45 protein-coding genes, 2 tRNA genes, 1 rRNA gene and 1 pseudogene (1 of these 49 running past the window's edge) are annotated in these 57,671 nt (G+C 58.8%); 29 read left to right on the top strand and 20 right to left on the bottom strand.

Annotated elements, in window-relative coordinates:
* The 3 genes from feoB to G494_RS0104910 all read left to right on the top strand — a co-directional run.
* Positions 1–769, top strand: partial view of a Fe(2+) transporter permease subunit FeoB gene (gene feoB, locus G494_RS0104920; protein WP_028583641.1) — the final stretch only. The gene continues 1,547 nt to the left of window position 1, outside the view; only the last 769 of its 2,316 coding nucleotides appear in the window; its start codon lies off the left edge, out of view; the stop codon is at positions 767–769.
* Between the two features lie 63 nt (positions 770–832).
* The gene (locus G494_RS0104915; RefSeq protein WP_028583640.1) at positions 833–1,054 is read left to right on the top strand and encodes a FeoC-like transcriptional regulator; all 222 of its coding nucleotides are present in this window, start codon (positions 833–835) and stop codon (positions 1,052–1,054) included.
* Between the two features lie 213 nt (positions 1,055–1,267).
* Positions 1,268–2,017: an enoyl-CoA hydratase/isomerase family protein gene (locus G494_RS0104910; RefSeq protein ID WP_084456411.1), complete on the top strand. Its 750-nt coding sequence runs from the start codon at positions 1,268–1,270 to the stop codon at positions 2,015–2,017.
* Between the two features lie 38 nt (positions 2,018–2,055).
* Here the strand turns inward: G494_RS0104910 and G494_RS0104905 are convergent, their stop codons facing one another.
* Positions 2,056–2,460 carry a VOC family protein gene (locus G494_RS0104905; protein WP_051305390.1) on the bottom strand — a complete coding sequence of 135 codons (405 nt, stop codon included), beginning with the start codon at positions 2,458–2,460 and terminating at the stop codon, positions 2,056–2,058.
* A 419-nt stretch (positions 2,461–2,879) separates the two neighbouring features.
* Between G494_RS0104905 and G494_RS0104900 the strand changes: the two genes are divergently transcribed.
* From G494_RS0104900 to G494_RS27340, 6 genes and pseudogenes are all read left to right on the top strand, one after another.
* Positions 2,880–3,401 carry a type 1 glutamine amidotransferase domain-containing protein gene (locus G494_RS0104900; RefSeq protein ID WP_028583637.1) on the top strand — a complete coding sequence of 174 codons (522 nt, stop codon included), beginning with the start codon at positions 2,880–2,882 and terminating at the stop codon, positions 3,399–3,401.
* 130 nt (positions 3,402–3,531) lie between these two features.
* Positions 3,532–4,161: a CBS domain-containing protein gene (locus G494_RS0104895; RefSeq protein ID WP_028583636.1), complete on the top strand. Its 630-nt coding sequence runs from the start codon at positions 3,532–3,534 to the stop codon at positions 4,159–4,161.
* A 69-nt stretch (positions 4,162–4,230) separates the two neighbouring features.
* Positions 4,231–4,719, top strand: coding sequence for an SRPBCC family protein (locus G494_RS0104890; RefSeq protein WP_028583635.1), 489 nt, complete (start codon positions 4,231–4,233; stop codon positions 4,717–4,719).
* The gene (locus G494_RS21930; RefSeq protein ID WP_084456409.1) at positions 4,716–5,834 is read left to right on the top strand and encodes an MBL fold metallo-hydrolase; all 1,119 of its coding nucleotides are present in this window, start codon (positions 4,716–4,718) and stop codon (positions 5,832–5,834) included. Before G494_RS0104890 ends, G494_RS21930 begins: the two co-directional genes overlap by 4 nt.
* Positions 5,835–5,883: 49 nt before the next feature.
* Entirely contained in the window at positions 5,884–6,132 is a 249-nt protein-coding gene (locus G494_RS27345; protein WP_208597632.1) for a thioredoxin domain-containing protein, read from the top strand.
* A gap of 12 nt (positions 6,133–6,144) precedes the next feature.
* A pseudogene (locus G494_RS27340) lies at positions 6,145–6,534 on the top strand (redoxin domain-containing protein); the annotation flags it as partial.
* A gap of 43 nt (positions 6,535–6,577) precedes the next feature.
* Here G494_RS27340 and G494_RS0104875 read toward each other — a convergent pair.
* Positions 6,578–8,701 carry a Tex family protein gene (locus G494_RS0104875; protein ID WP_028583634.1) on the bottom strand — a complete coding sequence of 708 codons (2,124 nt, stop codon included), beginning with the start codon at positions 8,699–8,701 and terminating at the stop codon, positions 6,578–6,580.
* A 375-nt stretch (positions 8,702–9,076) separates the two neighbouring features.
* On the opposite strand from G494_RS0104875, the gene G494_RS0104870 reads away from it, so the two are divergent.
* From G494_RS0104870 to G494_RS0104835, 7 genes are all read left to right on the top strand, one after another.
* On the top strand, positions 9,077–10,726 hold the full coding sequence (locus G494_RS0104870; RefSeq protein ID WP_028583633.1) for a CTP synthase: 1,650 nt from the start codon (positions 9,077–9,079) through the stop codon (positions 10,724–10,726).
* Between the two features lie 41 nt (positions 10,727–10,767).
* The gene (gene kdsA, locus G494_RS0104865; protein ID WP_051305389.1) at positions 10,768–11,616 is read left to right on the top strand and encodes a 3-deoxy-8-phosphooctulonate synthase; all 849 of its coding nucleotides are present in this window, start codon (positions 10,768–10,770) and stop codon (positions 11,614–11,616) included.
* Positions 11,606–12,250, top strand: coding sequence for a KdsC family phosphatase (locus G494_RS0104860; protein WP_084456405.1), 645 nt, complete (start codon positions 11,606–11,608; stop codon positions 12,248–12,250). Before kdsA ends, G494_RS0104860 begins: the two co-directional genes overlap by 11 nt.
* Entirely contained in the window at positions 12,247–12,810 is a 564-nt protein-coding gene (gene lptC, locus G494_RS0104855) for an LPS export ABC transporter periplasmic protein LptC (protein WP_153305763.1), read from the top strand. The genes G494_RS0104860 and lptC overlap by 4 nt, the downstream gene beginning before the upstream one ends.
* Before the next feature lie 103 nt (positions 12,811–12,913).
* A complete protein-coding gene (locus G494_RS0104850; RefSeq protein ID WP_028583629.1) occupies positions 12,914–14,137 on the top strand; it encodes an LL-diaminopimelate aminotransferase in 1,224 nt (407 codons plus the stop codon).
* Positions 14,138–14,743: 606 nt separating this feature from the next.
* Positions 14,744–16,711, top strand: a complete 1,968-nt coding sequence (locus G494_RS0104840) for an SLC13 family permease (RefSeq protein ID WP_232362486.1) — start codon at positions 14,744–14,746, stop codon at positions 16,709–16,711.
* A 37-nt stretch (positions 16,712–16,748) separates the two neighbouring features.
* Positions 16,749–17,240, top strand: coding sequence for a DUF523 domain-containing protein (locus G494_RS0104835; RefSeq protein WP_208597633.1), 492 nt, complete (start codon positions 16,749–16,751; stop codon positions 17,238–17,240).
* A gap of 547 nt (positions 17,241–17,787) precedes the next feature.
* On the opposite strand, the gene G494_RS0104830 is transcribed toward G494_RS0104835, so the two are convergent.
* From G494_RS0104830 to def, 5 genes are all read right to left on the bottom strand, one after another.
* Complete coding sequence (locus tag G494_RS0104830; RefSeq protein WP_028583626.1) at positions 17,788–18,582, bottom strand: amidohydrolase family protein; 795 nt, start codon at positions 18,580–18,582, stop codon at positions 17,788–17,790.
* A 64-nt stretch (positions 18,583–18,646) separates the two neighbouring features.
* Positions 18,647–19,102: a phosphatidylglycerophosphatase A family protein gene (locus tag G494_RS0104825; protein WP_028583625.1), complete on the bottom strand. Its 456-nt coding sequence runs from the start codon at positions 19,100–19,102 to the stop codon at positions 18,647–18,649.
* A gap of 1 nt (position 19,103) precedes the next feature.
* On the bottom strand, positions 19,104–20,282 hold the full coding sequence (gene larC, locus G494_RS0104820) for a nickel pincer cofactor biosynthesis protein LarC (protein WP_028583624.1): 1,179 nt from the start codon (positions 20,280–20,282) through the stop codon (positions 19,104–19,106).
* On the bottom strand, positions 20,282–21,223 hold the full coding sequence (gene fmt, locus G494_RS0104815) for a methionyl-tRNA formyltransferase (protein ID WP_028583623.1): 942 nt from the start codon (positions 21,221–21,223) through the stop codon (positions 20,282–20,284). Before fmt ends, larC begins: the two co-directional genes overlap by 1 nt.
* Positions 21,224–21,286: 63 nt before the next feature.
* Entirely contained in the window at positions 21,287–21,796 is a 510-nt protein-coding gene (def, locus tag G494_RS0104810) for a peptide deformylase (RefSeq protein WP_028583622.1), read from the bottom strand.
* 285 nt (positions 21,797–22,081) lie between these two features.
* Between def and G494_RS0104805 the strand changes: the two genes are divergently transcribed.
* The 3 genes from G494_RS0104805 to G494_RS0104795 all read left to right on the top strand — a co-directional run bounded on the left by G494_RS0104805 (position 22,082) and on the right by G494_RS0104795 (position 24,063).
* Positions 22,082–22,948, top strand: a complete 867-nt coding sequence (locus G494_RS0104805) for a YkgJ family cysteine cluster protein (RefSeq protein ID WP_153305762.1) — start codon at positions 22,082–22,084, stop codon at positions 22,946–22,948.
* Between the two features lie 173 nt (positions 22,949–23,121).
* Positions 23,122–23,730 (top strand): glycerol-3-phosphate 1-O-acyltransferase PlsY, encoded by a 609-nt coding sequence (gene plsY, locus G494_RS0104800; RefSeq protein ID WP_028583620.1) that lies wholly within the window; start codon positions 23,122–23,124, stop codon positions 23,728–23,730.
* A gap of 3 nt (positions 23,731–23,733) precedes the next feature.
* Positions 23,734–24,063: a J domain-containing protein gene (locus tag G494_RS0104795; RefSeq protein ID WP_028583619.1), complete on the top strand. Its 330-nt coding sequence runs from the start codon at positions 23,734–23,736 to the stop codon at positions 24,061–24,063.
* A gap of 73 nt (positions 24,064–24,136) precedes the next feature.
* Here G494_RS0104795 and G494_RS27225 read toward each other — a convergent pair whose 3' ends face one another.
* The gene (locus tag G494_RS27225) at positions 24,137–24,304 is read right to left on the bottom strand and encodes a hypothetical protein (protein ID WP_167331674.1); all 168 of its coding nucleotides are present in this window, start codon (positions 24,302–24,304) and stop codon (positions 24,137–24,139) included.
* 287 nt (positions 24,305–24,591) lie between these two features.
* Here G494_RS27225 and G494_RS0104780 point away from each other — a divergent pair, with 287 nt between their 5' ends.
* Positions 24,592–25,464, top strand: a complete 873-nt coding sequence (locus G494_RS0104780; protein ID WP_028583618.1) for a methylenetetrahydrofolate reductase — start codon at positions 24,592–24,594, stop codon at positions 25,462–25,464.
* A 24-nt stretch (positions 25,465–25,488) separates the two neighbouring features.
* Here the strand turns inward: G494_RS0104780 and G494_RS21920 are convergent, their stop codons facing one another.
* Positions 25,489–26,871, bottom strand: a complete 1,383-nt coding sequence (locus tag G494_RS21920) for an MATE family efflux transporter (protein ID WP_035245504.1) — start codon at positions 26,869–26,871, stop codon at positions 25,489–25,491.
* Positions 26,872–27,059: 188 nt separating this feature from the next.
* Between G494_RS21920 and G494_RS0104770 the strand changes: the two genes are divergently transcribed.
* The 5 genes from G494_RS0104770 to G494_RS0104750 all read left to right on the top strand — a co-directional run bounded on the left by G494_RS0104770 (position 27,060) and on the right by G494_RS0104750 (position 34,077).
* Positions 27,060–27,554 carry a MarR family winged helix-turn-helix transcriptional regulator gene (locus tag G494_RS0104770; RefSeq protein ID WP_028583617.1) on the top strand — a complete coding sequence of 165 codons (495 nt, stop codon included), beginning with the start codon at positions 27,060–27,062 and terminating at the stop codon, positions 27,552–27,554.
* A gap of 4 nt (positions 27,555–27,558) precedes the next feature.
* Entirely contained in the window at positions 27,559–28,794 is a 1,236-nt protein-coding gene (locus G494_RS0104765) for an efflux RND transporter periplasmic adaptor subunit (RefSeq protein WP_028583616.1), read from the top strand.
* Entirely contained in the window at positions 28,791–31,994 is a 3,204-nt protein-coding gene (locus G494_RS0104760) for an efflux RND transporter permease subunit (protein WP_028583615.1), read from the top strand. Before G494_RS0104765 ends, G494_RS0104760 begins: the two co-directional genes overlap by 4 nt.
* A 176-nt stretch (positions 31,995–32,170) precedes the next feature.
* Positions 32,171–33,652: a TolC family protein gene (locus tag G494_RS0104755; protein WP_028583614.1), complete on the top strand. Its 1,482-nt coding sequence runs from the start codon at positions 32,171–32,173 to the stop codon at positions 33,650–33,652.
* The gene (locus G494_RS0104750; protein ID WP_028583613.1) at positions 33,652–34,077 is read left to right on the top strand and encodes an acyl-CoA thioesterase; all 426 of its coding nucleotides are present in this window, start codon (positions 33,652–33,654) and stop codon (positions 34,075–34,077) included. The genes G494_RS0104755 and G494_RS0104750 overlap by 1 nt, the downstream gene beginning before the upstream one ends.
* Before the next feature lie 302 nt (positions 34,078–34,379).
* On the opposite strand, the gene G494_RS0104740 is transcribed toward G494_RS0104750, so the two are convergent.
* Together G494_RS0104740 and G494_RS0104735 are read right to left on the bottom strand one after the other, a co-directional pair.
* Positions 34,380–34,877 carry a TlpA family protein disulfide reductase gene (locus G494_RS0104740; protein WP_028583611.1) on the bottom strand — a complete coding sequence of 166 codons (498 nt, stop codon included), beginning with the start codon at positions 34,875–34,877 and terminating at the stop codon, positions 34,380–34,382.
* A gap of 52 nt (positions 34,878–34,929) precedes the next feature.
* Entirely contained in the window at positions 34,930–35,628 is a 699-nt protein-coding gene (locus G494_RS0104735; RefSeq protein ID WP_028583610.1) for a cytochrome c biogenesis protein CcdA, read from the bottom strand.
* Between the two features lie 317 nt (positions 35,629–35,945).
* Here G494_RS0104735 and G494_RS21915 point away from each other — a divergent pair, with 317 nt between their 5' ends.
* Complete coding sequence (locus tag G494_RS21915; protein WP_051305387.1) at positions 35,946–37,109, top strand: (Fe-S)-binding protein; 1,164 nt, start codon at positions 35,946–35,948, stop codon at positions 37,107–37,109.
* A 487-nt stretch (positions 37,110–37,596) separates the two neighbouring features.
* Here the strand turns inward: G494_RS21915 and G494_RS0104715 are convergent, their stop codons facing one another.
* The 5 genes from G494_RS0104715 to G494_RS0104685 form a co-directional block, all read right to left on the bottom strand.
* Complete coding sequence (locus tag G494_RS0104715; RefSeq protein WP_028583609.1) at positions 37,597–38,304, bottom strand: hypothetical protein; 708 nt, start codon at positions 38,302–38,304, stop codon at positions 37,597–37,599.
* A 299-nt stretch (positions 38,305–38,603) separates the two neighbouring features.
* Positions 38,604–40,238, bottom strand: coding sequence for a hydantoinase/oxoprolinase N-terminal domain-containing protein (locus G494_RS0104710; RefSeq protein ID WP_028583608.1), 1,635 nt, complete (start codon positions 40,236–40,238; stop codon positions 38,604–38,606).
* A 272-nt stretch (positions 40,239–40,510) separates the two neighbouring features.
* Positions 40,511–40,586 (bottom strand) — tRNA-Asn (locus tag G494_RS0104705).
* A 925-nt stretch (positions 40,587–41,511) separates the two neighbouring features.
* Positions 41,512–42,204 carry an outer membrane beta-barrel protein gene (locus G494_RS0104695; RefSeq protein WP_028583607.1) on the bottom strand — a complete coding sequence of 231 codons (693 nt, stop codon included), beginning with the start codon at positions 42,202–42,204 and terminating at the stop codon, positions 41,512–41,514.
* Between the two features lie 1,445 nt (positions 42,205–43,649).
* The gene (locus tag G494_RS0104685; RefSeq protein ID WP_153305761.1) at positions 43,650–44,048 is read right to left on the bottom strand and encodes a hypothetical protein; all 399 of its coding nucleotides are present in this window, start codon (positions 44,046–44,048) and stop codon (positions 43,650–43,652) included.
* A 254-nt stretch (positions 44,049–44,302) separates the two neighbouring features.
* Here G494_RS0104685 and G494_RS0104680 point away from each other — a divergent pair.
* Positions 44,303–44,380, top strand: a tRNA-Pro gene (locus G494_RS0104680).
* A gap of 246 nt (positions 44,381–44,626) precedes the next feature.
* On the opposite strand, the gene G494_RS0104675 is transcribed toward G494_RS0104680, so the two are convergent.
* From G494_RS0104675 to G494_RS0104655, 4 genes are all read right to left on the bottom strand, one after another.
* Positions 44,627–45,559, bottom strand: coding sequence for a radical SAM protein (locus G494_RS0104675; protein ID WP_028583605.1), 933 nt, complete (start codon positions 45,557–45,559; stop codon positions 44,627–44,629).
* Between the two features lie 1,239 nt (positions 45,560–46,798).
* On the bottom strand, positions 46,799–49,663 hold the full coding sequence (locus G494_RS25125) for a zinc-dependent metalloprotease family protein (RefSeq protein WP_051305386.1): 2,865 nt from the start codon (positions 49,661–49,663) through the stop codon (positions 46,799–46,801).
* 946 nt (positions 49,664–50,609) lie between these two features.
* Entirely contained in the window at positions 50,610–53,402 is a 2,793-nt protein-coding gene (locus G494_RS25120) for a PAS domain-containing hybrid sensor histidine kinase/response regulator (protein ID WP_051305385.1), read from the bottom strand.
* A gap of 101 nt (positions 53,403–53,503) precedes the next feature.
* A complete protein-coding gene (locus G494_RS0104655) occupies positions 53,504–54,691 on the bottom strand; it encodes an epoxyqueuosine reductase (RefSeq protein ID WP_028583604.1) in 1,188 nt (395 codons plus the stop codon).
* 649 nt (positions 54,692–55,340) lie between these two features.
* Here G494_RS0104655 and G494_RS0104650 point away from each other — a divergent pair.
* Entirely contained in the window at positions 55,341–56,720 is a 1,380-nt protein-coding gene (locus G494_RS0104650; protein ID WP_035245502.1) for a sodium-dependent transporter, read from the top strand.
* A 766-nt stretch (positions 56,721–57,486) separates the two neighbouring features.
* Positions 57,487–57,671, top strand: a 16S ribosomal RNA gene (locus G494_RS0104645); the annotation flags it as partial.

Genomic DNA, 57,671 nt, shown 5'->3' with positions numbered 1-57,671 from the left:
GGCCGGCAAGATCCTGATTCCCCTGATTGCGGTGTTGACCTTCCTCAACTCCTGGAGCCTGGACGGTACCTTTGGTCATGAGGAGAGCGGCGATTCGGCCCTGGCTTCAATCTGTACCACCATTACCCCGATCTTTGCGCCCATGGGGATCAGGGCTGAGAACTGGCCGGCCACGGTGGGGATCTTTACCGGTATCTTTGCCAAGGAGGCCATTGTCGGCACTCTGGATGCCCTCTATGGTGCCGAAGGGGCGACCGGGTCGGACGACAGCGAGGACTTTGCCCTGGCTGCGGCCCTCAAGGAGGCCCTGGCCACGATTCCTGCCAATCTCGCTGAACTCTCTTCCACCCTCTTGGATCCCCTGGGGATCTCGATGGGAAGCCTGGATGACCATGAGGCGGTCGCCCGGGAGATGGAGGTGGAGCTCACTACCTTTGGCTCCATGGTGGCCCTGTTCGGCACCAAGGCCGCAGCCTTTGCCTACCTGTTGTTTGTCCTCCTCTACTTCCCCTGCAGCGCTGCCATTGCCGCCGTTTATCGGGAAACCAACCTGCGCTGGACCCTGTTTATCGGGTTCTGGACCACCTTCCTGGCCTATGTGGCGGCCACCCTCTTTTATCAGCTGGCCAGCTTTGGGGCACACCCTGCGGCCTCCCTGCTCTGGATCGTGATCGATCTCGGGGCAGTGGCCGGGGTGGTGATGATCCTGGCCCTGCTGGGGCGGCATCGGGAGCTGGCCCTGCCCCTGGAGGCCGCCCAGCGAGCCTGATAAGGATCTGCCAGGGAGGCGCTCAAGCCTCCCTGGCGCTATGTTTTCATCAAGGAGGAGAAGATGGATCTGATTCAACTCAAGCAGTATCTGAAAAAGCGCAGGGTCGTAGCCCTCCGGGATCTGGCTGTTCATTTCGACACCGAGCCCAGTGCCGTGGAGCCGATGGTGGAACGCTGGGTGCAGAAGGGCAAGGTCAAAAAGCATGCCGGCAACCTGGGCTGCACCAAGGGCTGCTGTGCCTGCGATCCGGCCACCATTGTCAGTTATGAGTGGCTGGGCTGAGGCAGGGCCTGTCCCTGCCCGGGGGGAGAGCAGGGCGGTGATCGTCGGCGCCTGCTCTCCCCCTTACCTGAACAGAGGTGAGGGCCAGGGAAGTGTTTTTTGCTATTTTTTTGAAATGACACCTTTTGTTGTGGTACTGGTAAGGTATTGCTGTCGGTCCGCTTGCCTTGAGGGCGACGGTCGACCTCCTTCCTTTTATTAGCAGAGGCTGCCATGACAACGACGATCCAACTTGAACAGCGTGAAGCTGTTGCTGTGCTGCGTTTAACCAATGGACCCACCAATGCCCTCTCACCCGCCCTGGTCCAGGAGATGAGGGGGGCGGTGGCGACCAGCCGTCAGCAGGCCGGGGCCATGCTCCTCTGCGGTGGAGAGAAGTTTTTCTCCATGGGCCTGGATCTGCCCGCCCTGCTGTCCCTGAACCGGGAGGATATGGCCCAGTTCTGGCAGAGCTTCAATCAGCTGATTTTGGACATCTATACCCTGCCCCTGCCGACCATCTCTGTCCTGGAGGGGCATGCCGTGGCCGGCGGCAATATCCTGGCCCTGAGCTGTGACTATCGTCTGGCCGGTTCAGCTCCAAAAAAGATCGGCCTCAATGAAATCAAACTGGGCCTGCCCCTGCCCCTGTTGGCTGACCTGATGCTCAAGCAGGTGGTGGGGGAACGGGTCGCCGCCCACATGAGCTACAGCGGCGAGTTCATGTCTTTTCAGGAGGCCGAGCAGGTGGGTCTTGTTGATGGAGTCCATCCTGGCGAAGAGCTGTTCGACCGGGCCCTGGAACAGGCCGGAACCCTGGCAGGCCTGCAGGCCAAGGCCTTTGCCGGGGTCAAGGCCAACCGCACCGAGACCATCCGGGCCCGCTACAGCCAGCAGCACCAGGCCGATGACGAGCTCTTCCTCGACTGCTGGTTCAGTGGGCCGGTGCAGGAGATTCTCCGGGAGGCGGCCCGGAATTTCTGAGCCGGCCGCCTCCGAAGGATTGGTGCGCCTGGAAAGGCTTACTCCTTTACCAGGTAGGTGATGGCACAGATAACCGCGCCCTGGGGATCCTGGAGCACGCAGAAGCGGCCGATCTCCGGGATGTCGGTGGGCGGATGGAGGAGCTTGCCGCCCAACTCCGTGACCTGATCGGCAGTGGCATCCACATCATCCACCGTGACATAGGCGCTCCAACTCGGTGTCATCCCCTGGCACTCCGGCGGGGTGGTCATGATACCGCCCACCGGCACCCCATCGACCTTGAGCACCGTGTAGTTGGCGTCTTGCATGGGATACTCTTCAGTTTCCCAGCCAAAGAGGCGGCTGTAGAAATCCCTGGCCGCACCCTGGTCGCTGGTCATCAGTTCCACCCAGCTAAAGGCGCCATGTCGTAAGTTCTCTTTGCTCAAGCTCTCTTTGCTCATCCTGGTCTCCTCAGATTGTGGTTAAAGGGAGTTGCTGCGACTGATGTTGGCTGCTGCGGGACGCCGCAACCTAAAGGGTATCTTGAAAAATGAGATTTTTCGATCAAGCTTAAGGCGCGCGATACATTTTTCCGCAGGCATATGTCTGATATTCAGAGGATAAAATTTTGAGTGCAACGCCAAGGTTGGAAGGGAAAACAATTTTTCAAGATGACCTAAGGATAATTATGGGCCCTAAGCCGGCCTTTGTACAGGAGTAAGGGTGTTTTGAAAAAGGAGATGTTTCGATCCGGCTCAAGGCATGGGCGAGATGTTGTCGCAGTCAGGTAACGGATATTCCGAGGATACAATCTACATCATAAGGCAGGGTGAGAAAGAGAAGGCAATGTTTCAAGGTTGCCGTAACAGGAGGAGGAAGCATGGAATGTGCAGGCAAGAAGGTCGCGATCCTGGTGGAAGAGCTCTTTAATGTCCATGAGTTCTGGTATCCCTATTACCGTTTGCAGGAAGCCGGAGCCCGGGTAGTGGTGGTCGGCAGCGGCAGTGCGAGCAGCTATACCGGCAAGCCCGGGACCGTGGTCCGGCCCGATACCGTGGCCGGCCAGGTTCATGCTGCAGAGTTTGACGGCATCATCATTCCCGGTGGTTATGCCCCGGATATGATGCGCCGCTATCCCGAGATGGTCGGCCTGGTGGCCGATGGCGTCAACCAGGGCAAGGTGGTGGCGGCCATCTGCCATGCCGGTTGGATGCTGGCCTCGGCCAAGGTGGTTCAGGGACGGAGGCTCACCTCCTTCTTTGCCATCAAGGATGACCTGATCCACGCCGGAGCCCGGTGGGTCGACCAGGAGGTGGTGGTGGATGGCAAGCTCATCACCAGCCGCACCCCGGACGATCTGCCGGTCTTTATGCCGGCGGTGCTCAGGGCCCTGAGCAGCTAAGTCCGTTTGCTGTAGGGCCGAATGGCCATGGTGTGCCGGCAGACGGATTGATCCTTAGCCCAGGCTGATTATTCTATAGAGGAGAGTCCCTCTTTCGAGTTTCGAGTCGCCGGTCTTTTGGGGTAGGGTTATGTTTGCCGTATATGAGGTCACGGGCCGCAGTCTTCACGATTCACTGGAGGCCCTGTATCGGGTGAAGCGGCTTCATCCTGCGATTGCGGCCCATCAGCGGAGGCGTGACGAGCCGGCTGCTGACCTGGGCGCTGCCGGGAAATCCCGTGTCCTGCTCCGCAACTATCAACAGCACCTTCCCCCTCACCTGGAGCATCCCGTTGTCCAGGGGGGGCAGCTCATGCACGCCCCGGTGATCACCGTGCCTGAGAGCTTTTCTCCCGAGGCCTGCTGGGAGCTGCTCTGTCACAACCGGATCAGCCAGGTTCCGGTGGTCGACCACCAGGGACAGCTAGTGGGGATCACGACTCGAGGTGACCTGTTGAAGGTGCTGGTGGTGAACGGCGAGAGCGTCCTTAAGGCTGCTGATCTTAAGGCCGCTGATCATCCCCTGGGAATGATCATGTCCCCCCAGGTGGTCACGGTCGAGCCGGCCGTAGCTCTTCAGCATATCGCCCGGGTGCTCTGTGATTGTCGTTTTAACAGCCTGCCCGTTGTTGACCGTCACGCTCAACTGCTGGGGATCGTGACTCGGACCGATATCGTCCGGGCCGTGGCCACCCAGCTGGAGGTCTCCCTCTGGGCCTGAGTCGGGCACAGCAGCTGGGGACGGGCACTCTCAGGCGATATCACAGGATAATCCTGATCAGGAGGAATCATGTATCTACTGGAGCGCAGTCAGCGGCTGGCTGCCCCTCTGGAGAGGGTCTGGGCGTTTCTCCGGCATCCTGCCAACCTGGACCGGATCACCCCGCCGGATCTTCGTTTTCGGATCGTCTCCGAGCTGCCCCGGGTGATGTACAACGGTCTGGTCGTCGAGTATCGTATCACCATCCCCCTGCTGGGCACCCACGCCTGGGTGACGGAGATCAAGCATATCCGGGAACTCCACTCCTTTGTTGACGAGCAACGGCTGGGCCCCTATCGTTTCTGGTATCACTATCATCAGCTCGAGCAACAGGGGGATGAGGTCGTGATGCTGGACAGGGTGCACTATCAACCGCCCCTGGGGCTGTTGGGCTCACTGCTCCACGACCTCTATATCCGCAGGACCCTGGAGCGTATCTTCAGCTACCGCCGGGAACAACTCCACCAGCTCCTGGATCAGGGAGCAGGAGAGGAAAAAGGTGCAGGTTTGGGCCAATGAACGTCATTAAGATTGCAACTCAACTGCTTGGAGGCCTGGTTATGGTCTGGGCCCTGCTCACCCTGAACTCCGGCTGCAGCCGCTATTACCAGGGGCCCGAGAGTGACCACTTTGACGGGAGTCGTTTTTTCAACCCCGGCCAGCCCATGCACAAGGGCTTTGCCGAGTTCCTCAAGTGGCGCCTTAGCGGTGAGAGGGGCGCCTGGCCACGCTTCAGTGAGCTGGCCCGCTACGATCATCCCCCTGCACGGGTGGAGGGGGAGCAGCTGCGGGTTGCCCTGGTCGGCCATGCCACGGTGCTGATTCAGACCCAGGGGCTCAATATTCTCACCGACCCGCTCTTTTCGGAGCGGACCAGCCCGGTGAGTTGGGCCGGTCCCAGGCGGGTCCATCCGCCCGGGGTCTCCCTGGAAGATCTGCCGCCCATCGATCTGATCTGGATCAGCCACAACCATTACGATCACCTGGACCTGGTCAGCCTGGATCACCTCTGGCAGCGGGACCAGCCCAGGATAATCGTCCCCCTGGGCAACGACCGGATCATCACCGCCCATAACCCGGCCATCCGGGTGGAGGCCTATGACTGGGGCGCCGGGGTGGAGGTGGGGCCGCAGCTGCGGGTCCATCTGCTCCCGGTCCAGCACTGGTCGGCCCGGGGGCTGTTTGATCGCAACCAGGCCCTCTGGGCCGCCTTTGTACTCACCACTCCCCGGGGCAACATCTTCTTTGACGGCGACTCCGGCTATGGCCGGGGTCAGGCCTTCCAGGCGGCCAGGCAGCGCTTCGGCTCCTTTCGGCTGGCCATCCTGCCCATCGGCGACTATAGCCCGCGCTGGTTCATGGCCTATGGCCATATGAATCCCCGGGAGGCGCTTCAGGCCTGGGCAGACCTGGGCAGGCCCTATATGCTGCCCATCCATTACGGCATGTTTCAACTGGCGGACACCGGCTACAGGGAACCCCTCCAGGACCTGGAGCAGGCCCTGGCCGCTGACCAGCAGGCAGCAGCCAGGGTGCAGCCGCTGGCCGCAGGCGGGTTCTGGCTGGTGCCCCTTGGGGAGGATGTCGTTCATCCGGAAGAGACGGCTACGGTCGATCCCAGGGATGGGGACTGAGCCTGTCAAGCTGTGAATCATTCCCTGGAGATGGAGGAGGAGGTATCTTATGACACTTGCTGCGAAATTGGACGCGATCCGAGAGCAGGCCGGGAAACGGATTCCGGCCGAGGCCCTGGCCAAGATGCACCGGGCCACCGAGGAACTCCGCAACTCCGGGCTGGTCGAGCAGGCCCTGGGGGTGGGGGACCCGTTGCCTGGTTTCAGCCTCAAGAGCGACAGCGGCCAGCTGCTCGGCTCGGCAGAGCTCCTGGCCGGAGGGCCGCTGGTGCTCAGCTTCTATCGGGGGGTGTGGTGACCCTACTGTAACGCAGAGCTGGAAGCTCTGCAGCAGGTGGTCCCCACCATCGAGGAGTTGGGGGGACGTCTGGTGGCGATCTGTCCCCAACGGCCGGAGTTTTTACGGAAGATGAAAACCAGCCATGGCCTGAGTTTTGCCATTCTCAGAGACGAGGGCAACCAGTTGGCCGCCCGTTGCGGACTGCGTCATCTCCTGCCCGACTATCTCCGCGAGGTCTATCGTTCCTTTTCCCTGGATCTGCCCCGCTTAAACGGTGAGGACTCCTGGAGCCTGGCCATCCCGGCCCGCTACCTGGTCGACCGGGGCGGCATCATCGTGGCCGCAGACCTGGATCCGGACTATACCCGGCGGCCGGAGCCGGAGAAGACCGTCGCCGACCTGCGGGCACTGGCGGGCTAAACCCGGGCTGCAGCCGGACCCTTAGGGCTGGCCTCGGTTCGGGCTAGGCCCGGCGCATGGAGAGGCTGATCCGTTTTCGCTCCGGGTCCACCTCCAGGACCCGGACCTCCACCTGCTGGCGGACCTTGACGATCTCGCCCGGGTCCCGGACAAAGCGGTCGGCCAACTGGCTGATGTGGACCAGGCCGTCCTGGTGGACCCCGATGTCGACAAAGGCCCCGAACTTGGTCACATTGGTGACAATCCCCGGCAGGGTCATGCCCGGCTCCAGGTCGCTGATCTTTTCCACCCCCTCGGCAAAGGCAAAGCTGGTGAAGCCTGCCCTGGGGTCGCGGCCGGGCTTTTCCAGTTCTGCCAGGATATCCTTCAAGGTGGGCATGCCCACGGTATCGCTGAGGTACCGTTCCGGCTGGATCTTCCTGCGCCGCTCCTGGCTGTCGATCAGCTCGTCGAGGCTGCAGCCCTGGTCTTTGGCCATCTGCTGGACCAGGGGGTAGCGCTCCGGGTGGACCCCGGTATTATCCAGGGGATTGTCTGCCTCCCTGATCCGGAGGAAACCGGCACACTGCTCATAGGCCTTGGCACCCAGGCGGGGCACCTTGAGTAGTCCTCTTCTGGAGGCAAAGGGGCCGTTCTCCCGGCGCATGGCCACGATGTTCCTGGCCAGGGTCGGTCCCAGGCCGGAGATATAGGTCAGCAGCGGTTCGCTGGCCGTGTTCAGGTCCACCCCCACCATGTTGACGCAGCGGATCACCACCTCGTCCAGCCCCTGTTTCAGGGCCTTCTGCTGGACGTCGTGCTGGTACTGACCCACCCCGATGGACTTGGGATCCAGCTTGACCAGCTCTGCCAGGGGATCCTGGAGCCGCCTGCCGATGGAGATTGCCCCGCGGACGGTGAGGTCGTGGTCCGGGAACTCCTGGCGGGCAATCTCCGAGGCCGAGTAGATCGAGGCCCCGCTCTCATCCACCATGGTCACCAGGACCCCATCCCCCAGGCCCAGTTCCTGGATAAAGCGTTCCGTCTCCCTGCCTGCGGTGCCGTTGCCGATGGCAATGGCCTCGATCCGGTGGCGTGAGCAGAGCGAGCGCACCGTTTCGGCCGCCTGCTGCTGTTGGCTGGCTGAGAGGGTGGGGTAGATGGTGGTGTGGTGGAGCAGGCTGCCGTAGCGATCCAGGCAGACCAGCTTGGCCCCGGTGCGAAATCCGGGGTCCAGGGCCAGGACCCGTTTCTGCCCCAGGGGCGGGGCCAGGAGCAGCTCGCGGAGGTTGTCGGCAAAGACGGTGATGGCCTCCCGGTCGGCCTGGGCCTTGAGTTCGGCGCGGAGTTCGTTTTCCAGGGAAGGGGCCAGCAGCCGCCTGTAGGCGTCGGTGCAGGCCAGCTGGAGTTGCTGCCCGCGAAAGGTGTCGCTGCCAGGATAGCGCCTGCTGAGCAGCTCCAGGGCATGCTCCTCCGGGGGGCGGATCGTCAGGCGGAGCACCTTCTCCTGCTCACCCCTGAGCATGGCCAGGAAGCGGTGACCCGCCACCTTGGCCGCCGCTTCCCGGCGGTCAAAGTAATCCTTAAACTTGCCCCCCTGTTCACGGTTCTTCTCCACCACCTTGCTGCTGATCTGGGCCTCGCGGCTGAAGAGCTGTCTCAGCAGGGTACGGACCTGCGGTTCTTCGCTGATTTTTTCGGCGATGATATCCCTGGCCCCGGCCAGGACCTCCTCCTCTGTGGAGAGCTGCTGTTCCGGGTTGAGCAGGGACTTGGCCTCCGGCAGGGGACCTCCCTGGCTGAGCAGGGCCGTGGCCAGGGGCTCCAGACCGCGTTCGCGGGCGATGGCCGCCCTGGTCCTGCGTTTGGGGCGGTGGGGCAGGTAGAGGTCCTCCAGCACGGTGAGGGACTGGGCCTTGCCAATGGCCTGCTCCAGGGGCGGGGTGAGCAGTTGCCGTTCTGTGAGCGAGGCCACGATGACCTCGCGTCGTTTATCCAGCTCGGCCCGTTGGTTGAGCTGGTCCCGGATGGTGCTGATCTGGACCTCGTCCAGGCCGCCGGTCGCCTCCTTGCGGTACCTGGAGATAAAGGGGATGGTGGCCCCGCCTGCCAGCAACTCGCTGACAGCGCTTACCTGGGCAGGGCGGACCGAGAGCTCTTGGGCAATGGGCTTGGCATGGGTGTTCATGGTGCAAGGATTCCGGCAAGGGGGAAGGGGAAATGGGCTGCAGTGGAGGGGTAATATACCAGCTCTTCCCCTGCTTGGCAGCTCTTTTCCAGGCTTCTTGCTCCGGCAGAGCGCGGTTGTGCAGGCAAAGGTGCAGCCCTCTGGGACAGGTCCGATCAATGACAGCTGGTTGGCATAGAGGGTCGTGAAAAAAACTCGTTTTAAACGCATTTTTTCCTTGCCGGACCCGGTTGTCATCACCACGGAGATCGTGTATAGTTTTCTTCCAGCCTAAATAAAGGGCACTTTGAACAACATCTCCAACTATTCAAGCTGCCCTGAAGACAGCCGCCGGCTGCTCGATTCCCCCTTTATTCCAGCGTGACCAGGTGACCTATGAAAAACTCTCTGAGTAAGAAGACCAAGTTTATTTTTATTACCGGCGGTGTCCTTTCCTCCCTGGGAAAGGGACTGGCTGCGGCCGCCATCGGCTCCCTGCTGGAATGCAGGGGGATGACCGTTACCTTTCAGAAGCTCGACCCCTACATCAATGTCGATCCCGGGACCATGAATCCCTTTCAACATGGTGAGGTCTATGTGACCGATGACGGGGCTGAGACGGACCTGGATATGGGTCATTACGAACGCTATACCGACGCGGTGATGGCCCAGAAGAACAACTACACCTCAGGGCGGATCTATCACTCGGTGATCATGAAGGAACGGCGGGGTGAGTATCTCGGCGGCACGGTCCAGGTGATTCCCCATATCACCGACGAGATCAAGGAGGCGGTGCTCCAGCTGGACGGCATCGCGGATATCGCCATCATCGAGATCGGCGGCACGGTGGGGGATATCGAAGGACTGCCCTTTATCGAGGCGATCCGTCAGCTCCGTTCCGACCTGACCCGGGAGTACTCCCTCTTCATCCATCTGACCCTGGTGCCCTATATCAAGACCGCCGGCGAGGTCAAGACCAAACCCACCCAGCACTCGGTCAAGGAACTGCTGGCCTCCGGGATCCAGCCCGATATCCTGATGTGCCGCACCGAGGCCCCGCTCAGCGATCATCTCAAGAAGAAGATCGCCCTGTTCTGTAATGTGGAGGCCAGCTCGGTGATCTCCTCGGTGGATGTGGAGTCCATCTACGAGGTGCCCCTCTCGCTCCATGAAGAGGGCGTGGATGACCGGATCCTGGAAAAACTGGGGATCTGGACCGGGGCCCCCAATGTCAAGCCCTGGGAAGAGCTGGTCCATAAGATCAAGCACCCCAAACATACGGTGACCATCGGCATTACCGGCAAGTATGTGGACCTGACCGAGTCCTACAAGAGCCTCCACGAGGCCCTGGTCCATGGGGGGATTGCCAACGACGCCAAGGTGGAGCTGCGCTACATCTCCGCCGATGAGCTGGAAGACAGCGACAAGGTGGAGAGCCTCGAGGGCTGTGACGGCATCCTGGTGCCCGGCGGTTTCGGCAGCCGGGGCATGGAGGGCAAGATCAAGGCCATCTCCTATGCCCGGGAGAACAAGGTCCCGTTCCTGGGGATCTGTCTGGGGATGCAGCTGGCGGTGGTGGAGTTTGCCCGTAATATCGCCAAGATCAAGAAGGCGCACTCGGTGGAGTTTGCCGCCGACACCCCCAATCCGGTGATCTACCTGATGAAGGAGTGGTATGATTTCCGCAGCGGCAAGACCGAGCTCCGCAACGAAGATTCCGATATGGGCGGTACCCTGCGCCTGGGGGCCTACCCCTGTGTGCTGGTCGACGAGACCCATGCCGCGGCCGCCTATCAGCAGGCAGAGGTCAGCGAACGTCATCGTCACCGCTATGAGTTCAACAACGACTACCGGGAGGCCCTGGAAAAGGCGGGTCTGGTGGTCAGCGGCACCTCGCCGGACACCACCCTGGTGGAGATCGTCGAACTCAAGGATCACCCCTGGTTCCTGGGCTGTCAGTTCCACCCGGAATTTCAATCCAAGCCCATGAAGCCCCATCCCCTGTTTCGGGACTTTATCAAGGCGGCCCTGGATAACAAGGCCTAGCCGGCAAACATCAAGAGCGTGCCTGGAGCATTCGACCCTCTATGAACAATCTGCTGATCCAGACCCTGGCCGCCGGTACCATCACCGTCGGTCCGGGCAACCCCCTGCTGATCATGGCCGGCCCCTGTGCCCTGGAGTCCCAGGAGCTGGCCATGGATATTGCCCGGGAGATGAAGGCCATCACCTCCCGCCTCGGCCTCCCCTATGTCTTCAAGGCCTCCTATGACAAGGCCAACCGGACCTCCCTGGACAGCTTCCGCGGTCCGGGACTTACCCAGGGGCTGCGCCAGCTGGGCAAGATCCGTGAAGAGGTGGGGGTGCCCGTGGTTTCCGATATCCATGAACCGGCCCAGGCCGAACTGGCCGCCGATACCCTGGATATCCTCCAGATTCCGGCCTTTCTCTGCCGGCAGACCGACCTGCTGGCAGCGGCTGCGGCCACCGGCCGGGTGGTCAATGTCAAGAAGGGCCAGTTTGTCAGCCCCTGGGACATGGCCCATGCGGTCAACAAGCTCCGCGGCTCCGGTTGCCGGGATATCCTCCTGACCGAGCGCGGGGCCAGCTTTGGCTACAACAACCTGGTGGTGGATATGCGCTCCCTGCCGGTGATGCGTTCCCATGGCTGTCCGGTGGTCTTTGACGGCACCCACTCGGTCCAATTGCCCGGCGGTGCCGGCGGTTCCTCGGCCGGTCAACGGGATTTCATCGCCCCGTTGACCAGGGCTGCCGTGGCCGCCGGCATAGACGGTCTCTTTCTGGAGGTCCATCCGGAGCCGGACAAGGCCCTCTGCGACGGTCCCAACTCGCTCCCCTTGGCTGGGGTGGAGCAGCTCCTCCGGGAGCTGGTCGCCATCCATCAGCTGGTCTCCGGGGGGTCTCATGTCGACTGAGCACTGTGGCGGCCCGGGCCTGGAGGGCTATCCCTCGGACTGCAGCCTCACCGAGGCCCTGCGCCGGCGGGCCCAGGAGCGGAATAAACCGCTGGATCGCAGTCCGGAGTGGCAGCAGGCCCTGATCCCGGCCCGGCAGGTCAAACTGCTCCTCCTGGATGTGGACGGGGTCCTCACCAACGGCTGCCTCACCTATACCAGCGACGGCGACGAGGCCAAGAGTTTCCACACCCAGGACGGCCTGGGCATCAAGCTGCTCCAGGAGAGCGGGGTCGAGGTGGGGATCATCACCGCCCGGACCTCCAAGGTGGTGGCCAGAAGGGCCGAGGAACTGAAGCTTGCCCACGTGGTCCAGGGCAAGTTTGACAAGCTCTCCGCCTATGAAGAGATTCTCAAAACCACCGGCCTGCGGCCCCTGCAGACCGCCTACATGGGCGATGACTGGGTCGATCTGCCCCTGCTCAACCGGGTGGGCCTGGCTGCTGCTCCGGCCAATGCCAGAGTTGAAATTATCCAGCGGGTTCATTATATTAGCCAGCGTGAAGGCGGACAGGGCGCGGTTCGTGAGCTCTGCGACCTGATTCTGGAGGCCCAGGGCAACTATGGACAAATGTTTGGCAGGTTTGACCGGTGAATCGAAAACCACGTGACCTTTTTTGGATGGTGCCCCTGGCCCTCCTGGTGACCAGCCCCTTCTGGGAGCCTGCGGTGGCCCGTTTCCTGACCCCCAGGGGAGAGATCAACCCCCAGCAGGTGAGCACAGGGCCGACCTCCCAGCACTTTCAGATGGACGCCGTGGTCATCACCCTGACCAGCGAGGGCAAGCAGGAGTGGCAGATCAACGCCGAACGGGCCATGACCGGCAAGGATGACCGTGAAATCAAGATGGTCGAGGTCGATGCCCGCTATATCGGTACAGAGAAACCGCCCACCCGGATCACCAGCCGTAAGGGAAAGTATTATATCAACGATCGCCATCTGATCCTCCAACGGGAGGTGGTGGTCCGCAGACCGGTGAGTAAAGAGGTGCTCTACACCGATCTGCTCCACTACTATGACGCCACCAAGATGGCGGTCAGTCCCGGGGAGGTGGATTTACAGGCACCCCATTTCCAACTCCAGGGTGGACGGATGGACTATGATCTCTCCACCGATGGCTATGACTTCAGCGACAGAGTCAAGGTCGATCTCTAGGACCTCTTGGAAGAAAATGCACTTTTTCAAGGTGGCCTGAAGATAGCCTCTACACTCCTTAACACCTACCAGAGGTAGGATAGCTCTTACCAGGACAGCTCTTATGATTACAGTCAACGAACACTATGCCAAGCTCCAGGCCTCCTATCTCTTCTCTGATATTGCCAAGCGGGTAGCGGCGTTTCAGCAAAGCAACCCGGACAAGGATGTGATCAAGCTGGGGATCGGTGATGTCACCAACCCCCTGCCTCCTGTCTGTGTCCAGGCCTTTCATGCCGCCATCGACGAGATGGCCACCGAGGCCGGCTTCCGCGGCTATGGCCCGGAGCAGGGGTATGATTTTCTCCGCGAGGCCATTGCCGTCAACGACTTCCAGGCCCGTGGGGCCCAGGTCCAGGCCGATGAGATCTTTGTCTCCGATGGTGCCAAGTGCGACTCCGGCAACATCCAGGAACTGTTCTCCCTGGAGACCCGGGTGGCGATTCCGGATCCGGTCTATCCGGTCTACCTGGACACCAATGTCATGGCCGGTCGTACCGGTGGATATGCCGATGGCCGCTACAGCGGCATCGTCTACCTGGAGTCCAACCGGGAAAATAACTACATCCCGGCCCTGCCCAGCGAGCCCGTGGATCTGATCTATCTCTGTTTTCCCAACAACCCCACCGGCTCCACCATCACCAAGGAGCAGCTCAAGGTCTGGGTGGACTATGCCCGGGCCAACAAGGCCCTGATCCTCTTTGATGCGGCCTATGAGGCCTTTATCCGCGACGAGAGCCTGCCCCACTCCATCTACGAGATCGAAGGTGCCCGTGAGGTGGCCATCGAGTTCCGCAGTCTCTCCAAGACCGCCGGCTTTACCGGCACCCGCTGTGCCTATACCGTGGTGCCCAAGGAGTGCATGGCCTACGATGCCCAGGGTAATGGCCACTCCCTCCACGCCCTCTGGAACCGGCGTCACTGCACCAAATTCAACGGGGTCAGCTACCCGGTACAGCGGGCAGCGGCAGCCATCTTCACCCCTGAGGGCAAGGCCCAGACCAAGGGGTTGATCGACGGCTATCTGGACAATGCCAAGATCATCGGCAGCGCCATCACCCAGCTGGGCTTCGAGTACGTGGGCGGCGATCACTCACCCTATATCTGGGTCTGGGGTGATCGGGACTCCTGGGACTTCTTTGACCTCCTCCTCGACAAGGCGGGCGTGGTCTGTACCCCGGGTGCCGGTTTCGGCCGTTGCGGTCAGGGCTATATCCGGATCTCGGCCTTCAACTCCCGGGAAAACGTGATCACCGCCATGGAGCGGATCAGCCAGGCCCTGGGCTAAGGTCTGCCCCCCACACACTCTGCCCCGGCTCCTCTCCAGGATATCTCTTTTCCGGATGAGGGCCGGGGCAGCAGGCATTGAGGCGTTTTCTCTCTCCTCCAGCCTCTGCCCCCCCCTTCGTCCCCTGCTCAGCCCCTTCCAGGGGCAGCCGCCTGATCCCCGGCTTTCCTCTCGGTTATCCATTTTTTGGTTGTCATTCCAGCGCAGGCGGGAATCCGCTCTTGGCGATGTGGATGAAGCACCCCTGGCTCGAGATCCCATCGTGGCGGATAAGGGGGATCTGTCCACTCATTTTTCGGCTCTTTCAGCAGGCGAATGTGCATCCCGACCATGCTCCATGGGGGAGGGAGCTGAACCCCGTTGAGGAGAATCGGCTGGAGCCTTTTTTCGTGCCAGGGGCTTTTTGAAGCGGTCCCGTCGTCTCTCTGTCAGCTATTTGGCTGTTGTTTCGTTTTTGTTCTCTTTTTCGCTTGGGCTGAATTTTGTTGAATTAAATCTGCTTTGGAGTTACCTCTGTAAACCATAGGAAAACTGATGTAATATTTACTTTTTAATCAGCAGGATTGATAGTGGTTAGCGGTTTTGCTGATGGAGGCAGGTTGTCGTATGTTGTTTGCTACAGTGGTTCGGCTGAAAATGTGGTTCTTCACCCTCTGTTGCCTGCTGCTCCTTGATGGGAGCTCCGCCTTGGGTGCGGAACAGGTGCCAGGGGCGGCGGTCCCCTTTACCGTGGAGATGGGCCTGGTCTTCGGGGTCCTGGGCTTGGCGATTCTGTTGTTTGTCTTTGAGTGGGTCCGGGTGGATGTGGTCGGGATTATCATGATGGTCGTTCTCCCCTTTCTGAACCTGGTGACCCCTGCAGAGGCCATCAGCGGGCTCTCCAGTAATGCGGTGGTCGCCATTATCGCGGTAATCATCATCGGGGCAGGCCTGGATAAGACCGGCTGCATGAATGTCCTGGCCCGCAATATCCTGCGCCTGGCTGGCAAGTCCGAGGGGCGGATAATGACCTTTATCTCCCTGACCGTGGCCTTTATCTCCAGCTTTATGCAGAATATCGGCGCGGCAGCCCTCTTCCTGCCGGCAGTACTGCGGATCGGTCGGCAGACCGGTATTCCGGCCTCCCGGATCCTGATGCCCATGGCCTACTGCGCCATTATCGGCGGCACCATCACCCTGGTCGGCGCCAGCCCCACCATCCTCTTAAACGATCTCATCGCCCAGGCCAATGAGTTGGGCACCCTGGGGGTCAGGGTCGAGCCTCTTGGCCTCTTCACCCAGACCCCCATCGGCATTGCCCTGGTGATCGCGGCCATCGTCTACTTCATGCTCTTTCGCAACCTGATCATTCCCCAAAAGGAGGGCGATCAGGAGGACAATGCGATCATGCCCTCTTCCCTGGCCGATACCTACCAGGAGATTGCCGGGGTCTTTGAGGTGGTTATACCTGACAACTTCGGCTCCTTTACCCTGGAGGAACTGCATGTCCGTTCCAGGTACCACGTCTCCATTGCCGGGGTCTATACCCCGGAGAAGAAGACCAAGAACTATGCCCCGACCCGCTACGAGTTGATCCACTCCAGGGAGACCCTGGCCATGGTCGGCAACGAGGAGCATGTCCGCCAGTGTGCCGAGGAGCTGGGTTGGATCTTCAAGGGGGATCTCTCGGTCTTTGCCGAGGACTTCTCCCCCAACAATGCCGGCATGGTGGAGGGGATCGTCACCCCCAGGGCAGATCTGGTCGGCACCACCATGCGGGAGCAGCGCTTCAGAAAGAGCAACGGGGTGGTCCCGGTGGTGCTCTGCCGGGATGGGGCCTGTCAGTTCAAACAGATCACCAGGGAGGTGATCAAGACCGGTGATGCCCTGCTGATGTTTGGCCGTTGGGAGAAGTTTAAGGAGTTGAGCCGCAAAGACTGGTTTGCCTTTACCACCGAGATCAAGGGCGAGGAGGTGCGCGAGGACAAGGCCGGGCTTGCCCTGGGCTGGCTGGCCCTGACCGTGGCCCTGATCCTCTGGCTGAAACCCCTGTCCACGGCCCTGGGCCATCCCATCCAGGTATCGCTCTCGGTCTGTCTGCTTAGCGGTGCCCTGGGGATGATCCTCAGCCGGGTCCTCTCCATCGATGAGGCCTACCGCTCCATCGACTGGATGACCGTCTTTCTCCTGGGCGGTCTCATTCCCCTGGGGCTGGCCTTTCAGAAGACCGGGGCCGCCGCCTGGATGGCCACCTCCATCATGGGGGCCATGGGCCAGGTCCCGGAGATCGTTTTTCTGCTCATGGTCGGCATCCTGACCTCCTTCTTCACCCTGGTGGTCTCCAATGTGGGGGCCACCGTCCTCTTGGTACCCCTGTCCATGGCCATGGCCGTTGAGGTGGGCAGCGATCCCCGGCTGGTGGCCATGGTGGTGGCCATTGCCGCCTCCAACACCTTTGTCCTGCCCACCCATCAGGTCAATGCCCTGGTGATGCGGCCAGGCAGCTACCAGACCAAGGACTATGTCCGGGCAGGGGTCGGCATGACCGTCCTCTTTCTGCTGGTCCTGATTACCATGCTGTCGCTGTTCTATTAAATAGGTTGAACTCAAGGCTGAGGAGAGGAGGGTGCAGATGATAAGGGTGATGGTGAGTTCTTGCCTGCTGGGCAACAAGGTGCGATACGACGGCAGGGATAACTGTTTGGCAGCAGAGGATCTGGCTGAGCTCAGGGAGCGGGCCGAGCTGATTGCCTTCTGTCCGGAGGTGGCAGGAGGGCTGCCTATCCCGCGCAGGCCAGCAGAGATCTGCGGCGGTGATGGCGCTGCGGTCCTGGAGGGGCGGGCTGCGGTACGTCGTGGTGACGGCAGGGAGGTGAGCGCAGCCTTTGTCCGCGGCGCTGAACTGGCCTTGGCCACCTGCCTGGAGTTGGATATCAGGCTGGCCCTGTTGACAGAATCCAGCCCCTCCTGCGGGGGACGCACCATCTATGACGGCTCTTTCAGTCGGCGCAAGATTGGAGGTCAGGGGGTGACCACCGCCCTCTTGTCCCAAAACAAGATCCAGGTATTCAGTCCGGATCAGCTCGAGGAGGTCCTGCTGGTCCTGGCGAGCTTTGATGAATAAAAAAAACTGACGAGCCCTGAAACTCGGCCATTTTTTCTACCTCGGGAGACCGTCTCTTTTGTCATTGTCCAGGGTCGTCATCTGCGCTGGGAGCGGGCATGACATCGGGGAAGAGAACTGGTCTCGGAGTATGCCTTACTCCTGGATGCCCGCCTTCGCGGGCATGACGGTAGCGGCGAGGAGTGGGGGGCGTAGCAGGACTGGATAGATCGGTCTGCGGCAGCAGCAAAGAGCTGTGCCAGGATACTCCCCGAAGTATGTGCTGTTCTGGTGAAGGTGCAGCCTTTTTCAGCATCGTCATTCCCGCGCAGGCGGGAATCCATTTTTGGAGGGATGAGGCAGCCTCTGGCCTCATGGCCACCCGGGAAGGCATAGTTCGAGGCCTCACCCTATAGGAACCGGATGCCCCTTCGCGTAGGGAGCGGGCATGACATCGGGGAAGAGAACTGGTCTCGGAGTATGCCTGATTCCTGGATGCCCGCCTTCGCGGGCATGACGGTAAAAGAGCGGGCATGACGGTAAATTTTCAAAGTACCCTTAAGACCACTCAACCCTCCAGCAGCCTGGCGGCGTTGGCACGGGTGATGGCGCTGAAGTAGTCGTCGGGCAGGTTCAGGTTTTTCAGCCGCTGCAGAGTGGTGGCCTGGTCGGTCCAGGGGGAGTCGGTGCCAAAGAGGAGGTACTCCCGGGGGTGGGAGAGCAGCATCTCCCGGATCCGGACCTGGTCCAGGAAGTCCAGGGAAAAGGAGAGCTCCATGTAGATCGGCTTGCCGATCAGGAGCTCCTGCACCTCATCCCACTGGTCCCAGCTGCCCAGGTGGGTGGTAATCAGCTTCAGCTCCGGAAACTGTTGACTGACCTTGGCGATGCGTCTGGGGTCGGCCCGCCTGATCCTCGGGTAGGCGATATCGTAGCCCGTGTGGACCACCGCCAGCAGGCCCAACTCGGAGAGCTGGTAATAGAGCTCTGTCAGGGAAGGGTCATCCAGGAAAAAATCCTGATAAAAGGGATGCAGCTTGATCCCCGGGAAGCCCAGGGCATGGATCTGTTCCAGCCTGGAGCGTCTCTTGGGGTCTGTCGGATGAATGGAGGGCAGGGGGATGATCCGTGACGATCTGATGGCCATGGACCAGTCCAGGATGGGCTGGAACTGTTCCGGCCGGGTGGCGATGGAACAGAGCACCGACTTGTCGATGCCCGCCTGGTCCATGGAGGCGAGCAGGGAGTCGATGGTGCCGTCGAGGTAGGCCTTGATATTGCCGCTCTTCTCCAGGGCAGCGATGGCGGTCCGGGCAATGGCGTCTGGAAAGGCGTGGGTGTGAAAGTCGATCGGCGCAGCCATGGTTCTTCCCCAGGGGGTAAAGGGTGAATGAGGTCGAGCTGTGGGGAGCGTTGCAGGCTTGCGCTCAGAGGCCCCAGAGCCAGAACCCCAGCTTGAGAACCAGCAGGGCATAGAGACCGGCAACCACGTCATCCAGCATGATGCCCAGGCCTCCGTGGATGTGCTGATCCAGCCAACCCACCGGATATGGTTTGAGTATATCAAAGATCCGGAAAAGGACAAAGGCCAAGATCACCGGCAGAGGTGCCAGGGGGATGGTGGCCAGGGCGATGAGCTGGCCGACGATCTCATCGATGACCACCAGGCCGGGGTCGCCATGGTCAACGATCTTCTCGGCCGCACCGGCAGCGATCACCCCCAGCCAGAACAGGGCAAAGACCACCCCCAGGTAGGGGGCCAGGGAGAGACGACCCAGCCCAAGCCAGAGCAGGACTCCTGCTGCCGAGCCCCAGGTACCAGGTGCCTTGGGCAGGTAGCCGCTACCACCACCTGTGGCGATGAACATGAAGAGACGATCCATTTTACTCCTTGCTTGGCTCGGGGCACCACTCTGCCACCGCAGCATAGACGGCCTGGAGGGATACCCCCTTGGCCTGGGCCAGTTGCCTGCAGGCCTCATACTCCGGGGTGATCATCACCCCCTTGGGGCGGAGGATTTTTTTCGCAGCGACCGGACCCCAGGGGGTCTCCACCTTTACCCCCTCCCGGGGCAGGGTGGCACGTTGCTCCCGGCGTATCCGCAGTCCCAGGGTGGTGGTCTCGGCAAAGAGGATGGTCTTGATGGCCGGGGTCAGGGCCGGAGTGCAGATGGCGCGGACGAGAAAGCCGGGTCGCCCCTTCTTCATCTGAATGGGGCTCAGGCTGACGTCCAGGGCCCCTGCCTCCATCAGCAGGGTGCTGACATGGGGCCAGAGTTCGGGGTTCCAGTCATCGATGTGGGTATCCACCACCTCCACCTCCTGGGCCTCGGCGACCCGGAGCTCTTCCCCCTGGAGCAGACGGAGCAGGTTGGGGCGGCCGTCGGGACGCTCCAGGGTACCTGCACCATAGCTGGTGTGTTGCAGGGTCATGGGAGGGAGTAGGCCGAATGAGGAGCTCAACTCGACCACCAGGGCCGCCCCGGTGGGGGTGACCAGTTCCCGCTCCACGGTGTCGCCATAGACCGGGACGCCCTCCAGCAGGCGACAGACCGCCGGCGCGGGCAGGGGAATCTCGCCATGGGCGCAGCGGACCCAGCCGCGGTTGATGGGCAGGTGAGAGCAGCTGATGGTGGCCGGACCAAGAAAGAAAAAGCCGGCCACCGTGCCGACAATATCGACGATGGCGTCCACCGCTCCCACCTCGTGGAAGTGGATCTTTTCCACGCTGGTCCCGTGGACCGCGGCCTCTGCCCGGGCCAGGCGCTGGAAGACCCGGAGGGCGCCGTCGGCGACTTCCGCCTGTAGCGCGGAGCGCTCCAGGATGGCGGCAATATCGCCGAGGTGACGGTGATGGTGTCCCTCCCGGCAGTTGACCTCCACCTGGCAGCAGGCAAAGCCGTTGAGCTGCTTCTGGCGGATGACGAGTTCAAACTCATCTTTGCCGAGCACGCTCTCGATGGTCTGGCGGAGATAGGCCTCCGGGACCCCTCCGTCCAGGAGGGCTCCCAGGAGCATGTTGCCGCTGACTCCTGAAAAGCAGTCGAGATAGATCTGTTTCATCAGCTGAAGAGGTCCCCAGCCTGGATAGGGGTACCGCAGAGGCAGGCCTGGACGCTCATCCGTTTCTTGCCTTCGGGCTGGATCTCGGCCAGCTGCAGATAGTCGGTACCTGTGGCGATCAGCAACCCCTGTCCATCGGCCCGGGCCACGGTTCCCGGAGGCTCGGCAGCCGGCTTGGCGACCAGCTGGGGGGAAAAGAAGCGAAATCGTTTGCCGCCAAGGAAACCATAGGCCGATGGCCAGGGGTCAAGGCCCCTGATGGTGGCGTGCACCTCTTCGGCCGGCCGGCTCCAGTCGATGTGGCCCTGCTCCTTGGTCAGCATCGGGGCCATGGAGGCCTGGCTGTGGTCCTGGGGCTGCGGGGTGATTCGGCCGGCCTTGAGCTCCTGGATAGTCTCCACCAGGGTGGGACCGCCCAGCTCGGCCAGCCTGGTGAAGATCGAGCCCGCGGTGTCCTCCGGGCTGATGGCCAGGGTCGCTGTCCGGAGGATGTCGCCGGTGTCCATGCCCTCATCCAGCTGCATGATGGTCACCCCGGTTTCCCGGTCGCCGTTGAGCACGGCCCACTGGATGGGTGCTGCCCCCCGGTATCTGGGGAGCAGGGAGCCGTGGACATTGATGGCTCCCAGGGGTGCCGCCTCGAGCAGCGCCTTGGGCAGGATCTTGCCGTAGGCCACCACCACGATCAGGTCAGGGGCCAGCTCCCGGACCTGGGCAAGGAACTCCGGCGTCCGCACGGACTCGGGCTGGAGGACCGTTAAACCGGCCTCCAGGGCCTGCGCCTTGACCGGCGGAGGAGCCAGCTTGCGGCCGCGCCCCTTTCTGCGGTCAGGTTGACAGATAGCCGCGATGACCGTGTCCGGGCCATGGAGGAGTGCCTGCAGGGAGGGACATGCAAAGTCGGGTGTCCCCATGAAGAGTATACGTAATGGAGCGGTCATGGTTGGCTGCCTCGGAGGGGCGGAGCGTCCGGTTGCGGGTTGTTAAACCCGGCAATGATCCGGTTATTCCTGGTGCTGGAGGATTTTTTTGAGTTTTTTCTTGTACAGGGTCCGCTTCAGGGAAGAGAGCCGGTCGATGAAGAGGGTGCCGCGCAGGTGGTCCACCTCGTGCTGGAGGATGCGGGCCAGCCGATCTTCGGCCACAAACTCCACCGGCTTGCCCTCGATATCCTGGGCCGTGAGGCGGACCTTTTGGAAACGTTTCACCTTGGACTGGTACTCCAGCACGCTGAGGCAGCCCTCGTCGTCCACCACCGAGCCTTCGCCGTCGGAGAGGATTGGATTGATATAGGCGACGTAGTTCTTGTCGTCGGGTTGTTCGGACCGGTCCACCACGATGATCTGGCGGGCGATGCCGATCTGGTTGGCGGCCAGGCCTACCCCGGGGGCGTCGAACATGGTGTCGGCCATGTCCTGTACCAGGGTCTTGAGTTCTTGGTCAAAGGTGGTTACTTTTTTTGCCTCCTCACGCAGGACCGGATGAGGATAGGTGATAATCTGTCGTATTGCCATATCGATGTACTGGGTGGTGTACTAAGCGAGGTACGGAGAGGATTTTCTGCCTGGATTCGATGGCTCATCGAAAGAAAACAGGGGATTGAATAAAGTGGTACCCCTCATATGTAACCATTTTCCCAAATGCTGTAAAGCTAAGGCTGGGTCGGAGCGGAGATTTTTGCAGGCGGAATTGCCGGCAGCAGCTCGCTGCAGTCGTTTTCCCCTCCCGGGTGACAACCTTGTTTTCCGCGTCATTTTTGTGTAGGATTGGGGCCCGTTGAACCGTGCCTGGAGGTGGTTGTGGAAAAAGAAGTGTTGACTCAAGGGATGGAGCTGTTGCGCAGGCCGGTGTTGCCGTTGGTCTCCATGGTGGAGTTCTTTCTGCTCACCGGAGACTTTGCTGTTGTCGGCGAGGTGATCGAACAGCTCCCTGATCCCATTGAAACCGAGTATGCCCGCTATGATGATCCGGCTGCCCTGCTGGCGCCCTACCTGGAGCCGCTGCAGTGGCTGATCGAGGTCAGCCGTTCAGCTGAGCTGCCCTTTACGGTCCAGGATGTGGCTGGCGAGGAGCTGGATCTGATGAGCGCGGCAACGGCCATCGTGGATCAGCGTATCCTGACCGCCGAACTGGAGCAGATCAACAGCCTGCTTTGCGCCCCCTGCGGCTGCACCCTCTGCTGTACCGGGCCCGAGGCGGCCATGAAGCAGGACTTCTTCGAGATCCCCCTTCAGGAGGAGGAGGTGGGCCGGTTTGCAGTGGAGCAGCTGGACAGCCCGGCCTCCCGTCGGACCACGGCCCATGCCGAGGAGTCGCTCCGGGTTGACGGGATCCCCTTTTATGAGCGCCCGGACAGCGGCCTGGTGCATTGGGCGGACGGCTGGAGTCTGATCCTGCCCCAGGGGAGTCGTTGTCCTAACCTGGAAGCCGGTTCCGGACGTTGTCTGGTCTATCCGGATCGGCCCCAGGTTTGTCGTCGGCCCCAGATCTTTCCCTATATCCTGGAGCCCGTCAGGGACGCCCGGGGGCAGCTGCTTGGCCAGCGTCTCCGCAGGAGCCTGCTGGCGGTGGTGGACTGCCCCTATGTGGCGGCCCTCCAGGATGAGATTGCGGCCTATGCTGCGGCCTCTGAGTTGGAGTTGGTTTTTAAGCGCAACAAAGAGTAGGCTAGCTTGACATTGTTTTCTTCCGATCCCTGGGGTCTGGAAAACAGTGTATCCCCGGGATATCCGGTGGATGTCTGTGGCGGTGGGGTTCCATGGCCTGGTCCTGGGCGAAAGATGTTATTTTTTAGAGTAGTCGTGCAGTCAAGAATGAGTTTTTTTTACAGGAATAAATTATGAGTTTCAGTCAATGTATCATTGTGCTCCTGGCCTACTGTATCGGTGCCATTCCCTTTGGGCTGGTGGTCTCCCGTCGCAGCGGCATCGATATCCGCACCCAGGGCAGTAAAAATATCGGCGCCACCAACGTGGCCAGGCTGCTGGGCAAGAAGTATGGGGCCATGACCCTGGCCGGTGACCTGCTCAAGGGGCTGCTGCCCATCTGGCTGGCAGCCCTGCTGGTGCAGGGCCAGCCCAACGAACACCTGGTCCTGGTGCTCTGCGGTGCGGCAACGGTGCTGGGGCACATGTTTCCGGTCTACCTGGGATTTAAGGGCGGCAAGGGCGTGGCCACCGCCCTGGGCCTCTTTCTCTATCTCTCGCCCCTGGCCATTGTCGGCTGCCTGCTGGTCTTTCTGGGGGCGGTTGGTGTCTCCGGTTTCGTCTCTTTGGGCTCGCTGCTGGCCTCTGCCTCGATGATCGCCTTTCTGATCCTGCTGCACGCACCGCTCTGGAAGGTGGTTCTGGCCTGTGGGATCGTGACCATGATCTGGCTCAAGCATCATCAGAATATCGACCGTCTGCTGGACGGCAGCGAAAAGAGCTGGAAAAAGAGTTGTGGTTGAGGCATGAACCGGAAAAAATGGCAGGCCATAGAAAAGGCCAGGCACACCCTTCTTCTGGGTGAGGCTGCCACCCTGGCGGAGATCAAGCGGGCCTATCATCGCCTCTGCAAGCGTTATCATCCGGATCGCATCTCGGCAGGGGATGATCCGGACGAAGCGCAGATGTACCGGCTGACGGCCGCCTATGAGCTTTTGATGGAGTACTGTGCCGAGTACCGCTTCCCCCTGCAGGCACCCGATGACGGGAGCGCAGATCCCTATGATCCGGAAGACTGGTGGATGGATCGATTTGGGGAGAGCTCAATGTGGAAGCATAAACCCCGCAAAAAATAAGGGCAGGCGAAGAGGAGCAAGGGGGGGAACAACGATTACGGCCTGCCGGGAGCATCCGCAGGAGGGGTGGAGGCTAGCGGTCGCCGGCAGGGAGAGACTCTTTTGGTTTGAGGTCGATGTCGGCGGCAACGGCGTCGTAGGAGGCGCAGTATTCCAGGACCAATTCTTTGCGATCTGCAACACTGAGCAGCCAGTAGCAGGGGCTGAGCATCAGGATTTTAATGGCTTGTTGCGGCGTCATGATTTACCTTCCATGGTTTGCCAAGTCTCTTCCATATAGATCTTATCGGCAAATTCATATGAAATTTTGATCATTTTGTAAAACATTTTTTGTTTTTTTGAGTATTTTTGTTGGCGGCAAGTGGTTAACTTTTTGGAATTTATCCAGATTTTTCTGGTCGGTAAAAGTTGCCGGCCGGTCTTGCCTGGCTCCTGTCTGCCCTGAATGAGCTTTTTAGGACAGCCACAGCCCGGTTTAAGGAGTCCTGAAACCACTGTGCAGGCAAGCTATTACGACTTGGAGTAGGTATGCGTATCCCAGAATTGATAACAGATTCAGATCCCTTTGTTTCCCTTGAGTTTTTTCCTCCCAAGAAGAGGGATGACTGGCCCGCCTTTCTTGAGGTGGCGGCCAGGCTTAAGGCCCTCAACCCCCTCTTTGTCTCCGTCACCTATGGGGCCGGAGGGTCCACCCAGAACAATACCCTGGAGATCTGTGAACGGCTGATTTCAAGTTGCGGGGTGGAGGTCATGCCTCATCTCACCGGGGTGGCTGCCGACGAGGAGAAGGTGGAGCGTTTTCTCGAGGCTTTGGGGCCCATGGGGATCGACAATGTCCTGGCCCTGCGGGGGGATCGCCCCGATAACCTCAGCGGCAGCGATGAAGAGCTCTTTGCCACCTTTCCCCATGCCTCGGACCTGGTTGGTTTTGTGCGCAAACGCTATCCTGAGATGGGGATCGGGGTGGCCGGCTTCCCGGAGGCCCATGCCGAGTCGCCTTCCATTGCTGCTGATCTGGACGTGATGGGCGAGAAGATGGCCCAGGGTGCGGACTTTGTGATCACCCAGCTCTACTTTGACAACCGGGTCTACTTCGACTATGTGGAGCGCCTGGCCCGGCGGGGCATAAGCCAGCCGATCATCCCCGGGGTGCTGCCCATCCGTAACCTGGCTTCCCTCCGCTTTATCCTGGAACTCTGTAATGCCAAGGTCCCGGGGAAGTTGATCAATGCCCTCTTAAGGGCCAACGAGGAGGGTGGCAACAAGGCCGTTTACCAGGTCGGGGTCGCCTATGCCAAACAACAGGTTAGAGAACTGCTGGCCAGCGGTGCCCCGGGAGTGCATCTCTATACCCTCAACAAGGCGGATATGTGTCTGGAGGTGATGGCAGGGTTGTATTGATCCGTATTCACCCCCGAGTTTGCCCTAAGCCCGCTCCAGCTGCTCCCTGAGCAGTTGCTGCACATCAGAGAAGGTCCTGTAGACGCGTCTGCCCTGGAGCAGGGCAGACGCCGTCAAGCCGCAGATCAGGCCGATCCAGAATCCCTCCGGACCAGGTCTCATTCCCAGCCATCCCCCCAGCCCCAGGCTGCAGCCCAGGGGCAGACCGATCCCCCAGTAGGCCACCACCATTAGCACCATGGGTACTTTGGTGTCCCTGCAACCCCTTAAAATTCCAGCAAAGTTGACCTGGAGCGCGTCAGGTATCTGAAAGAGTGCTGCAAAGATCAGCAGGCCGGCAGCCAGCTGCTGCACCTCGCTGTCCGGGGTGTACATGGCGGCAATGGCCGGGGCTGCCATCAGGATGAAGACACAGGTGCTCATGGAGCTCAGGCAGGCCAGGGTGATGCCACACTTGACGATGCGCAGCAGTCTCCTGGCCTGTTGTTTGCCGATGGTGAAGCCCACTCTGACCGTCAGGGCGGTGGAGAGGCTGTAGGGGAGCATGAACAGCAGTGAGGTGAAGTTGAGGGCTATCTGATGGGAGGCCACCACCTTGGCGCCGAACTGACCGACCAGGAGGGCGATCACCGAAAAGATGGAACACTCCACAAAGAGGGAGAGGCCGATGGGCAGCCCCAGTCGGATCAGGAGGTGGAGGGAGCCAAGCAGGCCTGGGCTGATGGTGGAGAACAGGCCAGGCAGAGGCACCCTCCGGTTTTTGCGGAGCATGAAGACCATGGCCCCGAACATGGCGACCATGGAGAGGGCGGTTGCCCAGCCGCAGCCCACGCCTCCCATGGCCGGAAATCCCAACTTGCCGTAGATCAGGACATAGTTGGCAATGACATTGATCAGCAGGCCGAAGAAGCCGGCAAACATGGAGAGCCTGGGTTGGGAGAGGCCGTCGCCGCCGTTGCGGAGGGCCAGAAAGACCCCGCCCGCCGGCAGGCCCCAGGAGACCGCAAAGAGGTAGGCCCTGGTCAGGGGGATGACCTCGGGGCTGACCCGCATCAGGCTGAAGATCGGCCCCATGAACCAGACCAGCACCATGATCACCCCGCCGCAGACCAGGCCGGTGAACATCCCCTGCTGGAGGATGCGGGGGATATCTTCACTCCGATCGTTGCCGTGGGCCTGGGCCACCAGCGGGGTCACTGCAGAGAGCAGCCCGACCATGAAGAGAAAGAAGGGAAAGAAGATGCTGGTGCCTACGGCCACAGCCGCCAGATCCACGGCGCTGACCCGACCGGCCATGATGGTATCGACAAAGCCCATGGCGGTCTGGGAGAGCTGGGCCAGGATAATCGGGCCGGTGAGCTTGAGCAGGTGCAGGCTTTCCTGGATATGGAGGTTTCTGATCTTCATGGACCTGACCGGGAGAAGAGGTTGAGTTGTTCGAAAAGGCTCTGTTCAGAACAGATGAACGGGCAAATGTCAAGGCCGCTCAGCGCTCGGCAGGGGTGGGCAGGAGAGAATAGTGCTTGACATTTGTTCGCAAGGTTAATAGTTAGGTTGTCTAATCATTCAGATTGTTAATTAAAAGAGGTGAGAGCGTGGAACAACCGGGAACCCTGGAACGGGCGAGATATATCTTCAGGGTGGGCAAGATGATGCAGCACCATATCTTCTCCTCCTTTGCCCGTCTGGAGGTGGAGCGGCATGAGGATCCGGCCATGGAGTTGTCGGTTACCCAGTTTAAGCTGGTGATGACCGTCCGCCAGTACGGTGAGGTAACCCTTAAGGAGCTGGCCGCAAAGCTTGAGGTCTCTCCGCCCTCGGTGTCGGTGATGGTGGACAAGCTGGTCGAGCGGGGGCTGTTGACCCGGGAACGCTCGGCCCAGGACCGACGCAAGGTGGTCATCCGGGTCAGTCCGGATGAGCTGGCCAACTTCGACGAGATGGAGGAAAAGGTGCTTCAGGTCTTTGTCCAGCTCCTGGAAGATCTAGGGCCCGATATCGCCCAAAAATGGGAAGAGGTCCTGGTTCGGGTGGAGCAGGTCCTGGCACAACGTCAACAGGGGGAGACCCCGGCAAGGTCGGGAGGGTGAGGAGATGAAGGAGCAGAGAGGAGAGGAAGGTCAGGAACGCCAGGGCAGCGCAGACGGGCAGAGCAGCAAGGGACCAGCGGTCGGCCTGCGGATGCTCATCGTCGGTCTCACCCTGTTGGTGGGGATCGGCGCCTTTGTGGGGCTGAAAAAGATGAAAAAACCACCCAGACAGAAACCGACACAGGAGCAGGCCCTGGCCGTTCAGGTGGTCTCGGCCGAGCCTGCCGACACCAGGGTGCTGCTCCAGGGCTATGGTGAAATCATCTCCAGGACGACCCTGCCGCTCACCGCCGAGGTGGCCGGGCGGATCATCGGCGTCCATGAACAGCTGGAGGTGGGCGGCAGGGTGGCCGCAGGGACGGTTTTAGTCAGGATCGATGACCGTGATTATCAGCTGGATCTGGCCACGGCCACGGCCCGCCTCCAGCCCCTGCAGCGCGACCTGGACCTGCGACAGCGGGAGCTGGCCAGGGTGACCGCCCTCTACAGGGATAAGAAGGTCGGCACCCTCTCTTCCCTGGAGCAGGCCGAGGCTGCCGTCAATACCATTGTCAACCAGATCAGCCAGGTGGAACAGAACCGTGATCTGGCCCGGCTGCGTATCCAGCGCTGTATCATCCGGGCTCCCTTTGGCTGCCGGCTCGTTGCGGTGAATGTGGAACAGGGGGAGTATGTGACCGTGGGCAGGCAGCTGGTCACGGTGGTGGACGATGGGGCCCTGGAGGTCCAGGTGGCCCTGGACAGCCGGGAGGCGGCCAGGTGGCTGCAGCTTAGACCCAAGGGGGCCGAACTCCCGGGTAACTGGTTCAGCCGGCCGGAACCGGTCCCTTGTCGGCTGGTCTGGACCGAGGATGCAGAGGTGGCAGGAGCCGGACGTCTGGATCGGATTGTCCGTTATGCCCCCAAGACCAGGACCCTGGTGGTGGCCATCCGGCTGGAGGCGGACATCGGCTCTGCCTTTCCCCTGGTGGAGGGAATGTTCTGCCGGGTGGAGCTGCCCGGGGCTCGGCTCGAGTCGGTCTATATCCTGCCCCGCCAGGCCGTGACCCATGAGCAGACGGTCTATACGGTGGTGGCTAATCGGCTGCAAACCACCCCGGTGACCGTGATCAGGACCAATGGTACCAAGGCCTATGTCAGCGCCGGGCTGGCACCGGGTGACCAGGTGATCACCACCCGCCTGGAGGATCCCCTGGAGCAGGCCCTGGTCAAGATTATTGCCGAGGACGCGGGCCAATGAGAAAGCTATTAGCCGCCTTTGCGGGCAATACCGTCTTTGCCAACATCGTGCTCCTGATGATCTTCATGGCAGGAGGCCTGGCCGTGTCCACCATGTTGCGGGAGTCCTTTCCCCAGTTCTCCCTGGACCTGATCTCCATCGAGGTCCCCTATCCGGGTGCAGATCCCGAGGAGGTGGAAGAGGGGGTCAGTATCAAGCTGGAGGAGGCCCTGGAGTCGGTGGAGGGGATCAAGCAGTTTACCACCCGCTCCTCGGAAAACATCGCCTCGGCCAGCCTGGAGGTGGAGGATGGCTACGATATCACCAAGGTGCTCAACGAGGTCAAGAGTAAGGTGGATGCCATCTCCACCCTGCCGGTCGATGCCGAACAGCCGGTGATCACCGAGGTGGTGATGCGGGAATCGGTGACCATGCTGGCCCTGTCCGGAGAACTCTCGGAAAAGCAGCTCAAGCGTTGGGCCGAGGAGGTCAAGGATGAGGTCAAGCTGCTGCCCGGGATCTCCCAGGTCGAGGTCTTTGGCTCCCGGGAGTTTGAGATCTCCATCGAGGTCTCGGAGGAGAAACTCCAGCAGTACGGCCTGACCTTTGCTCAGCTCAGCCAGGCCATCCGTCAGTCGAGCCTCAACCTCCATGGCGGCACCATCCGCACCCAGGGAGAGGAGATCCGGGTGCGGACCGTGGGCAGGAAGTATACCGGCGAGGAGCTGGGTGAAATCGTGGTCCTCACCGGCGAAAACGGTGAGTTGATCCGGCTCAATCGGATCGGCTATGTCCGTGATCACTTCACCGAAGACCCGGTCCGGGCCCTGATCGACGGGGTGCCTTCGGTCTTTGTGATGGTTTTCAAGACCACCCAGGAGGACTCGGTCCGAATTTCCAACAGCGTGGCCGACTATGTGGCCGAGAAAGAGCTGGAGCTGCCGCCAGGGGTCTCCATGGTGGAGTTCTATGACAACACCGAGATCCTTCGGGCCAGGATCAGTCTGCTCTCCCGTAACGGCATCATCGGCATGGGCCTGGTATTTTTCCTGCTCTGGCTCTTTCTCGATCTGCGCCTCTCTTTCTGGGGCGGCCTGGGCATCCCCATCTCCCTGGCCGGCGGCCTGTTTGTGCTCCTGCTGATGGGGGAGTCCATTAACATGATCTCCCTGTTCGGCTTTATCATGGTCCTGGGGATCGTGGTGGATGACGCCATCGTGGTGGGCGAGGCGATCTACGTCCACCGGCGGTCGGGTAAGCCTGCCCTCAGGGCGGCGGTGGACGGGGTGGACGAGGTGGGGATGCCGGTGATTGCCGCCATCCTCACCAGTGTGGTGGCCTTTTTCCCCCTTTCCCAGGTCGGCGGGGTCATGGGCAAGTTTATCGCCATCCTGCCGGCGGTGGTGATCTCCTGCCTGCTGATCTCCCTCCTGGAGTGCCTCTTTCTCCTGCCCGCCCACCTCAGCCACCTGCCGGATATGAACCGACCCCGGGTTTATACCAACCTCTTTGCCCGGCTGATGGTGGGCTTCCAGGAGTTCATGCAGGAGCAGCTGGAGCGCTTTGTCGACACCAGATACATGGGCTTTCTTGAGTGGGTCCTGCGCTGGCGCTACTTTTCGCTGGCCCTGGCCTTCAGCGTGCTTCTGCTCACCCTGGGGCTGGTCCAGGCCGGTTTGGTCAAGTTTCAGGTCTTCCCCAAGATCGACGGTTTTGTGGTCACCTCCACGGTGGAGTTTCCCGAGGGTACGCCGCCGGAGCGGACCCTGGAGGCCCTGGAACGGATCGAGTCGGCCTTTGTCCGGGTGGCGGAACGCACCCCCACCAGCAGCGGCCGGCCAATGATCAGAAAACGGCTCTCCCTGGTGGGCCAGACCCTGAGCAACACCATGGGCAGGGTCGGACCCAATCTGGGCTCGGTCCAGATCATCCTCCTGGGCTCCGAGCATCGGGGGGTTCACTCCAATGACCTCCTGGTGGCCTGGGAGGAGGAGATCGGTACCATTCCCGGGGTCAAGTCCCTTACCTTTGAAGGCCTCTCCGCAGGTCCCGGCGGGGCTGAGATCGAGGTCTGGCTCCAGGGCTATGACCTGGCAAGGATCAACGCGGCTGCCGCTGAACTCCAGCAGCAGCTGGGAACCTTTGCCGGGGTCTTCCAGATCCGCTCGGATTTCAGCCCCGGCAAAAACGAGCTGCGGCTGCGTCTCAAGCCCCATGCCCGGGCCCTGGGGCTGACCGTGGATGACCTGGCCCGCCAGGTCAAGTCCTCCTTCTTCGGGGAAGAGGCCTTCCGGCTGCAGCGCGGCCGGGATGACATCCGGGTCAAGGTCCGCTACAGCAGGGACGAGCGCACCAGCTTTGCAGGCTTTGAGCAGATGCGGATCAGGACACCGGGCGGCGGCGAGGTGCCCCTGCTCTCGGTGGCCGAGGTAGAGGCGGCAGCGGGCTACTCCACCATCATCCGCACCGACGGCTTGCGCCGGGTGGCGGTCACCGCCGAGGTGGATGCCAACCAGGCCAATGCCAACGAGATCTTTGCCGAGCTGAACCGGACCTTTTTTCCCGAGCTGATGGCGCGTTACCCCGGGGTGAAGCTCTCCCTCCAGGGAGCCAAGAAGAACGAGCGGGAATCCTTCGGCAGCCTCAAGGTGACCTTTCCCCTGGCCATTGTCGGCATCTTTGTGATCGTGGCCACGATCTTCCGTTCCTATATCCAGCCCATCGTCATCCTCTTTACCATCCCCTTTGGCATCATCGGGGCGGTGTTCGGCCATCTGCTCCTGGGCTATGACCTCTCCATGATGTCCATCTTCGGGATGGTGGCCCTGACCGGGGTGGTGGTCAACGATGCCATCGTCCTGATCGAGCGGATCAATGAAAACCTGGCCCAGGGGATGGACTTTTTTGAGGCCGTGAAGCAGGGCGGGCGCCGCCGCTTCCGGGCCATCTTTCTGACCACCCTCTCCACCGTGGGGGGGCTGGCGCCCCTGATCATGGAGACCGACATGCAGGCCAAGTTCCTGATCCCCATGGCCGTGTCCCTGGCCTTTGGGGTGGCCTTTGCCACGGTCCTTACCCTGGCCCTGATCCCCAGCCTGCTCGCCATTGTCAACGACATCCGGCGGGGACTGGTCCGGCTCCGCAGCGGTCGTTGGCCCCTGAGCCGGGAAGAGGTGGAGCCGGCGGCGTCAAGACGGATTGATCGGGGATTAAGTGATTGAAATTGCATCTGTAGTTGCCGGTTTTTCGGTGGTTGTTTTTTCGGAGAAACCTTTGGACTTGACCTGGGTGACATGGTATGCACAGGTGACAATCAGAGGTTGTACTCAATGGGAAATAAGCGGATAAATCGCCCTCCCCTGCAGGTGCAGGGGACCGGGGTGAAGAGGAGGAAGGGATGAAACGTTGTATCTGGATGGTTATCGGCTGCCTGGCGCTGACCGGTGCAGAGGCGCAGGCCCAGCAAGCCGGCACTGCGCACCCGGCGCAGCCGACCGTGGCGGAACTGGCCCTGGTCACGGAGTCTGAGTCGGCTTCCGGGCCGGTCAATGGCGCTGGTTCGGTCCTGGCGGAGCTTGCCAGGATAGAGGTCCTGGACCTGCGCACTGCCCAGCAGCTGGCCCTGATCGGCAACCCAGATCTGGTTGCTGCCCAGGCCCGGGTGGAGCAGGCCCGGATGCGGGTGAAGCAGGCGGTGGCAGCCTGGTGGCCGACGGTTGACCTGAGCGCCGTGGGTGCCCGGGAACGACTCTCCGACTCGGTCTATGAGCTCAATCAGATGCAGGCGGCCGTGGTAAACGGGGAGGCAGAGCGGACCACCGATAAGTTCAGTGTCGGCATCCAGGCGACCTGGCTGCTCTTTGACGGTTTCTTCCGCAGCTTCAAGGAGGAGCAGGCAGGCTATGATCAGGCCTCCAATGCCGCCTCTTTGCTGAACTCCAGGCGGCTGTTGGTGACGGCAGTGGCAGAGGCCTTCTATAATGCCCAGCTGGCCCAGACCAGGGTCAACATCGCCCAGGCAGACAAGGCCTTTTACCTCAGGCAGCTGGAAGATGCCCAGAACCGCTACGAGGTCGGGGCCGGGGCTTGGGGGGATGTCTTGAACATCAAGGTGCAGTTGAACTCGGCTCAGACCAGTCTGCTGGTCAATCAGCGGGAGTTTGAGGCCGCGGGCTACGGCCTGGCCGCCCTCTTGGGGCTCAGCGATGCCACCTTTCCGGAGACGGTCCGACTCCAACCCCTGGACCGGAACTTCGTGCTCCAGCCCTTTCAGGAAGAGATCGAGCCCCTGATTGAGCAGGCCCTGGTCAGCCGCCCGGATGTCGAGCAGCTGGAGCTGGTGGTGAAGCAGGCCGAGGCAGGAACCGGCCTGGCCAAGGCACCCTTTTATCCCAAGGTCCAGCTCAACGGCGCTGTCAACGGTGCCAGACAGGGGGATATAGGCCTGACCGATGATGATCTGGGCAACACGGTTTCCGTCAACCTGGCCTGGAATCTCTTTGCCGGGGGGGGAGACAAGGCCCGCCTGGCCGAAGCCAGGCAGTTGAAGCGGGAATCCCGTTACTCCCTATTTAACCTACGCAACCAGGTCGCCTCGGAGATCCGCAAGGATATCGCTTTACTGGAGGCGGCAGAGGATCAGGTCCGCCTCCAGCGGGAGAGTGTGGGGCTGGTTGAGGAAAACCGGGATCTGGCCAAGAATGAGTATGAGGCCGGCGAGGCCTCGCTGGTACGCCTCAATGAGGCCCAGCGTGACCTGACCGCCACCTACAGCCGTCTGGCCCAGGCCCTGGTGGGTTACCACCTGGCCAAACAGCGTCTGGACGGGGCCCTGGGGCGTAATCTGGCGGGCTTCATGCTGGAGGAAGCAGAGCAGTAATGGAGGGGATCTGCACCAGCGAGCTGGTGGTCCCGGCCTCAGCCATCGATGCCAACGGCCATGTGAACAATGTCCAGTATGTCCAGTGGATGCAGGATGCGGCCATGGCCCACTCGGCATCCCTGGGCTGGCCCTATAGCCGTTACGTGGCACTGGGAGCGACCTGGATTATCCGCTCCCATGCCATCGAATACCTCCACTCCAGTTACCAGGGCGATCGCTTGATCGTCTCCACCTGGGTGGCCAACCTGCAAAAATTTCGCTCTCTGCGAAAGTTTCGCTTTTATCGGGCGAGCGACGACACCCAGATCGCCCGGGCCTCTACCCTGTTTATCTTCTGTGATCTTGCCAGCGGTCGTCCCCGCTCCATTCCGGCCGAGGTGCAACAGGCCTACCGCGTCATCCCGGAGGCGGACGAGCCCTGAGCCCCCTTCTCCCTTCGTGGGTCAAAGTAGCCAAGAGCAGCCACGAGCCGCCATGACCGTCATGAGCGCCACGACCGTCATTCAGCTCGGCGCCTTAGACCGATCAGGGTCGCCAGTCGCGGGGCACCTCCTCGCTAGGACCTGGGGGTACCATGAAAAAAAGTCTGTCCCTTGGCTCTGTACCGAGAAATTCAATCTGTCTTCCGGGGGAAGCGTTTCAGAGGTAATCAGCTGGCAGCTGAAATTTTAAGCCGTAACGCCGAGGTCGGCAGCAAGGGCAACTTTTCAAGGTGGCCAAGGGTTTATTGAGCAGCTCCTTGGAGGAGCTTGAAATTCTCGGCGCTGATCTCCGGGACTCCGTAATGTTTGTACTGGACGATCCCCTCACTGTCGGCCACGATGATGGTGGGTACCCCCCGGACCAGGTAGCGTTTGGTGATATCGTTGCTGCTGTCAAAGACCACCGGATAGTCCATCTTGGTCTTTTTGATGAATTTACGGGCCCGCTTGAGCGAATCGTTGAAGCCGATGTTTATGCCGATGAATTCCATCCCCTGTGACTGATACTGTTCCTTGAGCCGGTTGACCTTGGGGACCTCGGTCTTGCAGGAGGGGCACCAGGAGGCCCAGAAGACCAGCATGACCGGTTTTTTGCCGATGATCTCGTCCATGTTGATGGTCTTGCCATCCATGTCCTGCTGGTTAAACGATTGCAGCCGGTCGCCCAGTTGCACGGCCATGACGGTGCAGGGAAGGAGCAGCAGGAAGAGGAGCAGGGCGGATATGCGACGTCGTACCATGGGGTTACCTCTTGGATAGAGTGGTATAGAGTGTGTTGGGAGAGGGCATGGTCTAGAGAAAGGACATGCCTGCCTTGATGAAAAAGTATTCTGCCAGGGCGATCATGACAAGTCCCATGGCCTTTTTGATCCTGACCATCCAGTTGCCGGACCTGGGGATGGCGGTCAGAAAGCTGGAAAAGGTACCCACTGCCAGCAGCAGGGTTCCCATGCCCAGGGAAAAGAGAAAGAGCAGCAGGGCGCCCAGCAGGATGTTCTGGGTGGTGGCCACATAGGCCAGCAGAACCCCCAGCACCGGGGCCGTGCAGGGCCCTGCAATCAGGGCGGATACAATGCCTGCCGCGAACACCCCGATAAGGCCGCCGCTCTTGAGGGTGAAGCGGTGGCTGAGGTAGGGCAGGGAAAAGACCTCCAGCATGGCCAGGCCAAAGAGGAGGATGATGTTGCCGACGATCAGAAAGGTCAGGGGGTGGCTGTTGACCGTACCGAAGAAACGGCCGGTGGCCGCAGCAAAGACCCCCAGCCCTGCATAGGTCAGGGCCATCCCGAAGACGTAGGCCAGGGAGAGCATAAAGCCGCGCAGCCTGGAGCCGCCCACATTGGAATGGCCCACGACCCCGGCGGTGATGGGGATCATCGGATAGATACAGGGGGTCAGGCTGGCCAGCAGGCCGCCCAGGTAGGCAATGACCAGGGAGAGCAGCAGCGAGGTCTGCAGGGTGGTTTCAAGCTGACTGAGTAAGGATTCCATGGTGACCCGTTGTGGATTGGCTGATGTTGATGCTCGGCTGACGCCTGCAGTGGTGACAGGGGAGGACTGCCTCGGCGGCAAGCCCCCTGCAGGCGAAGAACGGATAATAGCCGATGAGCTCTTTTTTGGCTAGCTGCGATCAAGGGCTCCAGGAGTTGAACCGTCAGCCGCTCGCTTGGAGGGCAGCTTGAAAATAAGATCTCACGGTTCAGGATACCCTCCAGTCCCTCTTCCCCCTGCACCGCCTGCAGAAGGGCTGGCTGTGCTGAGTCATGTTTGATAATAATTCTTTGCAGGAGAATGTAAAGGGGCAGATCATGAACAGGGAAAGCTACGCCAGCGCAGCCAGTGCCGCCCGCTCAGGGCAGATCCTGGATCACTGCACCGATTGCGGCAGATGTTTACAGGAATGTGGGTTCCTCCGCCGCTATGGCAGCCCCCTGCAGCTGGCAGGGAGATTTATGGAGCAGCTCGGCACTGCTCGGCTCGCCTACCAGTGCAGCCTCTGCGGGCTCTGTACAGCGGTCTGTCCTCTTGAGCTGGATCCCTGCGGGATGTTGCTGGAGCAGCGGGTGATGGTTTCGGCCAGGGGCCAGGGGCGGTGGTTCCGGCACCTGCCCCTGCGCTGGTATGAGGGCTGCGGCAGCTCCGCCCTGTTCAGCTGGTACGGGTTGCCCGAGGGCTGTACCACGGTCTTTTTCCCGGGTTGCTCCCTGGCCGGCAGCCTGCCGGAGCGGGTGGTGGATATCTTTCAGCAGCTTGGCAGTCGTATCCCCTCCCTTGGCCTGGTTCTCGACTGCTGCCATAAACTCTCCCATGACCTGGGTGAAGAGCAGGCGGCCCGTGCGCACTGCCACCAGATGCTTGCGGAGCTGGCCGCCCGGGGGGTTGAGCGGCTGCTGGTCAACTGTCCCAGCTGCCTTGGCCTGCTGTCGGCTGAGGATGCTGGGTTGAGTATAGGAACCGTCTATGAGGAGTTTGCCGCAGATCCCGGCTGGCCGGAGCAACGTTGCCACCAGGGGCTGGTCACGGTCCATGACCCCTGCAGTGTCCGCACTGCTGTCCCCCTGCAGCGGAGCGTGCGGACCCTGTTGGCCCGCTTGGGGCTGCAGATCGAGGAGATGGAGCACCATGGGGCCACTACCCTCTGCTGCGGCGAGGGGGGCGGCGTGGGCCTGATCAATCGGGAGCTTGCCCTGGAGTGGGCGCAGAGGCGGCATCAGGAGGCGGCCGGCAGGAGGATCGTCACCTACTGTGCCGGCTGTACCTCGTTCTTGTCGCCCCTGGGCCCGGTCAGCCATCTGATCGAGCTGCTCTTTGCGCCTGCCCCGGTCCTGGAGGGGGAGGTCTCCAGGCAGGGTCCTTCCCGGACCTATCTCAACCGGCTCGCTCTCAAGCGGCGACTCAAGCTCCTCTTTGAGGACGGTGTCCAGGGGCGGCGGGGCCCGGGAGGGCGTCTCTGCTGGAGCCGGAGCCGCTGAGTCCTGGTCCTTCAGGGGCTCTTGAAGGATGAGATTTCTCACCCTCAACAACATGCCCGTGCAGGCAGAGATCCCGATTAAGAGTGCTGTCTCCTTCCTCCAGGACCGGCTTCCCGCCTGCGCCGGCGTGAGAGCCAAGGGGTGAGCCAAGGGAGGGGAGTGCCTCCGCTGTTCATGCCTTGGGCGATCCGGATGGAATCATTCTTCTGCCGTCATGCCCGTTCCTCTGTCGTCATGCCCGCGGAGGCGGGCATCCAGGTTGCTTCCGCAGCACCTCTCAACTTCAACAGTGGTCTGTGCAGGCAGAGATCCGGATTAAGAGTGCTGTCTCCTTCCTCCAAGACCGGCTTCCCGCCTGCATTGGCGTGAGAGCCAAAGGGTGAACCAAGGGAGGGGGCCCCCGCTGCTCATGCCTTGGGACATTGAAATAGAGCCGATTTTCACCATAACGCAGGGGGTGAAAGAAAAGGCACCCTTAAGCTAAGCTTTAGAAGGTGTAGTGGAGCATGATCGAGCCCACCGGATAGTACTGAAAGTTTTCTAGGTCCTCCTCAATGGCCCTGCGCTCCGATTCCAGGGCCTGGACCACCACGGGGTCGTTGGTGTAGCTGTCCAGGGGGGCGTCGGCGCTGGCGGTGAGGACAGAGACCTGGGGAGAGCCCTGGAAGAGCACGCCCAGTTCCAGAGAGACGCCCCAGCCCTGGCTTCGCTCCTGGTTGCTGTTCCAGCCGATTCCCAGGTAGGGGGCAAGGGTGTTGAACTCTACGCTGCCGTGAACCTTGACCGAATCAGCCAGGGGCGCGGCAAAGGCATACTCCGGGGGGATGGCATAGTCCTGGAGCAGGGTATCACGGCGGGGAGAGCCGGTGAGGCTGATGGTATTGTCGTTGATAAAGAGCCCGCCGGTCAGCCTGAAGCCTGCGCTAAAGGGATACCAGTCCAGGAGGATGGAGCCATTTTTGAATTCCGGTTCCATCTCGTAATCGATGTTGGAGATGGTGGAGTCAAAGGAGAACTTGAGGTAGTTGGCCCCGCCACGGAGGTGGATCGAGTCGGTGAGGCCCAGGTCGACCTCTGCGCCGCCTCCCAGGGTGCCGGCCTTGGCGCCTATGGCAAGGTTGCCGGATTCGGCCTGGACCTGGTTGAGCAGGATCAGGGAGAGTGAGCAGCAGAGCAGCAGGTATCTTGGCAGCATGTTCATTCCTTTGGTGAGTGATGGACGGTATAGAGGGATCGTAAGGTGAGTCCAAAGGAATGCACATTCCGGGCCAAGGAGGCCTTTCCTGGCTTTATGTTGTGATTTCTGCTGCTTGTTCGAGGACGGGCCAGAGGCCGGGGAGCGGCTGCAGCCAGCGCAGGCCAGCCTGGTCAAAACTTCGGCACCCGAGGCAGGGGGCAGGCGGCGCTCCTGCCGGACAGCCGCTACGGGCTGTCCGGTGGCTGGGAGCCTTGCTGGAAGAGACGCCGGTCGGCCCTGAGCCGGCGGGTAGGAGTTCAGGCCTGGGGCTGCTCCATGCCGATCAGGGCGGCCCCGATGGCGTTGCCCACCTCAAAGTGTTCCGGAAAGGAGACCGTGGTCTGCAGGCGGCGGGCGATCTCCGGGAGGAAGTATTGGGCTGCAGCGCCGATGCCGATGATGGGCAGGTTAACGGCGAAGTTGACCGAGAAGAAGGGGTTGCTCCGGCGGTTGAGGAGCATGGTGGCCTGTTCCGGGCTCCAGGCGGTGCGTGCCAGGTAGGTCAGGATGATATTTTCAATGGCCTGACTGGCGGCGTGAACCACCTGCAGGCAAAAATCCTGGCTGGATCGTCCCAACTCTGCAGCCAGGGCGACTGCGCCCTGCTCGCTGGCTGTGCGGTTGCCGATCTCCAGTTGGCCGAGGGCGTGGAGGGCATCGGTGGGGGTAAATCCGGCCAGGGTGACCTGCTGGAGATAGGCCAGTCGTTCCAGCCGTTTTTCCAGGGCAATCCCCTGAATACCGGTGGCTGCAGCCAGGGCGCTGGGAGTGGTCGGCCCTGCGGCCAGGAGGTGCTGCACGATCGGGTCGTTTGCCGACTCCTCGCCGGTCCGCTCCACCGGCAGCGCCAGGTAGGAGTCGTTGCGGCTATGGAGCCACTCCGTCGGCTCAGGCAGGCCCGGGGTCATGGCCAGGGGTTGTACCCTGGTGGCATGGAGGGTTACCTGACCCTGTTGGTCACAGTTGACATGGCTGTCCCCGCCGCCGGCAGCGGTATACATGTCCACGGCATCCACATGGGTCTGCCATCGGCCGATGCGGCAGCCCTCGCTGCTCATCACCGGGCTGCCGTCCTTGATCAGGCAGATATCGGTGGTGGTACCGCCCACATCCACCACCAGGGCGGTCTGCTGATCTCCCCGGGCACCGAACCTGGCCGTGGCTGCAGGGCCGCTGGCCATGGTCAGGGCCGAGCGTTCCACGGTCTCTTCCAGGGAGGCGCTGCTGCCGTCGCCGCAGATAATGGTGACCGGGCAGTGCAGGCCCAGCTCATTCATGGAGCGCTGGATGGAGTTGAGAAAGTCGCTCATCAGGGGCTTGAGCTTGGCATGGAGGCAGGCCGTTGCCGAGCGCTCCTTGATCCCGGGATGGGAAGAGACCCGATGGGAACAGTAGACCGGTTTGGGATCGATCATGGAGATCGCCTTCTCGGTGACCAGCTCATGGGCCGGATTCTGGATGGACATCGCCCCGCAGACCGCGTAACTGTCCACCTCGTCCTGGAGTCCCTCCAGGGTGTCTATGATGCCCTCCAGATCCAGGGGCTCGTCCTCCTCGCCGGTGATGGTGTGGCCGCCTTTAAGAAAGATGTTGGCCACCACCGGTAATTTGAAGTGACGTACGTAGCCCAGCACAAACAGGGCTACCCTGGCGCCGTGTCCTTCCACCACGGCATTGGTGGCCAGGGTGGTGGAGACGGCCAGCCGGCTGATCGCGTCGGTGCTGATCCCCTGTCGGAGAAGCCGGCCCAGGGCCCGTCCCACACCGATGCTCAGGTCATGGTGGGTGGTTCGCTCCTTGGCGTGGTGGATTACTTCTTGGCTGGCCGTGTCCAGGAGGACGGCGTCGGTAAACGTGCCTCCGGTGTCTATGCCTATACAGTATCTACTCATGGCTGAAGTCCTGTGGAAAACGATGGCAGGATATTTGTTGCCTGGGGATTGTGGGATAACTCGCTGCTGCTGATCCTGGGGGCTTGAGACTCTGGCACTCAGCTGCCCCGGAGTCGCTGCGCAGGCACTATAAGAGATAGTGTGATACCACTCTTTTTAGGGAGTATCAAGGGAAGGATGGGAACCGGTGTGATCCCATGGGGGGAGGGGTGCAGCAGACGGATGGGAGGGCAAAAAAAAAGCCCGGTCAAAACTGACCGGGCTTTTTAAACTGGCTCCTCGGGAGGGACTCGAACCCCCGACAGGGTGGTTAACAGCCACCTGCTCTACCAACTGAGCTACCGAGGACCACACTTTTATTTCCAAGTGGCTAAGGTTTCGTTTCTGTTGGCTGTTTTTGCTTTTCAGGTCTGTCTGTAACTACCTGAAATTGCATTGCCGAAACCTTGTGTCTCGCTCATGGTGGACGGGAATATATATGGAGATCTGGCAGGTGTCAATACTTTTTTTTAGCGGCAGGCAGATATTAAGAACTCCTTAATATCTGCCTGCCTCCCAGATGCGAGCCTGGAGAAAAGACGATGCCTTCCGCCTTGGAACCATTTTTCCCGTAGTGATAACCTTTTGGCATGCCTCCAACAACAGATTTCTTCAGCCCTGGAGTGCATTAAGACTCCCCAGGCGCCCTGGCCATTGGCAATCAAACCTGGGGCAAGGTGGGACTCAACGGCCATTGCCGGGTTGCGATCTTGACTCCGGGGCACCTTGGAAAATTGCCTTTCAAGCTGGCCTCAAGGGCAACACTCGATGGCCAATGGCAAGATGCTCTGGCGTATCAACGGTGAGATCAGGAAGATGTCGGCCGCAGCCGGGGATGGCGACAAGGAAGAGGAGCGGAGATACGGGTAAGAGGATCTATCCGGATCTCCCAACCCATGAGCAGGGAGGGGCTCTCCCCTCCCTGCCGTCACTCTTTGGCTGTCATTCCCGGGCAGGCGGGAATCCAGTTTTGGAGGAAGGGTGCAGCACCCTTAACCTGGATGCCCGCCTGCTTGGGCACGACGGTAGAAGCGCGGGCATGACGGCAAAAGAATGGGTCTATCCCAATCTCCTAAAACGCAGGCAGCTGGGGGGTATAGTTGAGTGTCTATAGCTGAGCTCCTGGCTGCTCTGGCTGGAGTTTGGCCGTTATTATGGGTCAATCAAAACAGCGGGAAGCAATAATTGCTTCCCGCCGTTGACTTTCTCTTGCTTCAAACAGAGTATGGGGTCATTAAAACACAAACCCCACGCCAAGGGTGACTACATGGTTGCCATCGCTGCTGGTATCTTCGATCTCGTTAATGGACAGCTCGTCAAAAAACCATTCATACCGATATTTTACCATGATGTAGGTGCTATCGTTGACGAACGATTTGAAACCGACCTGCGGTCCCAAGGTTCCTGTTGTGTCGTTTTCATTGTAACTAGCGCCGACGAACGCTCCGATAAATGGCTGAAAGGTATCGTTGTCTGTCAATCCACGGAAATGATAGTTCACATAGGGAATGGTCGAGGCGACCCATTGATCGTCAGCGTCATCAATAATGCTGTATCCCAATGACTGCATGATACCGAGTTCCCAATTGGCGCTGACAAAATAGCCGTATCCCAAATCGAGGTTCACTGTACCCACATCAGCGCCCTGTGAATGGTTGAAGCTACCGCTAAGCTGCAGGGTACTGTCACCTTCGCTCTGGGCTGCCTGGACGGGAATGGCCATTCCTGTGAGCATCATGGACGCGCCGATCACCGCAGCCGCAAGATAATATTTTTTCTTCATCCTTTTTCCTCCTTTTCTCTTGTGGGTCCTGAACAGGCTGCCCAGGACAATGTATTCAAAAGGTACCGGGACCTGTTCCTTGGCCTCGGATCGTTCGACATCGGAATGCGTATTCAAGAGTCCGGCAGTACCAGTTTCGTTCATTGAAAACTCAGGAGAGGTGTAATGCCTCTTTTTTAAGCCGGGTCAAGATGATTCCATTTTACGAAGGATTTGTATATCCAGCGAGTGGGCAAGGCTGTGATTGAGCTGAAGCCCTTGCCTTGACCATACTATTTGGGCTGCGGCACGAAATGTTCCAGGCTGCTCTACTGTAATTCAAAGCCTGTTGTCTGTAGTTTGCTACAGCTCGGCGCCTGTTTGTTAGTTTTGCTGTATTGTACCTGTCTGTTGTAAGTGTAACTTACTGGATAATACTTCTGTCATCAATGAAACACAAATAATCTTTTAATATTAATGGATTGTCTAAAGGTGAGAAGGGCTAGGGGAGAATTCGGGGGAGCCTTGGGGTCAGGTTTTTCTTGGCTTCAGGCTATCTTGAAAAATGAGATTTTTCGATCAAGGTCAAGGCGCACGATAAATTTAATCGTAGGCATATATTTGATACTCCGGGGATCAATTTTTGAGCGCAACGCCGAGATTGGAAGAAATACATTTTTTTCAAGGTGGCCATTAGTTGCGTGGGGCTTCCCCTCCCGGGCGTTCATTTGCCATGGCAATCATTCTCGTGCAGGCCGGAACCCTGTATTGGAGGCGCACATGAAGCGCCCTCTGAGCTATATCATTCCGGCGAGCAAGGGGTTATGTCCACTCTGGACCGGTGTGACCGGCGACCAGCCAGGTTTGTTTGGGAAGATGAAAAGAATGAAGCAGAAGGCTTGAGCTCAAGAGCAAGAGAAAACGGGTCAAAAATGGCGTGGAAGCTGACGGTGTGGGACAGGGAAGAAGTAAACCACCAATGTGATGATCAATGTGATGATATATATGGGGCCTTACTGTAAAGACCGTCATGCCCGCCTGCGCGGGCATGACGGTAAGAGCGCGGGCATGGCGGCAAAAGAGTGGGTGACACATTCATAATGAATTCTTATTGCCTGTAATACCCAGCAGGGATTATCTGTCTATGTGGACAGTGGCTTGATTTTATATCTCTTTTCACATCAGAGAGACGGCTTGGGTTTCAAGAAAACCAGGACCTGTCGCTGTGCCGGGAAGTTCGATCTGCCTCCCGGGGGGAGTGATAAATTGCGAGAAGCAGCGCTGTATCATTCACTTGGCAATCTGCCTGTTCCGGATTTTACCCATAGATTTGTCTGAAGAGGCGGAAAAAAATACCCATGGTTTTTTAGCCTGAAGCTGGGCTTCAATCTGTTCCCGGGTAACCTGTTCAAGAGATTCTTGCGTCTTTGAACAGGCAGCTTTAGGTCTCAACCTTGTTGGCAGGGGAGGGGATCTGCTGAACCCTTTTGGTAAATTCGAGTATAGCAGGTTTTTTTGACTCGCCTGCTCATGCCCTCCTGTGATCTTTCCGAGAAGGCCTGTTGAACGGCTCAGTCCAGGTAAGTCCGAAAAAACAGGCGCTGGGGTTATCAGGGGGTAGCGCTGAAAGGTCGGGAGACGACTTGGATCCAGATATCTTTTCCCTGTTCCAGGATCGAGGCATCGACCACCGAGAGCTTGATATGGTTGTAGTGCTTTTTCTTGCGGGCGATCAGCTGGCGGAGGTTGTGGCGGTACTCTTCCCCGTCGCTGAGGCCGGGATTGTTGAAGCAGTACTCCTCCACCAAAAGCTTGAGTTTCTGCTCGATCTCCTCGTCAGGAAACAAGGCCAGGTTCCAGGCCGTGCAGGCACAGTTCAGGTAGGATTGCCTGGACTGGGTGTCCTCGGCGGTGGCCAGGTAGTCTGCGGAAAACTCGGTGATGATCTGAGAGATCCGTTCCTCGTCTTTATGCTGTATCTTTTTCTTGATCTTTCGGAGTTGGCTCATGGGCTGACATCCACTGTGGTTGAGAGGGGTAAGATCCTGATGATAGGCTGAGTTGGAACAGATGTAGCCAATAGCAGCGGCCTTGACAAGGAAATTGAGCAGGAGGATGGCCCCCGGAGAGGCAGCTCTTTCTGCAGGATCCTGCCTCAGCCCTGTTAATCGCATTTTGGACTGTGCCTGGCAGGAAAAGGCTTGCGTTCCTGGTGAAGATGGAGTAGATAACCGGGGCTCTCAAAAAACAAACGTTTTTTCGTCGGGGCGTAGCGCAGCCTGGTTAGCGCGCCTGCCTTGGGAGCAGGAGGCCGTAGGTTCGAATCCTACCGCCCCGACCACATAGTAGTTTAAAAGCCAATCACTTATATAGTGGTTGGCTTTTTTTTTAGGATTTTTCAGGTAGGATGCAGCTAGTGGAATTTCCATCTGTCAATAGCCAATTGCTTGTAATGTCAATAGGTGGGGTGATGTTTTCTGTCGAGTATTCTCTTGAATATAGAGGTGAGCTTGGCCCGACACCCCTTAGAGTATTGAGGCGATCCCCGGAGCCCTCTCGCTGTTATTGCTGAGCAACAGAAACGATCTCAGTGTCTTCCCAGGAATCTGCTCCAATCCTTTCTGTCCAGCCTGGTCAGGCCGACATCCCTGGCATAGCTAAGGGCGGTGTCATGTTCTTCTTTGCTTATCATCCTCCCCAGCTGTGGAAACTCGAAGGCCTTGCCGCAGGGGCGGTACTGATCCATGATATTTGTATATGTTCTCTTGGAAAGCTTTGCAAGAAAGGTGAGTATTGCCTTTGTCTCATCGAGACAGTCCGGCATGACCAGATGGCGGACAAGAAGGCCGCCGGTGGCAATACCCTGGTCATCGATTCGGAGATCCCCCACCTGACGGAACATTTCAGCAACGGTTTTTTGAGCAGCCTCCGGGTAATCGGCTGCATTGGTGAATTTCCTGGCCGACTCTTTTTTCCAGAACTTAAAATCAGGCATATAGATATCGATGATTCCATCGAGCAGGCGGAGGGTCTCCACCGAGTCGTAGCCGCTGCTGTTGTAGACCAGGGGGAGATTGAGTCCCAGGGGAACAGCCTCAACAAGGGCGTCCAGGATTTGAGGGACCACATGGCTGGGGGTAACGAAATTGATGTTATGACAGCCCTGTTCCTGGAGCTTGAGCATGATGGCCGCCAACTGCCCGGGGCCTGCCTCGACACCCTCGCCAAGATGACTGATTTCATAGTTTTGACAGAAGACGCAGCCAAGATTGCAGGAACTGAAGAAGATCGTTCCGGACCCGTTGCTGCCGACAAGGGGGCTCTCTTCGCCAAAATGAGGGGAGTAACTGTAGACCCTTGCCAGGGCCCCGGTCCGGCAGATACCGAGTTTTTTTTGCAGACGATCAACCCTGCAGCGGCGTGGACACAGGGTGCAACACCGGAGGATCTTTCTCGCTTTTTCAGCGCAGGATTGAAGTTCGCCTGAGTCAAATTTCTTTACATAGGAAGGTGGCGACATCTCTCTGCCTCAGGGAAAGGGTGGATTAAAGGAGTCGGTCAGCTGACACCTGTTTGTGGGGGCAATCTCTTCTCATCTTTTTTTTGGCTCTTGTTTTGTCTGTTCAAGGTCCAACTGCATTTCATGGATGCGCTCTCTTTCGGTCTCTTTATGTGGCTGCTGAAGCAAGGGGTGAACTCGCTTTCGGAGAGCTTCGCTGGCCGCAACCCTGCGCAAGGAAATTTTGACGATACTTGGCCGCTTCTGACAGGATAACACCTGCTCAGGAGTAAGAACCGGATAGAGGAGAGGGTGAGGTGATCAGCCTGTCAGAGGAGTATCATTAAAAAAAATACAACACAATGCCTGTTGGTACAAGGAGAGTACGATATCAATATTGGCTCAGGCGCAGCGAGGTGTCCCTGTGCGATTAGAGGAAGGGAAGGTGGGGCAGGTACCGTGACAGCGTATTTCCTGGTCAACTCTTCTGGAATGAAGATGTTCTCAGATTATCTTCAATGGCTGGGAATCCTGAGGACACGGGGAAGGCGCTTGATGAAGGTGCAGAGAGTCTCACCGTGGTGTTAGGAACATAAATAACAACCTGGTCAGGTATGATACCCCGCCCAAATTCCAAGGTATGAGCAGCGGGGGGCTCCCCTCCCTTTATTCACTTTTTGGCTGTCATTTCCTCGCAGGTGGGAATCCGGTCCGGGAGGAAGGATGCAGCATTCTTAAGCTTGATCTCTGCCTGCGTGGGCATGATGTTGAAGATGAGGAGTAGAGTGGGAGCAAGCTGGATGCCCGCCTGCGCGGGCATGACGGCAGAGGCACAGGTCTGACGGCAAAGGAGTGGCTCTATCCAAATCTCCCAAGGTATGGGCAGCGGGTGGCTCCCCTCCCTTTATTCACTTTTTGGCTGTCACGTCAGCGCAGGCGGGAATCCGGTCCGGGAGGAAGGATGCAGCATCCTTAAGCTTGATCTCTGCCTGCGTGGGCATGATGGCAGAGGGGCGGATCTGACACGGCAAAGGAATATAAAGAGAGGGTATGTGCCTTTTTTTTGGGGGGGGAATGTGGATAGTGAGGGGGCCTTGTTGGGCGCTGTTCGGCGCAGGAGTGGTGGGATAGGTGGTAGATGGTTGAACAGAGAGCCTGTTGTAAGGGTGGATAATTATCCCATGCACCATGGAGGGTATGGTGCATGGGATAAGGCTTAGCAGCTCATGTCGGTTAACTCCTCGATTGCACCGTTAACGCCTAGGGTTTGCTGATGGTGAGCTGTCGCTCTCCGCTGCTGTCGTCGTTTAAGGTGTCGTGAGTCAGGTCGGTGATGCTGAAAGTGACCGATCCTACATTGCTTTTCAGGTTATTCTTCCGTATCTCGCAAAGGCCGCTTTCAGTTAGACAGGAGCCGCTACCGGTAGCCCCTCCACTCCAGGTCCCGGTGACCGTAGCGTCATTCACCTGCCCGCCCCCGTTGTCGACAACAGTAATGGAGACTGTCGCGTTCCATTTGTTTCTGATTGCTGCAGCATTGCCGTTCAGGCCTGATATAGACATGGTCGTGGGCGCGTCTGGATCGATGACGGTGATGGTCAGGCTGTCACTCCCGGTAAGGCCGGCTGAGTCAGTGGCGGAGGCCGTGATGATATGTTCACCCGGTGAAGAAGGTGATACGGTGGTGTTGGCGCCGCTTCCCAGGGGACCGTCTGGGTCGCAGCTCCATGTAAGGCTAGAGGAAAGATCTCCATCCTCTTGGTCGTTGGCTGTTGCAATGAGTGTGATTGGGGTATCGGGCAGGTAGGAACTGCTCTCCGTTGGTTCAGAAATGGTCACCGTTGGTGGCTGTTCACCGGGGTCACCTTCAGAGGTGATACTCAGATAATGAATATCAACACTATCAGCACTGCTGTTGCCTGGGGTGGCGTCGGTGTCGATAACCTTAACCAGGACCGTTCCGCTGGTTCCAGGAGGTAGAACTGTCGATACGTTGTGGATGCCGCTGCCGTTTTCTGCAATGGCGAAGGGGGTGAATGGTGCTCCGTCATCAAGTGAATAGAAAAACTGGAAATCGTCATTTTCACTGTTTGGCGCTGCCTCAGCCATCAAGCCCAGGGTCACCACTGCTCCCGGCTCCACCCCGGTAATGGTCCAGAGATGCTCCAGCCGGCTCACCCGTTTTGAGGGCCTGCCGCCCTGGTGCGTCTCACTCAGGCGCTCGATGCCGGCCTCAACGGTGGTATCCAGATAAGAACCGCCGCTGACAAGGCCCATGGTCGTGAGCTCGCTGCTTGCCGTGGCTATGGCGGGCAGATCTATGATTACCGGGCTGGTGCTGTTGGACAAGGCGGAGCCTGCCCCGTTAAGGGCCTCAAGCTGATAGCTGTAGCTACCGTTTGTGAGATTATTGTCGTCGTAGCTGAAGCTGTCGCTCGGTAGGGTAGCGACAAGCTGAGCAGGTTCCCCGTTCCTTTTCCTGAAGACCCGGTACGCCGATTCGTTGCTCTCTGGAGAGGCGTCAGGGTCGGTCCAGTTGAGGCTGATGGCGTTGTCTCCTGCAAGCTGCGCAACTACATCGTCGGGAGCCGTCGGGGGCTCGGTGAAGAGGGTGTCGGCCGGAACAGTACCGCTGATAAAATACTGGCCGAGGCTTCCATAATCACTGTAGCCATTAATGGGCGGCGTTCCAAAACCGGTGTTTTCGATCGCAAGAATATAGCGGCCAGCGTCCACTGTCGCCGTTATGGCAGCATTGGTCTCGTCGGCAGGGTTATCTTGGAGAACAACTCCGCCATATTCGTCATAGAGCGTTGCCTTGAGATCGATATTCATGCCCCGATTGGCGTCAGGGGTCGAAAAGGCATCCAGCCATGCCGGGGTCACTGTCAGCTCTATCAGTCCGTCTGCAACGCCTATGGAGAATAGGTCTACGTCCCAAACGTCTTCGATTAAGCCTTTATTGTTTGGGTTGAGGTTGCCGGGATCGGTTACAGGCGTGGTAACTTCGATGAGGGTCCCGCCGGTGCGCACCAGAGGGGTCGCATTGGAAAAATCGAGATCCTCATGATCGTCGTTTCGGTAGCTTAACTTGGAGCTGATGATGAGCAGGTCGTCCTGCAGGTTGTTGGCATCGCTATATTCGCCTTTGCTCCATTGGGTGATCTGGGCATAATAGCCAACCCCCATGATGGGTGCCCAGTCAGTGGCTCCGCTGCCGTGTCCGCTGTAGTAGGCCGAGCTTGAGGTCCCGTCGTGGGACAGACCGAGGTTGTGGCCAAGTTCATGGGAGGCTGCTTCAGAGATGTTGTGGGGGCTGTGGCCGAGATTTTCCGGAAAGACCAGAGCCGGCTGGTAGTAGGGGTAGTTGCTCAATCCCCACACGTTTACATAGGCGACCCCGCCGGCACCGTCACCGTAAATAGGATTATTATTTTGATCCAGTCTCGGGGAAATCAGGATATGGCCGGTGTTGGCATCGAAGGCCGCCGGCTCCTCGGTGGTGACGTCGATGTCAAAGGGGGCCAGGTCTTCGGCGACACGTTTCCATACCTCGGCAATGTCTTCCAGCTCTGTGGTGGTGAAGGTGGAGGGGTCACTGTCTTTGGAGTAGGGGAGCATGATGAGAGGGTCTGTCGATCCGTTCCAGGCCGTACCGCTGACGACATGGCCGTCCATGTCCAGGTAAACCGTCCGCGATGCCCCGGGTTTGCTGTGCAGGCTGAAAACATCTCCCTGGGTGATCTCGCTGGGTAGTGGAGTCGATTCCGTTGGCTCGCTTTCGGGAAGTATGACGCCGATGGGGGGGTCGACATAAAAAATGTTGCCCCTGGGGTCGGCGTGAAGATGGGCCACATCATTGCCTGGAAAGCTGAACCCCTGGAGGCGACGAAGGGCACGGGCCTGTGCCTTTGGGGGAAGGGTGTTGAGTCTGTCGCGTAACTGCCCTGGGGGTAACTCGTCAATCAGTTGGGGGTGCCCCATGCCAAAGGATCGACGGTTTGAGTTGGCTGATTGGGCATCGACTGAAGTCGCGCCAAGGAGACAACTGAAGCCGGCAACAACAGCCGGCAGGACAAACAGCCTGCGAAAAGAAAAACAATGAACAAGATCATAATGTGTCATGAGGTCATACCTCCTCTCCCCGATGTACGATAAAGGCCACCTTGAAAAATTGCTTTTTCTTCCAGTCTCGGCGTTGCACTCAAAATTTTATCCTCGGAATATCAGATGTATGCCTGCGGTAAAATTTATCGCGCGCCTTGACCTTGATCGAAAAATCTAATTTTTCAAGGTACCCTAAAGTATGAGGGATAGATGCATCCCTCCGCCTGGTCTTCAACAGCTCTGTCCAGCTTTGCTCTCAACTAAGAATGGATAGGGAAGGAATCGTGCCTCTGTGCTTCCCTCCTGGCGCCTGAGGTGCGGCCTGAGGTGTGCGATAAGGCCTTCCCAAAACCTTGAGCCGAGAGCATGGATTGAGTCAGGATCTCTGCCTCTGTTTGAGAGTAGCGCTCGGAATCTCTTTCCCCTTCCCGGTTGCCTTGGAAAACAGTGGATCGTCCCCAACAGTGCCACCTGTTTTCTATGCAATTATTGTTCCTCTTCAGGAGGATGATTTGGAAGGATGTTCCGTCCGGGAAGAGCTGGAAAATCTGAACAGTACGCTAATTCTGCTGTGCAGCGCCACTTTCTCCCCCAGGGATGTGGTAACCAAATCGTATTACGAATTGGTGCCTCGGGGCTGTGCTGGCGACGACGGCTCGACCCCTGTTCGGCCAGAGAGGGTCTTCAGGTGGACGGCACTGGGGCTCTGGGAGGTCAATGTGCACCTTGGTTAGCCCCGCCGGTACTGCCCCTGACTGATCCGAGTGTTGACTGAGCAGTTGGAGCTATTCGGGGTGAGCTGAAGAGAGCTTCTGCAGGGATAACACCATTATCCTGGAGAGACGCTTCCCTGGTGGCCTTAAAAGATGACCATGGGGTTGGTACCGATATCCGACAGCTTAAGCCTGGAACAGTCGACCAGAGGGGGCTTGATCGCTCACACTTATACTCCGGTTCAAGATTGTCATCTACCGTCCATCACCGCTCGAATGGTCTCTGCAATGTGCCGTTTTAAGATTGGTTTCAAGATATATGCCCGGATGCCCAGGGCAAGGGCCCTGTCGTTATCCATATTGGCACTGAATCCGGTGCAGAGGATAATGGGCAGGTCCGGCCGTATCCGGATAAGCTCTCTGGCCAGATGCTCACCTGTCATTTGAGGCATGGTCATATCGGTAATGACAAGGTCAAACCTGTCTGGTTGTGCCTTAAAGAGTTCCAATGCCTCGATGCTGCTGGTTCTGACAACGACATCGTATCCCAACTGTTCAAGGAGTTGTCTGTTCAGCTTCACAATGGCAGGCTCATCGTCAACGAACAGGATGCGTTCGCTGCCGGTGGGGATGGGCTGCTCGCTTTCGACCTTCAGCCCCGATGCTTCTCTGATTGCAGGTAGGATAACCTTAAAGGAGGAGCCTTTCTCCGGTTCACTCCCGGCGAGGATAATGCCCTTGTAACTATTGACAATGCCATGGACAAGGGAAAGGCCCATGCCGGTACCGTGCCACTTTTCCTTGGTTGTAAAAAAGGGGTCAAAGATTTTTTCAAGGACCGCAGCAGGCATGCCGTGGCCCGTATCCCTCACTGTTAAGGTGATATATGCGCCTGGCTGGAGGTTCGGATGGCGAGCGCTGAACTCTGAGTCACGCCCTCCGTCAGACAGGCTGACCGACAGGACCCCTCCGCTCTCCTCCATGGCGTGGGCTGCATTGGTGCAGAGATTCATGATGATCTGATGAATCTGGATCGCATCACCCCTGACCAGGGCATTGCTCTCGATGCTCTGCTCAATCACAATGGTTGAAGGCAGAGAGGCCCTTAGCAGCTTAAGCGCCTCTTTTACAACATCTTTTATGCAAACCGGCCTTTGCTCCTGATCTGCCTGGCGGCTGAAGGTAAGGATCTGTTGAACCAGCTCCTTTGCGCGATTTCCTGCCTTTAAAATTTCCTGAAGATTGTTATGCGGCCTCCCTGTTTTTTGGGCATCTTCAAGGGCCAGTTCCGTGTAGCCGAATATTGCTGAAAGGATATTGTTGAAATCGTGCGCTATGCCACCGGCTAAGGTTCCTATGGCTTCCATCTTTTGAGCCTGTTGAAGCTGGGTTTCCAATTTTTTCCTTTCTTTTTCTGCATCCATTCTTTCGGAAATATCGCGAGTTACCCCTATGATTCCAGTCACCTCGTTTCTGCCGCCCCTGATTACGCTGGCTGTGATTTCCACCCACTTCGTTGTTCCATCCCTGCAGTATACCGCTGGTTCCAGGGTTATTGGCCTGAACGTGGCACCTGTTGCCGAGCCCTCTTTTTTAACCTCCTCTGAGATCAAGTGGGTTACCAGTCGCCAGGAGTTGGGGGTGAAGCTCTCTTCAAAGGGCATTGCCGTGAACTCTTCAGGGGAATAGCCTTGGATTCGAGCTATTGCCGGGCTTACATATTCCAGTGTCAAGGTGTCGGTGTTTAATATCCAGAGGGCGTCGGCAACATTATCTGCCAGAAAACGATATTTTTCTTCACTCTTCTGCAGTAAGGTCTCGGCCTGCTTTCGCTCTGTTATGTCTTCGGCAATGCCAACGATGCGACTCACCACCTCGTTTGGCTCAGATACGACGAAACCCCGGTCTGATAACCAACGCACCTCTCCGTCGGGACGGACGATGCGGTATTCACGGCTGTGTCCGCCGCCGGTCTCCACGATGTTCTGAAAAGATTCAAGAGCGTATTGAAGATCGTCAGGATGAATACTCTCTGTCCATTGCTCATAGTTTTCCAGCAGCGATTGAACCGAGCGTCCCCATATCTTTTCGTAGGCCGGACTCACGTAAACCACCCTCTGCTCCGACCAGTCGAAAATCCAGAAGACCTCTTGGATATTCTCGGCCAATTCTCGAAAGCGATTCTCGCTTTGCCTTAGGGCCTGCTCTGTCAGCTTACGAGCGGTGATGTCTGTGAGCGTACCGATGTAGACGAGAACCTCATCCCCAGTCCCTCTGACCGGAACGATATCCCCCATGGTCCAGACGACCTTGCCCTCTGGGTGAACCCAGCGGTATTCCTGATGAAATTCTGTGCGATTTTTTATGGACTTGGCCCATTCTCTTGTCACCTGTTCACGGTCCTGGGGATGGATGGCCGGTACCCAATCCAGGTTAAGGGCCTCCTCTGCAGGGATGCCGATCAGTTCTGCACATTTATTATTAATAAAGACAGCGTTGCCCTGGGCGTCGTTGAGGAATATCCCAACCGGTGAACCTTCGGTTAACAAACGGAATTTCTCTTCGCTCTCCCGCAAGGCCTGCTCCGCCTGTTTGTGCTTGGTGATATCTGTTGCGATCCCTTCAATAACAATTTCGCCGCTCTTTTTTTGTCTCCCTATTGAGCGATCACGGAACCAGAGCCAATTCCCTTTCGCATCTTTGATTCGATATTCAATTTCAAATGGTTTGCCGCACTGAAAATCTTTTATGGCTGTTGCCACGCGATGACTGTCTTCCGGATGGATGGAGTTGCGCCACAGTTGCGGATTTTGGAGCAGGTGGGATGGAGAATGGCCGAGAATGGCTTGGACCTTGGGTCCATAGTAGGTTCCCCCCTTGGTGGTTGAGTAGGAATAGATGAGATCAGGTATGCCCTCAAGCAGGGTACGATACTCTTCTTCGCTCTCCTTGAGCGCCTGCTCGGTTCTTCTGTGCCTGAGTTGGTCCAGCTCCAGCTCCTGGACCCGTTGCGCCAGTTCTTCGTAACTCGGTTTATCAGCCATGATTACGATCCAGGTTTTCTAAGGATGATGTAGAGGTGCAGTCAGGTGGATGAGGTCTGCTTGCCTGCTGCACTTTTGAGCTGCAACTTCTGCTATCTGCGTCATTCAGTGGGGTCACTCTTTTCCTCCGCTGACCTGAGCTGTTGACGGAGGTGGGCGATTACCTCCCGATCCAGGGGGAATTGGCCCGGCCATGCTCCAGACCTTGCCTCGCCAGCCCTCTGTTCATCGTGGCTGAGGACCACGCCCGGGCCGAATGGCGTCGCTATTTCGACAGCTTTTTCATCAGCCACCTTGTGGGAACCGTCCAGGCTCAGGGCGGCACAGCCCGAATTGATAATCAGCCTGTGGTTGGCTCGTCGCTCCTCCCGGCTGGGGGCACAGACGCAGCGGCAAAAGCCGCAGACTGTGTAGTAGAACCAGTCAGGAGTAAAGATCGCCTGCCGGTAGTTGGTGAAGCTGTTGTTGGCATCCTGCATCTGAGGATCCGCCTTTTGCAAGCGGATGCAGAGTGCATCAAGCTCCTCTCGCTTCTCGGGCAGAGGCTGGGGCAGACGGTAAGGGCTCCAGTTGGACCAGGTTGAAGAGCTTGCCAAGCCCTGATAGCCGCTGCAACCGATCCAGCAACAGCTGTTTGGCCGCTTGCGGGATATGGTCTCTGTCACGCCGGCAACGCTCACCTGGTGTGAAACCTTGGCCTGGATCATCTCCACCGGACAGACCAGGCTGCACAGCTTGCATCTGTCGCAGGGATGATCGTGATCCGGAATCGGTGCGTCGGGACTCAGCCGGGCAGAGGTTATAACGCTGCCCAGCTCCACCAGTGCGCCGTACTCCCTGGTGACCAGGTTGCCGCTCCAGCCCAATCGACCGATCCCGGCAGCGAGGGCAGCATAGCGGTGGGAAAAATCAGGATGAAACTCTGTCATCTCTGTGAGGTCGGCAGCGGCATCTTCCGGGCGGTAATTGTTGTTGAGGTCGACGTTGACGGCATCATGTCCCCCTGCTCTGAGCTCTTCGCTAAGTCGGTCACCAATGGTATAGAGTCTCTGGGCGATCGCCTTGCGGTTTTCGCAGTGGGGCCGCCAGCTCCTCTTGGCGATGAAGTCCTGGACCATATCCCGGTCCAGAGAGAGGGCAAAAGAGATAACCGAGTTGGCAGTGGGCAGGAGGTAGCGTGGATCAGCAGAGGGGGGACCGTCAAAAAGTCGATCTCTGCTGGTTATACCAACTAACTTGGCGCCCAGGCGCAGGGCCAGTGATTTTAAGTTCGTTTCCGTAGAGTCCATGGGGCAACCTCGCTGGATCGAAAAAAGAGTAAGGGGAATACCTATAGTATTCAATGCTAGACATTGAGCTGGTCATTGGCAAGCTGGGCAGAGTCGCAGCAAGGCATGATCCTGCTTTTTCTGATTGTACTTGAGAGACAGGGTTTTTAACAGGGGTTGAGCTGAACGAGCCTACAGTTATGCAGTGTTTCGGCCGCTTCTCCGCTGTTCAGCTCGCATGATCATGGGGAAGAAGTATCTCGTCCAACTTTTACTTGAGCACAGCAACTTGACCCATGGGTAAACGGTGTTGCTGTTCACCGACACAGGAACGGTCGTCCTGGCCTGATGCGGTTGGCTGCAACCGCTCAGCTGCCTGCTCCTCCTTTGAACGGGAAAAGAGCAGATTAGGTTAGGTCTGAGAGTTGAATGAGGTGGGGAGAAACGATCTGCTTCTGGCTGGTTGCGCTTTATCGTCTTGTTGCTCCTGAAAAAAACTGGTAGTCTGTCTCTGAGCTCTTCCTTTTGATATTATTGATTTTTTCTGTTGATCATAATCTGTCAAAAGTGGGGGCTTTTCTGTTTAGATCTTCGTAAAGTTAGAGGTTTTATCTTGCTTATGACGCCCGGTTTCGAAGCCTGCGTCAATACCAGGGAAAAGGAGTCATCCATGGGAAGCCAACCATCAGCAGCAGTAGAGAATCCGAGCGGCCGCATATCTTTCAGCAACAGACTTTCCATCATTGCTGTTGCCGCAGGTTCGGCCATCGGTTTGGGAAATATCTGGAAATTTCCCTATATCGCCGGGGTTAACGGCGGAGCAGCCTTTATCGTCGTCTATCTGGCCTGTATCTGTATCATCGGCCTTCCGGTCCTGACCTCGGAATTCATCATCGGTCGTCGTGGTCAGAAAAATGTCATCGGTTCTTATGTCCGCTTGGCAGGGAAATCCAGTCCCTGGCTCACCGGTGGCTTTATCTCCCTGTTTTGCAGTGCGACCATCCTCTCCTTTTACGGCGTGGTTGCCGGTTGGTCATTGGAATATATCGTCAAGGCGCTGACCAATTCCTTTGCAGGGAAGACACCCGCAGAGGTTGGCGGTCTGTTCGGCAGTTTTGTCAGCTCCCCGCTCAAGCCCATCATCTGGCAGCTGGTCTTTATGGGCATAACCGCGGCTGTGATCTGTGCCGGCGTGAAAAAGGGGATCGAGCGATTCTCAACGGTGATGATGCCGCTCCTCTTGGCTATCATTGTCCTCTTGTGCATACGCTCGGTGACCCTGCCTGGGGCGGAGAACGGCATTGCCTTTCTCTTTAAACCCGATTTCTCAAAACTGAGTGCTGCCGGGATGTTGGATGCGCTGGGGCATGCCTTTTTTACCCTGAGCCTGGGGGCGGGCACCATGATTACCTATGGGTCATACTTTAATAAGAAGGAGGGCTTGGCGGCAACTGCGGTCCAGGTATCTGTTGCAGATACGGTCATCGCTATCTTGGCTGGTGTGGCTATTTTTCCGGCCGTGTTTTCCTTCGGTCTCGAGCCGGGAGCAGGTCCGGGGCTGGTCTTTGTGACCCTGCCCAATGTCTTTGCCCAGATGCCAGGTGGCTACTTCTTCTGTATCCTCTTCTTTGTCCTGATTGCGGTTGCAGCGCTCACCTCCTCGGTATCCATGCTGGAGGTCGGTGTGGCCTATGTAACCGAAGACCTCGGCATTGATCGTGTCAAGGCCACCCTGCTGCTGACCTTTCTGATTTCCTTTGTCGGTATCTTCTGCTCCCTCTCCTTTGGACGCCTCAAGGAGCTGACCTTTTTTAGTAAGAATGTCTTTGACCTGGCCGACTTTTTGGTTTCCAACATAGGTATGCCTCTGGCCGGAATGTTGTCCGTGCTCTTTGTTGCCTGGGGCTTGGGGAGAACCAATGTGGAAGATGAGATGTCGTCCGGCGGGAGCGTTCCCATCGGTTACCTCAGTGCCTTTATGATTGTTACTAAGTACCTGGCACCTTTGGGGATTGCCATAGTCTTTCTCCATTCCCTGGGTATCATTTAAGGCCAGCTTGAAAGATTGCTTTTTCTTCCGGTTTCGGCCTTGTGTTCAAGGTTATATCGTCGGAATATCAGGTGAAGGTCTGCGGTGCAGTTTGTCGCGCGCCTGGACCTTGATCGAGAAATCCACATTTTCAAGGTAGCCTTACGGTGAGCCTGAATCGTTCTTTTGTTCCGGCTTGGCTGGTTCGGGTCTCTTCCGCTGCCCCCCTGAGCAGCCTGACCGGCAGGCGCGGGGGCTCTGTTCCGCTCCCTGGATCCTCTCTTAGCTCGTCTCTCGGTATAATGACCTAAGAATAAAGGGTATATTTTCCGATAAATCGGCTGGGGTTGAGCCGGCCGCTCTCTGTCGTGGCGAGAGCACCGGGAAAAAAGTTCTCTGGCACAGGATTAGCTGTTGACAGTCTGGCCAGAGTCATGTAGTTTCCCGCCTCGTTGCTGCAGCAGAGATCATCTGCTGGCAACAAAAACGAGGGCAGCTGAAAGAAAATGATTGACAGCAGCTCTCAGGCAGTGTAAAAATTGCCACCCCGGAGTCACGAGCAACACGGCGGCCGGGGAAAACGACACGCAGCGCAAACAAAACGTTTGACAGCGAGTCGGGAACAAGGCAGGCTGCGTTTCTGCCGGCCGGAACAGCAACCGGCAACAGCGTGCCGCTACCGGCGCGATCTTGATCTTTGACAACTGAACAGTAAACGAGCGGGCCAAAGTAACATTTGGTTTGAGAAGTAAACAAGTCCAATCGATTTGTGATTGGTCAGGATATTAAACTGGAGAGTTTGATCCTGGCTCAGAACGAACGCTGGCGGCGTGCTTAACACATGCAAGTCGAACGAGAAAGAGTTCTTCGGAACTCGAGTAAAGTGGCGCACGGGTGAGTAACGCGTAGATAACCTGTCTTTATGTCTGGGATAACCCACCGAAAGGTGGCCTAATACCGGATGTGCTTATT

The organism is Desulfogranum mediterraneum DSM 13871, from assembly GCF_000429965.1.
Lineage (GTDB): Bacteria > Desulfobacterota > Desulfobulbia > Desulfobulbales > Desulfobulbaceae > Desulfogranum > Desulfogranum mediterraneum.
Note: the sequence above shows the minus strand (reverse complement) of the source record. Positions and strands in the feature narration are given on the sequence as shown.

What these genes read in the sequence shown, in the direction of transcription:
- G494_RS0104740 (WP_028583611.1), bottom strand. Translation starts at nt 34,877, where the DNA reads ATGGTACGACGTCGCATATCCGCCCTGCTCCTCTTCCTGCTGCTCCTT.
- G494_RS27225 (WP_167331674.1), bottom strand. Translation starts at nt 24,304, where the DNA reads ATGACGCCGCAACAAGCCATTAAAATCCTGATGCTCAGCCCCTGCTAC.
- G494_RS0104830 (WP_028583626.1), bottom strand. Translation starts at nt 18,582, where the DNA reads ATGGCTGCGCCGATCGACTTTCACACCCACGCCTTTCCAGACGCCATT.
- G494_RS0104915 (WP_028583640.1), top strand. Translation starts at nt 833, where the DNA reads ATGGATCTGATTCAACTCAAGCAGTATCTGAAAAAGCGCAGGGTCGTA.
- G494_RS0104850 (WP_028583629.1), top strand. Translation starts at nt 12,914, where the DNA reads ATGATTACAGTCAACGAACACTATGCCAAGCTCCAGGCCTCCTATCTC.
- G494_RS0104760 (WP_028583615.1), top strand. Translation starts at nt 28,791, where the DNA reads ATGAGAAAGCTATTAGCCGCCTTTGCGGGCAATACCGTCTTTGCCAAC.
- G494_RS0104780 (WP_028583618.1), top strand. Translation starts at nt 24,592, where the DNA reads ATGCGTATCCCAGAATTGATAACAGATTCAGATCCCTTTGTTTCCCTT.
- G494_RS0104715 (WP_028583609.1), bottom strand. Translation starts at nt 38,304, where the DNA reads ATGCTGCCAAGATACCTGCTGCTCTGCTGCTCACTCTCCCTGATCCTG.
- def (WP_028583622.1), bottom strand. Translation starts at nt 21,796, where the DNA reads ATGGCAATACGACAGATTATCACCTATCCTCATCCGGTCCTGCGTGAG.
- G494_RS0104825 (WP_028583625.1), bottom strand. Translation starts at nt 19,102, where the DNA reads ATGGATCGTCTCTTCATGTTCATCGCCACAGGTGGTGGTAGCGGCTAC.
- G494_RS0104860 (WP_084456405.1), top strand. Translation starts at nt 11,606, where the DNA reads ATGTCGACTGAGCACTGTGGCGGCCCGGGCCTGGAGGGCTATCCCTCG.
- G494_RS0104710 (WP_028583608.1), bottom strand. Translation starts at nt 40,238, where the DNA reads ATGAGTAGATACTGTATAGGCATAGACACCGGAGGCACGTTTACCGAC.
- G494_RS0104750 (WP_028583613.1), top strand. Translation starts at nt 33,652, where the DNA reads ATGGAGGGGATCTGCACCAGCGAGCTGGTGGTCCCGGCCTCAGCCATC.
- G494_RS0104890 (WP_028583635.1), top strand. Translation starts at nt 4,231, where the DNA reads ATGTATCTACTGGAGCGCAGTCAGCGGCTGGCTGCCCCTCTGGAGAGG.
- G494_RS0104755 (WP_028583614.1), top strand. Translation starts at nt 32,171, where the DNA reads ATGAAACGTTGTATCTGGATGGTTATCGGCTGCCTGGCGCTGACCGGT.
- G494_RS0104650 (WP_035245502.1), top strand. Translation starts at nt 55,341, where the DNA reads ATGGGAAGCCAACCATCAGCAGCAGTAGAGAATCCGAGCGGCCGCATA.
- G494_RS0104870 (WP_028583633.1), top strand. Translation starts at nt 9,077, where the DNA reads ATGAAAAACTCTCTGAGTAAGAAGACCAAGTTTATTTTTATTACCGGC.
- G494_RS0104905 (WP_051305390.1), bottom strand. Translation starts at nt 2,460, where the DNA reads ATGAGCAAAGAGAGCTTGAGCAAAGAGAACTTACGACATGGCGCCTTT.
- G494_RS21920 (WP_035245504.1), bottom strand. Translation starts at nt 26,871, where the DNA reads ATGAAGATCAGAAACCTCCATATCCAGGAAAGCCTGCACCTGCTCAAG.
- G494_RS0104875 (WP_028583634.1), bottom strand. Translation starts at nt 8,701, where the DNA reads ATGAACACCCATGCCAAGCCCATTGCCCAAGAGCTCTCGGTCCGCCCT.
- G494_RS0104685 (WP_153305761.1), bottom strand. Translation starts at nt 44,048, where the DNA reads ATGAGCCAACTCCGAAAGATCAAGAAAAAGATACAGCATAAAGACGAG.
- G494_RS21915 (WP_051305387.1), top strand. Translation starts at nt 35,946, where the DNA reads ATGAACAGGGAAAGCTACGCCAGCGCAGCCAGTGCCGCCCGCTCAGGG.
- G494_RS0104895 (WP_028583636.1), top strand. Translation starts at nt 3,532, where the DNA reads ATGTTTGCCGTATATGAGGTCACGGGCCGCAGTCTTCACGATTCACTG.
- G494_RS0104900 (WP_028583637.1), top strand. Translation starts at nt 2,880, where the DNA reads ATGGAATGTGCAGGCAAGAAGGTCGCGATCCTGGTGGAAGAGCTCTTT.
- G494_RS0104735 (WP_028583610.1), bottom strand. Translation starts at nt 35,628, where the DNA reads ATGGAATCCTTACTCAGTCAGCTTGAAACCACCCTGCAGACCTCGCTG.
- G494_RS25125 (WP_051305386.1), bottom strand. Translation starts at nt 49,663, where the DNA reads ATGACACATTATGATCTTGTTCATTGTTTTTCTTTTCGCAGGCTGTTT.
- plsY (WP_028583620.1), top strand. Translation starts at nt 23,122, where the DNA reads ATGAGTTTCAGTCAATGTATCATTGTGCTCCTGGCCTACTGTATCGGT.
- G494_RS0104840 (WP_232362486.1), top strand. Translation starts at nt 14,744, where the DNA reads ATGTTGTTTGCTACAGTGGTTCGGCTGAAAATGTGGTTCTTCACCCTC.
- G494_RS0104765 (WP_028583616.1), top strand. Translation starts at nt 27,559, where the DNA reads ATGAAGGAGCAGAGAGGAGAGGAAGGTCAGGAACGCCAGGGCAGCGCA.
- fmt (WP_028583623.1), bottom strand. Translation starts at nt 21,223, where the DNA reads ATGACCGCTCCATTACGTATACTCTTCATGGGGACACCCGACTTTGCA.
- G494_RS0104835 (WP_208597633.1), top strand. Translation starts at nt 16,749, where the DNA reads ATGATAAGGGTGATGGTGAGTTCTTGCCTGCTGGGCAACAAGGTGCGA.
- G494_RS27345 (WP_208597632.1), top strand. Translation starts at nt 5,884, where the DNA reads ATGACACTTGCTGCGAAATTGGACGCGATCCGAGAGCAGGCCGGGAAA.
- larC (WP_028583624.1), bottom strand. Translation starts at nt 20,282, where the DNA reads ATGAAACAGATCTATCTCGACTGCTTTTCAGGAGTCAGCGGCAACATG.
- G494_RS21930 (WP_084456409.1), top strand. Translation starts at nt 4,716, where the DNA reads ATGAACGTCATTAAGATTGCAACTCAACTGCTTGGAGGCCTGGTTATG.
- G494_RS25120 (WP_051305385.1), bottom strand. Translation starts at nt 53,402, where the DNA reads ATGGCTGATAAACCGAGTTACGAAGAACTGGCGCAACGGGTCCAGGAG.
- G494_RS0104675 (WP_028583605.1), bottom strand. Translation starts at nt 45,559, where the DNA reads ATGTCGCCACCTTCCTATGTAAAGAAATTTGACTCAGGCGAACTTCAA.
- G494_RS0104695 (WP_028583607.1), bottom strand. Translation starts at nt 42,204, where the DNA reads ATGAACGAAACTGGTACTGCCGGACTCTTGAATACGCATTCCGATGTC.
- G494_RS0104795 (WP_028583619.1), top strand. Translation starts at nt 23,734, where the DNA reads ATGAACCGGAAAAAATGGCAGGCCATAGAAAAGGCCAGGCACACCCTT.
- G494_RS0104655 (WP_028583604.1), bottom strand. Translation starts at nt 54,691, where the DNA reads ATGGACTCTACGGAAACGAACTTAAAATCACTGGCCCTGCGCCTGGGC.
- kdsA (WP_051305389.1), top strand. Translation starts at nt 10,768, where the DNA reads ATGAACAATCTGCTGATCCAGACCCTGGCCGCCGGTACCATCACCGTC.
- G494_RS0104910 (WP_084456411.1), top strand. Translation starts at nt 1,268, where the DNA reads ATGACAACGACGATCCAACTTGAACAGCGTGAAGCTGTTGCTGTGCTG.